This window comes from Burkholderia sp. AU28863 (assembly GCF_002223195.1).
GTDB classification, from domain to species: Bacteria; Pseudomonadota; Gammaproteobacteria; order Burkholderiales; family Burkholderiaceae; genus Burkholderia; species Burkholderia sola.
The window spans coordinates 1,483,992-1,541,662 of sequence record NZ_NKFE01000005.1 but is presented as its reverse complement, the minus strand read 5'-3'; the positions used below and the strand labels follow the sequence as shown (position 1 = coordinate 1,541,662).

The following is a 57,671-nucleotide window of genomic DNA, read 5'->3' as shown; positions in this document are numbered from 1 at the left end:
CGTCGCTCGGCGTGACCGGATTGCTCGGCGATCCGGCGCACGAGGATCTGCTGCAGCAGGCGCAGGTGCGCGCGGCGAAGGCCGTGATCATTTCGGTGACCGACGATCCGACCGCGATTCTGCTCACCCTGTCGGTGCGCAGCATCGCGCCCGATACGAAGATCGTCGTGCGGATCCAGGAGAACCTGTACCAGCGGCAACTGCGGCAGGCCGGCGCGGACGTGATCGTGTCGTCGACGAAGATCGGCGCGCTGCTGCTGGCGGATGCGGTTCACAGCCGCTACATCGTGCCGTTCGTGAACGACATGCTGTCGACGCGCGGGCGCGCGACGCTGGTGGAGCGCGAGGCGTTGCCGCATGAGATCGGCTGCCTGACGAACGTCGTGCCGGGCGCGATCGTGGTCGGGCTCGATCGTTGCGGGAAGATCCATTCGTTTTACGAGGATCCGCCGTGCAGGATCGAGGCGGGCGATACGCTGGTGGTGATTCAGTCGGCGCGGATTCCGGATCCGGATGTTTGAGCGCGTTTGGCTTTGGTTAAATTAAAATTGTTCAATTCAACTTCTGGCCGGCTATCGAAAAGATTATCGAATGAGCACATTCCGCACCGAACAAGATCTTCGGCACGCATTGAGCGAAGCCGGATTGGACTCGTTGGCGGACCGGATCGTGGCGACGATGCGTCCCGCCATTCAGTTCGTTCGCCGACAGCAGCCCGACGACGCACTGCCGCTTGGTACGAGCAAGATCGGCGGCCTTCCCGATCTGCCTCCGGGCTTCGCTTGGCCACACCGGCGATCGCCCGCGGATGCCGATACGCGGATTCGCGCATTGCGCGAACAGCGCATTCGCGACCGGGAGCGCTCGGCCTCGTCCAGATCGCAACGGCCCAGCGACGATATCCTGGCTTTGCTGTCTGAACACGAGCGGGACGCGTGGCTTCGCTCGATAGAAGCCGGCCGCCCCGACCCGGACAAGCTCAGGGCCATCCAGGCTCAAGAGGATCGTTACGACGACCTGATGGCAGTTGCTTTGGGCCGTGAATTTCCGCTGGCTTTTCTTGCACAGATCAACCTCGGCGCTTTGTCGAATGAACCAGGCTTCGACCGTGATTTACCCCGGCGCGGCGTGCTCAGCGTGTTCGAGGATCTGACGGCTCGCAATGGCGACGGCTCGTTCCAGTTGCATTGGTTCGACGTCGCCGCCGAGACACTTGAACGCCAAGCGCCCCCTGCGGCGTTGATCGAATTGTCCGACGCCCGACAACCGGATTTTCCGTGGCACGAACAGACGATGGCGGAAGTATTGCAGCCACATTCCACGTTGGTGGTGCCTTTTCACTGGATCGAGGCCGTCGGCCCTCAGCGAAACGCGGTATTCGATTTCTTGCACAGGCCTGTCGGCGGCTATTTCCCCCAGCCGGATGTCGTCGAAGGCGAGCAGGCCGGCAATTTCGGCGACTTCCTCGGTGGCTGGCCGAAGCCGATCCAGGCAGATCCGGAACGCATGTTCATCGCCGATGCGCGCAGTTTCCTCAACCCCGGGGACGACCGGATTCGTCACCTCTTTTCGTGGGGCGGCGAATACTACGCAGGCACCCGGCGGATGCACGCGCCCTCCGGTGGAGACGGTACGACCTACCTCATGATTCAACGCGACGATCTGCTGAGTTATCGCTTCGACAAGACCCAATCGCTCTATCAGTGCGACTGACCTCCAATCCGCCTGCTCACCCATAGGGAGATCCAATGCGTTGGTGCACTCGACTATCTGTAGCCATGGTGGCCGCAACGACGTTCAACGGATTCGTTCCGCTTACGCAGGCAAGGGCAGCCACGCCATCCGCAGACGTTTATCGTCCGTTAACGGCAGAGGCTCTGCTCTCCGGAATCGACAATGGCACGCTGGCCGGCCTCGAAGAAGGAGAGGTGAGGCAACGAACGATCTCGACGAACCGGGCCACGAGTTTTATCTACGGCGTGGCCGACACGACTGCCGGAAAGGCGTGGTGCCCGCCGCCCAGGATGGCAACAACCGAGTTGGTTGTCGCGACCTATGGGTATCTGACCAAGCTTTCGCCGCACGACCTGGGCGCCCCGGCCGCGACCATGATTACCCGGGCATTGAAGGCTGCTTACCCCTGCACGCGATAAGAAGCGTGGCCGGTACTCGTCCGGTCACGGGGGCGGCCATCACCTGGATGTCGGGGCCACGAATCCTTAGCAAAATGACGCTTGGGGTTGTTTACTTTCGATCGATCCTGTTGACCTTCTCGTGCATCGGCACGAACCAGGCCAGCCCCCTAACGAAACGCCCGCATCTGCCCCGTCATCATCTGCAGCATCTTGTTGGCGGCCACCGACAGCTTGCGGCCCACACGCGTGACCATGTGCGCCTCGGCGTTCTCGAGAATCGGATGCGCGATGTCGATCGCGAACAGCTCCCTGGCCTGTAGTTCGGCCGTTACCGCGAAGGCCGGCATCACCGCGACGCCGAGTCCCGATTTCACGAACTCCTTCAGGATCGCGAACGAATTGGTGGTGACGATCGGCGTGAGCCGTACGCGCTCGGCGTATTCCACGGCCTCCATCATCTGCCGCGTGCCGTAGGACGGATGGGTGGCCGCCAGCGGGTAGGTGGCGAGCTGCTGCACCGTCAGCACCTTGTGGCTGCGGCGCGGGAAGTCGGGGCCGACGATCGCCATCATCGGCTGCCGCTTCGACGCGCGCGACACCAGCTTGGGCTCGGCGGGCGGGTTGTACACCAGGCCAATCTCGCCCTCGTCGTTCGAGATTTTGCGGATCACGTCGTTGGTGCTGCCCACGTCGAGGTTGACATGGATCCCGGGGAACTGCCGGCAGAACTGCTGCATGGGTCCGGCCAGCAGGTCCGACACGAAGCCCTCGCCGAGCACCAGGCTGACCTGGCCGGTCTTGAGCCCGCGCAACTCCTGCAGGCGCGAGATCAGGTCGTCGCGGTGCGCGAGCTGCTCGCGGAAATACTCGATCACGCAGTGTCCGGCCTCGGTGGGCGTCACGCCGCGCGCGTGGCGCTCCACCAGGGTGGCGTCGAGCTCCTTCTCCAGCAGCCCGATCTGGCGGCTCACGGCCGAGGGCGCCACGTCGAGCCAGTCGGCCGCGGCGCGGATCGTGCCGCAGCGCACGGCCTCGTAGAAATAGACGATCCGGCTGTCGGTAAGGGTATCGCTCATGATCCGGGTGTTCTAAAAAAGAGAACAATTTCAATATTGGCGTTGATTGATTATACGGGTCGCCGGACCGAACATCGTTGGCATGCAAGGCGGGCGCAAGCTGGTGCGCCGGCCTCGAACCAACAGCTATCGGGAGTCGTCGGATGAAAACGGTGGGCGTGATCGGTCTGGGCAACATGGGGCGCGGCATGGCGGGTTCGCTGCGGCGTGGCGGCTACACGGTGCTCGGCTACGACGCGGCGCCCGGCGTGGCGCTCGCGCTGGCCGGGCAGGCGGTGCTGTCGGCGCGCGATTCGGTGGCCGAGATCGCGCGCGACGCCGACGTGCTGTTGCTGTCGCTGCCGACCTCGGCGGTAGTCGAAGCGGTGGTGCTGGGCGCGGGCGGCGTGCTCGAGAACGCCAAGCCGGGCAGCATCGTGATCGACACCACCACGGCCGATCCGGACAGCACACGGCGCGTGGCGGCGGCCCTGGCCGAGCGCGGCATCGGCTTCGTCGACGGCCCGGTGAGCGGCGGCCCGAAGGGCGCGGCCACCGCCACCATGACCATGGTGCTGGGCGGCTCGGACAGCGATATCGCGGCCATTGAGCCGATCCTCGCGGTGATCAGCGCCAAGCGCGTGCATGTGGGCCCCGTGGGCGCCGGCCACGTCACCAAGCTGCTCAACAACCTGCTGACCGGCGTGCATCTGCTGGTCGCCAGCGAGGCGGTGCGCACCGCGCGCGCGGCCGGCGTCGACCCGGAAAAGCTGGTCGACGCGCTCAACGGCGGCTCCGGCCGCAACAGCGCGACGCTGACCAACTACCCGACCTGGATCTTCAACGGCAAGTTCGATTCCGGTTTCACCATGAAGCTGATGCGCAAGGACGTGCGGCTCGCGCTGGGCCTGCTCGACCAGTTCGACAGCGTCGCGCCGGTGGCGCGCGAGGCCGCGCGCGTGTGGGCCGCCAGCGAGGGTTCCGTCGCCGACGGCGAGGACTTCAACCGCATCGTCGAGTTCGTCGACCCTGCATGAGGCCGGCAGCCCGCGCCACGATCCCGCTCGACTTACCTATACGGAAACCTGACATGACCCAGCACGCAGACCAGTTGCTCGCCGCCTTCGCGCATTTCTTCCCCGGCGCCGCCACGATCGGTTCGTATATCGACGGCGAGCTCGTCGCCGGCCAGGGCGACACGATCCAGCTTGACGATGCGGCGACGGGCGAGGCCACGCTCGCCTATCGCGACGCCGGCGCGGCCGTTGTCGACCATGCCGCCGAAAGCGCACGCCGCGCGCAGCGCGAATGGTGGGCGCTCACGCATGCCGCGCGCGGCCGCGTGATGCAGGACGTGGCGCGCGCGATCCGCGCCGAGGCCGAGGCGATCGCGCGGCTGGAGGCGCTGGGCTCGGGCAAGCCGATCCGCGACTGCCGGGGCGAGGTGGCGAAGGTCGCCGAGATGTTCGAGTACTACGCGGGCTGGACCGACAAGTTCTACGGCAGCGTGATCCCGGTGCCGACCTCGCACCTCAACTACACGCGCCGCGAGCCGGCCGGCGTGGTGCTGCAGATCACGCCGTGGAACGCGCCGGTGTTCACCTGCGGCTGGCAGGTGGCGCCCGCGGTGGCGATGGGCAACGGCGTGCTGCTCAAGCCTTCGGAGCTGACGCCCTTCACGTCGCTGGCGGTCGCGAGGCTCGGCGAGCGGGCCGGGCTGCCGCGCGGCCTGGTCAACGTGCTGGCCGGCTTCGGTCACACCGCCGGGCAGGCCGCGATCGCGCATCGCGTGGTGAGCAAGGTGGTGTTCGTCGGCTCGCCGGCCACCGGCGCGCGCATCGCCGAGGCCGCCGCGCGCCGCGTGCTGCCCTGTGTGCTGGAGCTGGGCGGCAAGTCGGCCAATATCGTGTTCGCCGATGCCGACCTCAAGCGCGCCGCGCTGACCGCCCAGGCGGCGATCTTCGCCGGCGCGGGCCAGAGCTGCGTGGCCGGCTCGCGTCTGCTGGTGCAGCGCGCCGTCTACGACGAATTCGTCGCGATGGTGGCGGCCGGCGCGAAGAAGATCCGTGTCGGCGCGCCGCTCGACGAGGCGACCGAGGTGGGCCCGATCAACAATCGCAAGCAGTACGACCACGTGATGTCGATGATCGCGCGCGGCGTGGCGGCGGGCGCCACGCTTGCCAGCGGCTCGGCCGAGCGCGTCGGGGAGGGCGGCGGCTACTTCGTGGCGCCCACCGTGCTGGCCGGCGTGTCGAACGCGATGGACGTGGCGCGCACCGAGATCTTCGGGCCGGTGGTGGCGGCCATCCCGTTCGACACCGAGGAGGAGGCGATCGCGATCGCCAACGACACCGACTTCGGCCTGGCCGGCGCGGCCTGGACCACCGACGTGGCGCGCGCGCATCGCGTGGCCGCGCAGGTGAAGGCCGGCACCTTCTGGGTCAACGGCTACAAGACCATCAACGTGGCTTCCCCGTTCGGCGGCTACGGCATGAGCGGCTACGGCCGCTCGAGCGGGGTCGAGGCGCTGTACGAATACACGCAGACCAAGAGTGTGTGGGTCGAGACGGCCGAAGCGCCGCCCACCGCGTTCGGTTATCTGTAATCACCGGCCCGCATTCGTCGGCAGCCGGGCTTCAAGGGGAGACTCGTCATGGAACACGCACTGGGTATCGAGCGCCGCGAGCTGGGCGGCGCGGCCACCGCCAAGGTCCTGCTTTACGCGGCCGGCATCCTGCTGGTGGCGGAATGGATCGGCTCGTTCACGTTCAAGCTCGGACCGGGCAAGGTCGTGCTGCTGCCAATGATCTGGGCGCTGCTGCTCGGCGCCGCGGTGGGGCTGGCCAGCGCGCGCTGGAACAGCAGCGCGCGCCTGAGCGTGCCCGACCAGTTCTTCGCGGCCGCGATCCTGCAGCCGGCGCTGCTGCTGTTCGTCTCCAAGCTCGGGCTGATGGTGGGCAGCGCGCTGCCCAAGCTGGCGTCGGCGGGCTGGGCGCTGGCTTTCCAGGAATTCGGCCACTTCGTCGGCACCATCCTGCTCGGCCTGCCGCTTGCGTTGCTGCTCGGCATCAAGCGCGAGGCGATTGGCGCGACCTTCTCGGTGGGCCGCGAGCCGAGCCTCGCGATCATCGGCGAGAAGTACGGGATGGATTCGGCCGAGGGCCGCGGCGTGCTGGCCGAGTACCTCACGGGCACAGTGTTCGGCGCGGTGTTCATCGCCGTATTCGCGGGTTTCGTGAGCAGCCTCGGCATCTTCGATCCGCTCGCGCTGGCGATGGGCTCGGGCGTCGGCTCGGGCAGCATGATGGCGGCCGCCTCGGGTGCGATCGCCGCGCAGCAGGACCCCGAGACGGCGAAATCGGTGCTCGCGTTCGCCGCGGCCAGCAACCTGATCACCACCACCATCGGCACCTACTTCACGCTGTTCATCTCGCTGCCGCTCGCGGTCTGGGGCTATCGCGTGCTGGAGCCGCTGATCGGCCGCACCACCAAGGCGTCGGCGCAGCCGGAGGCGGCCAGCCCGTCGCTGGGCGACGTGCGGACCGAGGCGCCCGCGCTCGGCTACGGCGGCAAGCTGCTGGCCTGGATCGTGACGGCCGCGATGGCGCTGGTGTGCGACTGGATCGCCCACGGCACCACCCCGCTGGCGGGACTGCCGGGAATCGCGATCATGGTGTGCGCGACGATCGTCGGCGATGCGCTGGCGCGTGTGACGGGGCGGCGGATTCCGGCAGTCTGCTGGGTATCGGTGGTGGCGATGTTCCTGACCTCGCCGTGGTCGCCGTGGGCTTCGCAAATCGCCTTGCTCAGCTCGCACAACGATTTCCTCGGCGTGACCACGCCGATGCTGGTGTTCGCGGGGCTGTCGATCGCCAAGGACATCCCGGCCTTCCGCCGGCTCGGCTGGCGCATCGTGCTGGTGTCGTTCGTGGCCAATGCCGGCACCTTCATCGGCGCGACCCTGGTGGCGCAGCTGTTCCATATCTGATCCGATGCCTCGCGGCGCGGCGGCGGGCGGCATGGCCGGCCCGCCGCCGCGCCGCGACGACCGACAAAAACGCTTCCTTCCGCATGAAACTGATCGACTCCATCGTCGCACACGCCGACGAACTGACGGCGATACGCCGCGACATCCATGCCCATCCCGAGGTGGGCTACGACGTGTTCCGCACCGCCGAACTCGTCGCCGAGCGGCTCGAGCAGTGGGGTTACGCCGTCACGCGCGGCGTCGGCCGTACCGGCGTGGTCGGCACCTTGAAGCGCGGCGGCAGCGCGCGTGCGATCGGCCTGCGCGCCGACATGGATGCGCTGCCCGTGCACGAGGCCAACACGTTCGCGCATCGTTCGACGGTGCCCGGCGCGATGCATGCGTGCGGCCACGACGGGCACACCGCGATGCTGCTGGGGGCCGCGCGCCATCTGGCGCGGCATGGCGAGTTCGACGGCACCGTGCAGTTGTTCTTCCAGCCGGCCGAGGAAGCGGGCGGCGGCGCGCGCGCGATGATCGAGGACGGCCTGTTCGAGCGCTTCCCGGTGGATGCCGTGTTCGGGCTGCACAACTGGCCCGGCATCGCGGCCGGCGATTTCGCGGTGCGGCCGGGGCCGCTGATGGCGTCGACCAGCCTGTTCCGGATCGACTTGCGCGGCGCCGGCTGCCACGCGGCCATGCCGCACCTGGGCCGCGATCCGGTGTTCGCGGCGGGACAGGTGCTGAGCGCGCTGCAGGGCATCGTCACGCGCAACCGCAATCCGATCGACGGCGCGGTGCTATCGGTCACGCAGGTGCATGCGGGCGAGGCGATGAACGTGGTGCCGACCGATGCGTGGCTCGGCGGCACGGTGCGGACCTTTTCCGAGGCGACGCTCGATCTGATCGAGACGCGCATGCGCGCCGTGGCGGCCGCAACGGCCGCGGCCTTCGATTGCGAGAGCGAGGTGGATTTCCAGCGCCAGTATCCGGCCACCGTGAACGACGCCGGGCAGACGGCGGTGGCGGTGGCGGTGATGCGCGAGCTGGTGGGCGACGCGCATGTGAACGCCGCCGTCGATCCGACCATGGCGGCGGAGGATTTCTCGTTCATGCTGCGCGAGAAGCCGGGTTGCTATGCATTCCTCGGGAACGGGGCGGGCGATCATCGCGTGCATGGGCATGGCGGCGGGCCTTGCCTGCTGCATAACGCCAGCTATGACTTCAACGATGCGTTGCTGCCGGTGGGGGCGAGTTATTTCGTGAGGTTGGTGGAGCGGGTTCTGGCGCGCTAAGGAGGCAGTGCCGACTTTTCCGGGCGATCGTGATGAACGAGCGCATTCAGTCATGCGTTCAAGGGCATGCCCGGACATGCGTCGACGACATATCGGCGTGGGTGGCGAGCGCGACGCGAAGGCTGCGACGAAGCGACGATGTAAGTCGAGCATTTGTTGCCAGGCTCGATCGTGAGAGGTAGTTTGCCGTGCCGTATCTTCCCCTCGCACCCGGAAAAGTGGCGGCCCCGCGACAGCCCTGGATGTGTGTTCGGGGCAGGTGTTATATTGCGCGCGCATGCGCCCCGACCGATAAGCCAACACAATCAGTATTCGCGGACCGGCGCGGCATAGAAAGACAACAACGACGGGTCCGTCGCGCCATCGGTACAGCCTCTCCGTGACCAGCGCCAGGCCCATGGGTCTATGCACCGAGGGGATCGACATGAACCGGGTCTATCGGCTGGTCTGGAGCCGTAGCTTGCGTGCTCCGCAAGTGGTATCCGAACGCACGAGGGCGTCACACGGCGGAGTCGACGCCGGCCATGGCGCCACGCCCGCGCGCCGCTGCGCTTCCATCGCTTCCATCGTTTCAATCGGCGTGTCGCTCGGCCTGGCCGGTGCGGCCGTCCCCGGTTGGGCCGTCACGTGCTCTGCCGGCACCATCGCGAATTGCAGCGCCCCCGGCGGCGATGGCATCCCGGACCGAAGCGGCAACGGCGGCAGCGGTAACGGCGGTGGCGGTGGTTCCTCCACGTTGGGCGGAGGCTCCGCCACGGTCCAGGTTCCCGGCGGCGCCACGTCAGGCGGGACAGGCGGCACCGGCGCGACGAACGACAGCGGCCAGGGCGGCCCCGGCGGCGCGCCCGCGGTGGTGCTCGCCGGCGATGTGGTGGTCAACGTGAACGTGCAAGGCGGCGCAGGCCAGGCCTTCGATGGATTCAATTTTGCCGGTGGCGCCGGCGGCGGCGGCGCGGGCGTGTATTCGACCGGCACCAGCGTGACCGTCAACAACGGCGTGACCGTGCAGGGCGGCGCCGGCGGGAACGGCGGGGCCGGCACATCGGGGTTTGCCTCGAACGGCGGCGGTGGCGGAGGCGGTGGCGGTGGGCTGGTCATGGTGATACCGGTGGCCCAGGTGACGAACCAGGGGACGCTCATCGGCGGAAACGGCGGCAACGGGGGCGGCGGCGGAAACCCGGGCGGCGGCGGCGGGGGCGGCGACGGGCTGCTGACCTTGGGGGCCAGTTCGCAGGTGACCAATCTCGGGACCATCGTCGGTGGCGTGGGCGGCGTCAGCGGCGGCGGCGCAAGCACGGCCGGCGCCAGCGGCGCGGGCGTCAACCTGGCTGGCGGCTTCACCGTGCTGAGCAACCTCGGCACGATCACCGGCGGCGCCGGCAACGGCGGGGCCGCCGGAGCCGGCGTCATCGCCAATGGCGGCGATGTCGTCATCAACGGCGGCACGATCGCCGGCGGCTTGTACGCGGACGGCGTGACGCGCGCGGCCGCCATCCGGTTCAACGGCGCGAACAATACGCTGCAGTTGCTCACCGGGTCCGACATCGTCGGTAACCTCGAGGTGACGGCCGGGGCGACGACCACCATCACCGCGGCCTCCGCAGGGCTCTCGCTGTCCAACCAGGTCACGCTCGGCGATGCCGCGTCCCGCGTGACCTTCGATTCCCGCTCGACCGGTCTCGTGGTTTCAGGCGTGGTATCCGGGGCGGGCAACGTGGCCGTGCGCGGCGGCCGAACGGTCACGCTGACGGGAGACAACACCTATACCGGCGACACCACGATCAGCGCCGGCACGCTGCAGATCGGCAGCGGCGGGACCACGGGCTCCGTCGCCGGCAACATCGTCAACAACGGCACGTTGGCGTTCAACCGCAGCGACACGGTGTCGTATGGCGGCACCATCAGCGGGACGGGCAGCCTCGTGCAGGCGGGAAGCGGCACGCTCGCCATATCCGGCGCCGCCGGCTATGCGGGGAGCACCGTCATCAACGCCGGCACGCTCGCGCTGATCGGCGCGGGCAGCATGGCTACTTCCAGCGGCGTCGTTGACAACGGCACGTTCGACATCTCGGGGACGACCGCCGGAGCGACGATCAATGCGCTGACCGGCACGGGCACGGTCGCGCTGGGCGGCCGGACGCTGACGCTGGCCAATGCGGCCGGCACGTTCAGCGGCGCGATTGGCGGCAGCGGCGGGCTTACCGTGGCGGGCGGCACGCAGATCCTTTCGGGCGCCAACGGCTTTACCGGTGCAACGTCGATCAACGCCGGCACGCTGGCATTAAGCGGCTCGGGTAGCGTCGCCGCCTCCAGCGGAATCGCCAACAACGGCACGTTCGACATCTCGGGGACCGCCGCCGGGGCCACGATCAGCTCGCTCACCGGTACGGGCGCCGTTGCGCTCGGTGGCCGCACGCTGACGCTGGCCAATGCGGCCGGTACGTTCGCCGGGACCGTCCATGGCGGCGGCGGGCTGACGGTGGCGGGTGGTACGCAAACGCTGTCGGGGACGAATGCCTACACGGGCACCACCACGGTCAATGCCGGCATGCTTGCGCTGACCGGGGCGGGCAGCATCGCCGCGTCCAGCAGCGTCGTCGACAACGGTACCTTCGACATCTCGGGGACGACCGCCGGGGCGACGATCAATGCGCTCACCGGCACGGGCACGGTCGCGCTGGGCAGCCGCACGCTGACGCTCGCCGATGCGGCCGGCACGTTCGCCGGGACCGTCAATGGCAGTGGCGGGCTGACGGTGGCGGGCGGTACGCAAACGCTGTCGGCGGCGAATGCCTATACGGGCACCACCACGCTCAATGCCGGCACGCTGGCGCTGACCGGCGCCGGCAGCATTTCCGCCTCGAGCGGCGTCGTCAACAACGGCACGCTGGACATCTCGGCAACCCCCTCCGGCGCCACGATCAACGCGCTCACCGGCAGCGGCACGGTCGCGCTGGGCAGCCGCACGCTGACGCTCGCCAATGCGGCCGGCACGTTTGGCGGAACCGTCAGCGGCAGCGGCGGGCTGACGGTTGCGGGCGGTACGCAGACGCTGTCCGGCGTGAACACCTATACAGGAGCGACGACGGTCAACGCGGGCACGCTCGCGTTGTCGGGCGCCGGTCGGCTGGCGTCGTCCACGTCGGTCACGCTCGCCGGCCCCGTGGCCGCGCTCGACCTGTCCGCGGCCGGTAGCCAGACGGTCGCGCATCTGTCCGGCGTGGCAGGCAGCCGCGTGGTGCTGGGCGGCGGCGCGCTCACGCTGTCCGACGACTCGTCGCAAACATTCGGCGGCAGTCTCGTCGGCACCGGCGGCCTGGTCAAACAGGGCACGGGCATGCTGACGCTGAACGGTGTCAGCAACGCGTTCTCCGGAACGACGACGGTGGCGGGCGGTACGTTGGCCGTCGGCGACGCGGCGAATGCCGCTGCGGTGCTGGGTGGCAATGTCGTGGTGAATCCGCTCGGCGCGTTGCGCGGCCATGGCACGATATCGGGCGACGTCAGCAGCAGCGGCGTGGTCGCGCCGGGCGGCTCGATCGGAACGCTGTCGGTGGGCGGCAACTATACGCAGACGGCCGGCGGCACGCTGTCGATCGAGGTCAGCCCGACCGAAGCATCGCAACTGCGCGTAGGCGGCGCCGCGACGCTCGGCGGCGCGTTGGCCGTCCTGTTCGATCCCGGCACCTATACCGCCCGCCGCTACACCGTGCTGAGCGCGTCCAACGGCGTGACCGGCCATTTCGCGAACGTCGGCACCGCCACGGCCGGCGCGAATCTCGGCGCGTTGCAATCGTCGGTGGACTACGGCGCCAACGCGGTCGACCTGCTGCTCGCCGAGCCGACCGGGCCCAGTACGCCGGCCGGCCCGACGATCATCGCGCCGACCCGGACGTCGATCTACACGGCGCTCGGCACGACAGCCTTGCTGCAGGCGCAGAGCGCCAGTTCGACGCTGCTCGGGCGTCTGGCGGGCCCGGACGATAACGCGGCCGGCTCCGGCAACGTGTGGGCCGTTGCCAGCGGTTCCAGCACCAAGGTGGGCGGCACGCGCAGCGTGCCGGGCTTCCTCACGCATGCGTACGGGTTTCTGGCGGGCGGGCAGGGACGGCTCGGCGACGCCACGGTCGGTGTGGCCGGCGGCTACACGCATACCGCGCTGTCCGAAGACACGACAGGCGCATCGGGCGCTATCGACACGCTGCGCGTCGCGCTGTACGGCGCGCAGCCGATCGGCGCGGTCAACCTGTCGGCCGCGCTCGGCTACGGTCTCGATTTCCTGTCGCAGAAGCGGCCATTCGGTAGCGTGGGTACCGCCGAAGGCGACCATCTCGGCCACGAATTCACCGCCGCTACGCAGGCCAGCCTGCCGATGGCGGCCGGCGGCTTCCGGTTCGCGCCGCACGTCGGGCTGCGGTATGCATACGTGCGCGGCAACGGCTTCAGCGAGGACGGCGCCAACGGCCAGAACCTGCACGTCGGCTCCGACAGCGCGAGGAGCCTCCAGCCGTACGTGGGTGTGTCGCTCGACAGGGCGTTCGGCGACGCGGTGCGTCCGGTCGACGTCCAGCTTCGCGTCGGCTATGCGCACGAGGTCCTGCGCGGCAGCCGCGTCGTCCAGGTGCAGAGCCAGGACGGGACCGTGTTCGCGGCGCCGGGTACAGACCTGCCGCGCTCGTTCCTGACCACGGGCGCCAGCGTCACGCTGCAGGCCGCCAAGACGACCACGGTATCGCTCGGGCTGGATGCGACGATCAATACGGGCCATGTGTCGGCGCAGTCGGCATATGTGCGGGTCAATGCCAGGTTCTGAGCGCGGGGGAACCGTGATTGTGGAACCGGTCGTGATCTGAAGCGAAGGAGCGGGCCAGCAAAATGCCGGCGACGCCGTCGGGTTGTCCATCGTTTTCAGTCGATTGATAAAACCATCGTCAATTTCCTATGACAAAGACAGCAATCAGAAATCGCACGATTTCAGGTGCGCGCGCCGGTCGCCAGCTGTCGGCCTATTTCGCCATCCTGACCGTATTGAGTCTATGCCTGCCATTCGGCAGCGTGCATGGGCAGTCCGCGGACGAAGCGGCATCGGGTTCGCGCGTCGAATCCCGATCCCCGGCGAGCCTGACTGCAACGCAGGCGCTACAACGCATGCTCGAGCTGATTCAGGCCAGCAATCGCGTGACCGACATCACGCCCGAAACGGTGCGCCGCATCTTTGGCGTGCAGACCGAAGTGTCGAGTGAAGATGGATTCGGCTACGGCCAACGCCTGCAGGGCAACTGGGCGTTCAGCCTCCAACGGTGGGCGCGCGATGATACAGGTCCGCGAGTGGATCTGATCTTTGACCCGATTCCAGGAACCCAGGCTTCCCCGCTGCCGACGACATGTGAGCCGGATTTCGCGCAGTTCACGCGGGCGCTGGAGTCCATGGGATTCAGCCGTCAACCCCGCTATGGCGAGCACGGTCGCTGGATTTTCGATGCCTTCGAACGGCAGGGCATGTCCGTGGAGGTGTCCCCGCTCAGGACTTCTGCCGGCAACGGCGAACCACTCGGCCCGACCTGCGTAAAAATGGTGCTGGTGCGATAGGGCCGGCGGTTTGCTTCATGCGGGCGCTTCCAGCGATCACGGCTCCGCAGCCGTGGGAGCAGCTCGGCTGAACTTTGCAGGCAAAACCGCACGCCGTGCAGGCGAGCACGGCACGAGCCACACGCGTGCCGTGCCGGTGTTGCACGGCAGAATCATTTTCCGTTGATTCCCCGCGCGCTTGCCGATGCCCGACAAGGCGGGCAGCGATCGGGAGCGCCATCCGACGCAGCACCGAACAGCCTCACATCTATCGCGACGGTTCCCGCCGGCTTCGCTCCATTACCTGCCACGTGTGCCGTATCGGCGCTGTAACGTTTTTGGCCCGGTTTTCCCGTGCCGGATGCTTGACGTCGCCGCGGGCCGTCCCGACAACGCAGTCGCGAGACTGGCACGTTGTTCGCTTCACCCGGGGGCGGTAGGAACGATAGTCGCCATGCACTCCTGATCGTCCGACAAATCGACGCGCATGCGTCGCGGGGCGTCCGAAACACGGCACGCTCGCTCTGCGCCGCCAGCCGATGGCGCGCCCCGATCCGGACGCGGACCGCTCGATCACGATGAGCGCAACGCGCACGCAGTGACGAGTGAAGCATCGGCTGTCATCCCACCTCCTACGGGGAGAGAAAAAATGTCGGCCAAGTCAATCCGGACCCTACGAGCCTTTCTGATCGTCTTCTCCGTTTGCCTGATGACGTTGGCACCCGGGCGGGCGAGCGCGCTGTCGAACCAGTTGCTGTTGCTGCTGCCGGACAACTTCACGCTGCCGGACCCGCGTGTGTCCGCGTGGCTCGATTCCGCGGCGGAGGAGGGGCTGCAGATCTCGCTGATCAGCGACACGCAATTCAAGCAGGGCGGCACGTCGCTGCAGCAGTACCAGGGACTCATCCTGCCGGACCAGGTGCATACGGTCGCCGACGATACGCTCGTGACCGCTATCCAGAGCTACGCGTTGAACGGCGGGCGCGTGATGCTCGTCTATGATTTCGGCATACTGAACGCGACGGGTTTCTATCCGGCCGGGCAGTCGCGCTTCAGCTCGATGGCCGGCGTCAACTACGTGCTCTACGACACGCTCGGTGGAAACATGATCGGCCTCGGCAACGTGACCGGCATGGGCAGCACGTTGCGCGCGCTACAGATTCCGCCGGGGAAGTCGATGCCGTGGCCGGGCTCGACGACGGCCGCGACCGCGCTGACCGCAACCACGTCGACTCCGTCGACCGGCTCGACGACGAACCCGCTGCTCTACCTGCAGCCGAGCACGTCGAACCCCGGCGGGCTTGCCGGCTACAACCATCAGGCGTATTTCACGTACAAGACGGTGAACGGGCGCATGACCGGCGTGCCGCTGAATCTCGGGCGCGTGTCGGCCGGCGCAAAGGTCGGAGCCGGATCGTACTCGCCGACCTCGACGAGGCTGTCGTCGGCATCGACGGCGGTGAATGGCGCGACGTCGCTCGCGAGCGCGTCGCCCGCCGCGGCGACCGACGTGCTCGAAGGCATTTCCGGCTACGTATACGGCTTCCTCACCTATCCGAGCTACGTCACGCAAGGCACGTATACGGGCACGACGCTGCTGACGTCGCCGAACTTCGGGCTCGTGGCCGGCTATCAGGCGTATGGAAACGGCGGCGTGATGTTCGTCAACCTGCCGCTCGCATATCTCGGCGGGCAAACCGACAGCATGCCGATCCACGGCTTCCTGCATTACTTCACGACGAACATCCTGTCGATGCCGCACCTGTCGCTGCAGCCGCGTGCGCAGGCCGGGATGGTCCTGAACTGGCACTTCTGTGCACGAGATCAGATTCAGCCCGCGCAGTACCTGAAGAACTACGGCGTCTGGAACAGCGGCCCGTATTCGATCGTGATGACGGCCGGCCCCGACGACGTGACGATCGGCGACGGTCTCGGCATCAACCTGACGAACAATACGCAGGCGAAGCAACTGGTCGCGTTCCTGCTCAAGCGCGGGCACAAGGTCGGCAGCCACGGCGGCTGGGCGCACGACTACTGGGGGGCGAACGCGAGCGAAGCCAACGCGAGCACGTTCACGCAGTATCTGGTGCTGAACCACAATGCGGTCCAGTCGGTGACGGGCAAGCCGGACGTCGAGTGGGCGGCCCCGGAAGGCAATACGCCGACATGGGCGGTGAACTGGCTCGAATCGAACGGCTACTCCGGCTACTACTTCACCGGCCATACCGGCAATGCGCAAACGCGTGCGTATCGCAACGGTTCGCTGCTGAATCCGGGCATCTGGGCGTTCCCGGTGATGCCGTTCGGCAAGTATGCGACGTTCGAGGAGTTCCAGGAGTTCGCGGTGCCGACAACGGACGTCCTGAACTGGTACACGTCGCTGATGGATTTCGTCGTCGCGAACCGCACGAGCCGGCTGATCTACATGCACCCGCTGGGCGCGTCATGGTATCCGAACGTCGTCACGGCGATTCTCGGCTACGCGTCGTCGCTGGCGACGACCGGCCAGTTCAAGTGGTTCACGATGGATCAGCTCACGCAGTTCGACCGGCGCCGTCTGCTCGTGAACTGGACGGCGACCGATACCGGCGCCAGCTGGACGTTCAGCGCGACGCAGCCGACCAGTCTGCAGGACATGACGTGGCTGTTGCCGAAGAGCACGTACCAGTTGCCGAGCGTGAAAAGCGGCAGCGCGACGGTCGTGATCACCGATCCGGTCAACTGGCTGGTCATCGCGGGCGCGGGCAAGTCGCTGTCGTTCACGAGCGCGAAGGTGCACTGACGCGCGCCGGCTCCTTTGCCAACGGGGAACACCATGAAGCGAGCTTCGTTTGCGCGTGCGCTGTGCATGCTGGCCGTATCGGCGAGCATCGCGCTGATGTCCGGCGTGTCGTTCGCACAGTCTGCGCATCGCGCGCCGAGCGGGTTTGCACGGCCGCCGCTCCATCTGCATGGGGCCGCGAAACGGAATCCGGCGGGCCTGTCGCCGCAGCAGATTCGCCGTTTCTACGGGTTCGACCCGTTGCCGGCGCGCGGCTACGGTGGCGACGATCAGATCATCGCGATCGTCGATGCGTACGACAATCCGAACGTCGAGGCCGATCTGCGATTGTTCAGCCGCACGTTCGGCCTGCCGCCGTGCGCGTCGCCGCACTGCTTCACGAAGGTGTACGCGACGGCCGACAAGCGTCCACCGCCGCCCGATGCCTTGTGGGCACTCGAGAGTTCGCTCGACGTGCAGTGGGCGCACGCGATCGCACCGAATGCGCGGATCGTGCTGGTCGAAGCCGCATCGAGTTCGCTCGATGACCTGATGAGCGCGGTCGCACTCGCGACGCGGCCGGCACCGGGCGGGGTCGGTGCGAAGGTCGTGTCGATCAGCTGGGGGAGCGCCGAGTTCCTGGCCGAAACGCAATTCGACGGGCAGTTCGCCAGCGCGAACGGTGTGTCGTTCGTCGCGGCATCAGGCGACGGCGGCAACGGGATCGACTACCCGGCCGCGTCGCCGTATGTGCTGAGCGTCGGCGGCACGTCGATCGCAACCGATGCGAGCGGCGCATATGCCGACGAAACGGCGTGGGCCGGCAGCGGCGGCGGGCAGAGCGCCGTCGAGACGGTGCCGACGTATCAGTCGAACTTCGGGATGCCGTCGGATAGCCTCGGGCTGCGCGGCCTGCCCGACGTCGCCTATGATGCCGACCCGGCGTCCGGCTTCGCGGTCTACGATTCGTACGGCTATGCGGGGCAGAGCGGGTGGTTCGTCGTCGGCGGCACGAGCGCGGGCGCACCGCAATGGTCCGCGTTGATCGCGATCGCGAACAGCGCGCGCATCGCGCGTGGCAAGACGACGCTGAACGCGGTGAGCGCGATCCAGAGCGTGCTGTACGGGCTCGCGTCGAGCGCCTACGCGACGAACTTCCGCGACATCGTCAGCGGCTCGAACGGCGCATGCGGCACGCTTTGCACGGCGGCAACCGGATACGACTACGTGACCGGCCTCGGGCGCCCGATCGCCGCGAATCTGGTCCAGGCGTTGATCGCCGCGCCGTGACATGGGTAAGGTCGCGGAGGTCGGTGCCCGCACGATCTGCGCGTGCTTCAACTCGCGAGTGCGGAGCAAATCGCAAGTGTTTTCGTTGCCAACCGCCATGCGGATCGACGGCGGGTCGATAGCGCCGTTAGCGCGAATCGACGATCCATCTCGCACCTTGTCATAGCCTTCGATCGACACGGACGGATCCCCGGATCTCCGTTCCGGCCATGCTGCTCCAGTCCGCCGCAGCGTCCCGCTGAAATTCAATGCCAGGCCGCGGCGCCGCGTGACGGAAAAATCCATGCCGTCGTGCGTCCATGCAGCGATCCGGGCCACGCGCCAAACGGCTCGCGACTGTCGATGGAATGCGGGCCGGTGTGCTTTTCAACCGCCCCTTAGCCGTTTTCCGCACTGACAAACATCCCCCATTTTGAAGAGCACCTTCCTGCCGCGAGGGGCTAACAGCAGAAAATCGGCTCATTACACTGCGCCCGTCGCATCGCCGAGCAGCCTCGACGCGGCATATACGCAGCGCGGAAGCGTTACGACCGGCAAACGAAAGACTTGGGGGTAAATCGTCATGAACAAGCGTTGGGGGATCGTCGCGCCCGCCGCGTTGCTTGCTGCGGCCGCACATGCGCAGAGCAGCGTGACGCTGTATGGCAAGATCGAAGACGGTATCAACTACACGAGCAACGCACGCGGGCACGGAACCGTGCAACTGCAAAGCGGCTATGACTACGGCAGCCGCTGGGGCATCAAGGGCACGGAAGATCTTGGCGCGGGCTACCAGGCGATTTTCACGCTCGAAAGCGGTTTCGACGTCAACACCGGCAAAATGAACCAGGGTGGTCGGGAGTTCGGCCGCCAGGCCTTCGTCGGCATCGCGTCGGATCGATACGGCACGCTGACGTTCGGTCGCCAGTACGACCCGAGCGTCGATCTCTTCTCGCCGCTCACCGCGAATGGCAACTGGACCGGCTACCTGTTCTCGCATCCGTACGACAACGACAACACCGACTACTCGTTCCGCGTGAATAACGCGGTCAAGTACGTGTCGCCGGTGTGGCACGGCATGACCGCGGAGGCGATGTACGGGTTCAGCAATCAGGCGGGCGGCTTCGCGAACAACCGCCTGTATGGCGCCGCGCTGCAATACCAGCAGGGCGGGCTGACGGTCGGCGCGTCGTATCTGAAGATCAATCACGCACGCAATGCCGATTCGAGCGGGGCGATCACCGGCGACAACACGTTCGATGCGTCGTCGCAGCAGAACATCGGCATCGGCGTGAACTATGCGTTCTCGAATGCGCTCGTGGGATTCACGTATTCGCACGTCGACGTCTACGACCCGACTTCGAACGCGTATTTCACCGGTACGACGCAGCCGGCGGGCGGTGCGTGGAAATCGTGGAAATTCGACAACTTCGAGGTGAACGGCCTCTATCACTTCACGACTGCGTTTTACGTCGGCGCGGCATACACGTACACGCAGGCCCGCGTCGCATCGACGGTCGGCGCGTTCAATCCGAAGTGGCATCAACTGAGCACGAAGGTGAATTACGACGTGTCGAAACGTACGTCGGTATTCGTCGAGGGCGTCTATCAGCATGCGATGAACGCGCACACGGGAACCGACTTCGACTACGCGTACATTCCGGGCGCCGCCGATATCTCGTCAGGCCCGAATCAATATGTCGCGCGTATCGCGCTGCTGCATCACTTCTGACGCCAATGCCGTTCGCGGAGGCTGCATGGCTCCGCGAACGATACGCGCATTCATCCGGTCGCGCGTGAGGGTTCGATACATGCCCCCGATCGCTGACGCGAGCCCCGGTTCGACACGACGCGCCGACGTTTCCTGACGCCGGGCACGATCAAAGCGGAAGCACGGAAGTCTGCTTGATCTTCTGCATCGGAATCTCGGTCTTCACGCTCTGCACCCCTTCGATCCGGGTCAGGTGGTCGATCTGGAGTTGCCGATAGGCGTCGATATCGGCGGTGACGACACGCAGCAGGCAATCGCAATCGCCCGCCATCAAGTGGCACTCGAGAACCTGTGGAAGACGTTGAACCGCCTCGGTGAAACGGTCGACGGTTTTCGCGTCCTGGCTCGTCAGCCAGATGCGGACGAAGACGGTCAACCCCGCGCCGATCTTCGATGCGTCGAGCAGCGCCGCGTAGCGCTCGATGACGCCCGCCTGTTCCAGCTGCTTGACGCGACGCAGGCACGGTGACGGCGACAGCCCCACCTTCTGCGCCAGTTCCACGTTCTGGATTCGCCCATCTTCCTGAAGCACTTTCAGAATGCGACGGTCGATTTCGTCCAGTTCGATGACGGCCATGGGTCCGACCTATTCGGTTGAGGCACGCGGTGCCCGGGTTTTCGAGTTTTGCAGCATGGAATTGCCAAACCGCGTCCATCTTAAGGCGAACACGCAACCTGAAATTATTTTTTCTACGATAAATTTTTGCCCGTAGCAGCCGGGACGGTCCCGCTGCCGATCAAGGGGCAAACGATGAGCACCGATTCCGTCCAGCACTTCGAATTCGAACCCAATCCTCACCCCGTCGCGGCGGCCGAGCGCGCCGCGCTGCTCGACAATCCCGGTTTCGGCCGTGTGTTCACGGATCACATGGTGACGATCCGGTACTCGGCGGACGAAGGGTGGCATCACGCGAAAATCGGGCCGCGCGAACCGTTCCGGTTCGATCCGGCGACGCTCGTGCTGCACTACGCGCAGGAAATCTTCGAGGGCTTGAAAGCCTTCCGGCTGCCGGACGGCGGCGCGGCGTTGTTCCGTCCCGATGCGAATGCGCGGCGCTTTCGTCATTCAGCCGAGCGGCTCTCGATGGCGCCGTTGCCGGAGGCGATGTTCGTCGAATCGGTACGCGCGCTGGTCCGCGCCGATCGCGACTGGATTCCGGCGTTCGACGGCGCGGCGCTGTATTTGCGGCCGTTCATGATCGCGACGGAGGCGGTGCTCGGCGTGAAGCCGTCGCCGGAGTATCTGTATTGCGTGATCGCGACGCCGGTCGGCGCGTACTTCAAGAGCGGCGCGTCGGGGGTGACGCTGTGGGTGTCGGAGCAGTACACGCGGGCGGCGCCGGGCGGCACGGGCGACGCGAAATGCGGCGGCAACTATGCGGCGAGCCTGGCCGCACAGGCGGAGGCGACTCGCGAAGGCTGCGAGCAGGTCGTGTTCCTCGATGCGGTCGAACGCCGCTGGATCGAGGAACTGGGCGGGATGAACGTGTTCTTCGTGTTCGACGACGGGTCGATCCAGACGCCGCCGCTGAACGGAACGATTCTGCCGGGCATCACGCGCGCGTCGTTGATCACGCTGGCTCGGGAACTGAATTACACGGTGCGGGAGGAGGGCTACACGATCGAGCAGTGGCAGGCGGACGCGCGCAGCGGTCGGCTGGTCGAGGCGTTCGCGTGCGGCACGGCGGCGGTCGTGACGGCGATCGGCCGGGTGAAGGGGCGCGCGTACGACTTCACGATCGGCGAGGGCGGCGCGGGGCCGGTCACGTCGCGGCTGAAGGCGGCGCTGCTCGATATCCAGAACGGGCGCGAAGCCGATCGCCACGGCTGGGTGGACCGCGTGTTTTGAGTTCGGCACGGCGGCCGTCGCGTGTCGTGGCGGTCGTCCTGAAAGCCGCGGCCGGCATGCCGGCCGGAAGCAGTCGTGCCGCCTCCTGGAATGCTTTGATCATGTCAGCTGTTTCGTTGTCACGCGCCATTGACCGCCTGTTCATTGTCGACCCCGGTCTTCATCGGCTGCTGGGCGGTGCGCGCGCCGCACTCGCGAGCGTGCTTGCCGGCGCGCTTAGCATTGCGTCGGCGCTTCATCTCGGTCTCGCGATCACCACCGGCGCCGTGGGCATCCTGTTCGCGATGATCGCGCCACTCTTCCTGCGCGATGCTCGCCGGCTGGACTGGTATGAATCGCTGGCGTGGCAGTACGGCGTCGCATGCGCGAGTTTCGCCGCAGCCGCCGTCGCGAGTGCGTGGCCTGCCGTCGGCAAGGCGGGTTTCGTGATCGTCCTGTTCTGTTCGATGCTGTGCCAGACCCAAGGGCCGCGCACGATCGGATGTGCGTTCCTGGCGATCGCGATGTACTACCTCGGCCTCTATCTGCATCCGGCCGCGCTACAGGTCGGCCACATGCTGGCGATGTCGATCGTGGGCCCGGCGGGCGTCGTGCTCGTCTGCCGGATGCTGTTGCCGACGCATGCGGCGCACACGCCCCGGCTCATCGCGCGCTCGGTGTCGCTGCACGCGGCATGCATCGCGCGAAGCGACGTGTCGGACGCGGACGCACTGGATGCGATGGCGCATTTGCTCGCGTTGAACGAAGCCGCCATCGCACTCGAGCATCACGCGTCGACACTCGATGAACGCGACACGCGTGCCTTGCACGCCGCGCTCGTCGCATTGGAGATCGCGGCGGCCCGGCGCGTGCTGAACCACGACAGCACGGATGCCGCCGCCGCGGCGCTACGCGCGGCGATTGCGCGCTTCGATACCGTCGCCGGCGACGTGGCGACGCGCATGGCAGCCGCACGTCCGCCCGCGACGCCGCGGCACGCACGCGCGGTGCCGTGGACCACCGACTGGCGCACGCTTGCATGGTTGCCGGCGATTCGCGCCGCGGCGGCTGCGTGCGCCGCGATGTTGATCGGTGAGACGCTGTCGTCGGAGCGATGGATGTGGGCGGTGCTCAGCACGTTCGTCGTATTCTTCGGCACGTATTCGTGCGCGGACACGATCTATCGTGGCACGCAACGCGTCGTCGGCACGCTCGCCGGCGCGCTCGCGAGCGTACTCGTCGTCAGCGCCGTTCATCATGCGAATGCAGTCGTGGTCATCGTCATGGGCGGGTGTGTGTTTGCCTGGGCGTACCACATCCTGCATGCCTACGGGCGCGGCGTATTCTTCCTGACGGTGCTGATCGGCGTCGTCTATGCGCAACTGGGGTTCGAGATCGGAACGCTTGCGGAACTGCGTATCGGCGAGGTGTTGATCGGCTGCGCGGTTTCGCTCGCGGCGGCGATGCTGGTGATGCCGCTGGCGGCGTCGCGCCACATCGCGACGCGTGCGCACGGCCTGTTGGCGGCGCTGCGCGAACTCGTGCACGAGCGCGACGACGGCACGCGGTCGCAGGCGGCGCGGATGCGCGCGGCCGATCGCCGTTTTCATGACGTGCGCGTGGCGATCAGGCCGCTGGCTGCGTGGCGCATGTTCCGCGTATCCGGCGATGCGCGACGGTTGTCGGACACGCTGCTGTCTTGCTGGCTGCATGGCCGAATCGTCGCGACGCTCCTGCCTGCAGAAGGCGACGGCCCGGTTGTCGGATTCGAGCGGCATGCGCGCGTAGCCATCGTCACGCGAATCGATGCGTTGATGAGCGATCTGGATCGCAGCCGCGCGATGCCGCTCGATGCGGCTGCGAGCGTCGGGCACGGAACGCTCGCGATAGCCGGTGATCCTCCGTTACCGACGCCTCGTGAACTGGCTCGGCTCGACGCGAAGCTGACCGAACTCAACCGCGCATTCGAGGACGCGCTGTTCGGAAAAACGACGGGCGAGGAACGGTCGCATCGCTCCGACAGCAGCGTTCGCGCCACCGATGTTCGGGAAGCGCTACGTTGTTCAGGCATCTGAAGCATCGAGCGCCAGCCGGATGGCATCGCGCGTCCTGCGTGCCGCCACGGCTGACTGCATTGTGCGGAACAGCGCGACGAATTCCGCGTCGGCATCGAGGCCCAGTGCGGCGAACGGTTTTGAGTCGAGGATCGCGAGCGGATTGCCGCTTCGCACACGATCGAGATCCGCTGCGTCGAACTGTGGTTCACTGACGGCGAAGGGGGCGCCACGATCGTCGACACCCTTCAGGTACTGCTGAAAGCAAGCCAGCAGCAGGGCTTCGCGGCGCAGGTCGCCGTTGCGCGCGACCAGTGCTCCGATGGTCTTTGCATGAAACACCGGGATCTTCGATGCGCCGTCGTGCGCGACGCGCAGCAATTGGTCGCCGAGTGCGGCGTTGCGAAAGCGCGCGAGCGTGCTTTGAGCATAGGCGTGCGCGGACACGCCGTGCGGTAGCGTGAGGATCGGAGCGACGTCCCGGGTCAGGAAGGTGTCGAGCAGCGCGGCGAGATCGCGATCAGCCATTGCGTCATGGACGAAACGATGCCCCAACAGAATCGCCGGGTAAGCGAGCAACATGTGAGAAGCGTTCAGCATGCGCCCCTTCATGGCCTCGTACGTATGGACGTCGTCGCGCAATTCGACGCCCGCGGCGTCGAATGCCGGACGTCCGGCGCTGAAACTGTCCTCGATCACCCATTGCGAGAACGATTCGGCAACGACGGGTGCCGTGTCGTCGATGCCTGACGACCGGTTGGCGCGCACGCGGACCGCGTCCGTCACCTGCGGCGCGATTCGATCGACCATGCTGTTCGGGAACGCCACGTAACGCTCGATCCAGGCAGCGAGATCGACGTCGACCGCACGTGCGAAGTCGAGTACGGCGCGTCGCGCGGTATCGCCGTTACTGCGCAGGTTGTCGCAGGACATCACGGTGAAGGGCAGTACGTTGGCGGCGCGGCGCCGTCTGAGCGCTTCGACGATGAACCCGAACGCGGTACGGGGCGGTCCCCCCAGCAGATCGTGCGCGACGTCGGGCGTGTCGAATCGAAATGCGCCGGTCGTCTCGTCGAGGTTGTAACCGCCTTCCGTGATGGTCAGCGAGACGATCCGGATCGCCGGGTCGGCAAGGCGGGTCAGTACGGCCTCCGGATCGCCCGGTGCGTGCAGATACTCGATCATTGCACCGATGACGCGCACCATCGTCGTGCCGTCGCTCGCGAACTCCGTCAGCGTATAGAGGCAATCCTGTGCGCGGAGCGCGTCGGCCTTTGCGACCGAGGCCGGGCCGTTACCCAGTCCGATTCCGCATATCGCCCATTTTTCGTGACCGGGCAGATGCAGCACGTGATCGATGTAGCGCGCCTGATGAGCGCGATGGAAGTTGCCGACGCCGATATGCGCGATGCCTGCGCTCAGGCGAAGACGGTCGTAGGCGGGAACGGCGACGTGCGGTGCCACGCGTCCGAGCGTCGCATCGGAGAGCGGATGGGACGCGCCGTCTTCGGGCGCCGGAGGGAAGGCGTTGTCGTTCATGATCGCGGGGTATGTCGGGTTCGAGGAAGGTCAGGCGCGCATGCGCAAAGCGGGCGTCGTGCCGTGCAGGTGTTGCAGCCAGCGCTCGACGAGCGACGGCAGCGCGGCCATGTCGTCGAAGACGGCGTACGCACCGGCGGCGCGCAACTTGTCCGCCTGGGTTCGTGCCGCATGCGCGGCGCCCACGAAACCGAGTACGGTCATGCCGGCGGCAATCGCGGCTGCCGTCCCGGTCGCGCTGTCCTCGACGACGATGCACCGTTCGGGCGCGACATGCATGCGACGGGCAGCGGCCAGATAGACATCGGGGGCGGGCTTGGGCGAGGGCACCTGGTCGGCCGTGAACAAGCGTTCGCCGAACATGTCGGCCAGGCCGATCCGGTCGACCACGCTGCGCACGTACGCAAGATCGCTGTTGCTTGCGCACGCCTTGACGAGCGGGATGGCGGCGAACGCGTCGCGCACGCCGTCGATGGCCGGTGCATTGACCGCGTTTGCGTGGACGTCCGCGCGAATCGCCACGAGCGTGTCGTCGGCGAGCGGCCGATCGACGATGGTTGCGACCGTGCGCAGCAGTTGCTCGGCGCGCATGCCGAGCAGGGGGCGCACGACGTCGCGAAGGCCGGCGAGTCCCCAGAGGTGCTCGAGGCGCGTCACGATGATGCGTTCGGCGATGGCCTCGCTGTTGACGAGCACGCCGTCGCAATCGCTGATCAGCGCGAGGTCAGAAAGTCGACGCATGTCGGTGAGTTCGTTCATGTCGGTTTCCGTGACGAGAAGGCGGGATGGACGCAACTGGCTTGACCGGGGGGCGATCATGAATGGCGCGGCCCGAAGGTTCCGCGCTTCAATGCGCGTTCGATGTCCTCGAGACTGCGACCGCGCGTTTCCGGCACCATGAAGAAGATGAACACCCAGGCGAGCGCGTTGAGACACGCGTACGCCCACATCGCCCCGCCGACACCGAGCCATTTGGTCACGGTCAGCGCGGTGCCGGTCAGCAGGAGGTTCGAGCCCCACAGCATCGCCGCGTGCGCGCCGGTGGCCTGGTTGCGAATCGCGACGGGGTAGATTTCGGCGCCCGTCAGCCAGCCGATGACCTGGATACCGCCGGCGTTGAACACCATGAATGCGATCAGGCAGATGACGATCCACAGTTGCTGCATGGGCCAAACGAAGTCGCCGCGCAGCAGGCAGCCAAGCAGCACGAGGCTGGCTGCCGCGACGGGCAGCGTCGCCAGGCTGAGCGCACGGCGGCCGACATGGTCGACGATCAGCTTGCCGATGAAGGTCATCACGAGATACGTGATGGCGACGCCGAGTGCGGCCCACAGCGATGCCGACGCGCCGAATCCCGCGTCGCGAAGGAACGTCGGCGTGTAATAGATCATCATCTCGATGCCGCTCAGCTGGGTGAACGCGGCGACGCCGAGGCCGGCAACGAGCGCGGGGCGTACCCAGCGCTCGCGCATCGTGCGCCAGCCCGATGTCGCGCTGTCCTGCTGCCGCTCGACCACGTCCCGAATATCGGCGATCTCGTGCCGGACGGCCGCCTGGGATGCCCGCACCTTCGACAACTCGCCATGCGCGTCGGCGATGCGATCCTGCTCGACGAGCCAGCGCGGGCTGCGCGGCAGTCGGGTCATGCCGACCATCAGGATCACGGACGGGACGACCGCGATGCCGATCATCGCGCGCCAGGAAAACAGGTCGTTACCCGCGACGCCGATCAATGCCGCGAGCAGGATGCCGATGCCGATCGATACGTTGAAGTAGGTGACCAGGCGGCCACGCTTGTCCGGCTCCGCGAGTTCCGCGATGTAGGTCGGCACGATCTGCGTCGAGCCGCCGACCGCGAATCCGAGCACGAGCCGGGAAGCGGCAAGGGACCAGACGTCGGGCGAGAGGGCGGCAGCCAGCACGCCGGCCGCATAGATCGCCGAGACGATCGTAATGGTCTTGCGGCGTCCCAGCGCAGCCGACATGCGGGTGCCGGCCAGCGCGCCGATCACCGCGCCGAGCAGGATCGCGGCGGCGACGAGCTCCTGCGCGCGGTAGTCGAGCGCGAACTCTCGCGCGATGAGGGGCAGCGCACCCGAAATGATGCCGGTGTCGTATCCGTAGAGCCCGCCGGCGATCGCCGCGATCGATGCGACGGTACGCATGTAGGCGGAGGGGGTGGGCCCGGGGCGGGCCGCGGGTGTGTCGGGAAGGGCGGAGTCAGAAGCCATGACGGTTTTCCTTGTGATGCGGTTCGTCGCACGGGCGAACGAAACGTGGCGGCATGCGTCCGCTCCGGTAAAAGGCGCCGCCGCACGTGCGGTAACGCCTCGATCAAGTCGCGGAGCGGGACGGCGCGGACCGGCGCTCAGGCGAGCGCGGGGACGTGGCCGGGCGGCGTGCCGCCGCGTCGGGCAAATGGAACGCGCCGATAGGAGGGACGTCCGGTTGGTACGCGGGTTGATTGCTTCGTCATGTCGGTCACCGAGTAGGGAACTCGCTCACGGCCCGTCCAAACCGGTTTGGATCGAGGGCGCGACGATTCCTCTGGTTGAGCACGATCTGGAGCCGCACTTTGGAGCAAGGCGCCAGTGTCTCCTCTGGCGCTTCACGGCCTGCGTTGCAGGCGAACGATTCCGCCGTTGCCGGGGGAATCGTGACGGTATTTCGGCGGACCGGTTGGTCAGGCGCCGAAACGGGGGATGCCAGCCAAGAGGGGCTGGCGGGCTACGGCCTCGTGGCGCGAGCGACAGGGCACATGGCGCTCAAGGCATGAACAATTATCCAGAATCGGAGCAAAAGATCAAGTTTACGAAATGATGTCCCGGCGAGCGGCCCGATAAGGGCTGGGAAAACGGACTATTCCGCGGTCCGCGCCTTTCACGTGCGCTCGAGCATCTTGATCGCCGCGGCGGCGGCCCCCGCGCGGGTCTCGACATGCAATTTGCGGAACAGGTGCTCGAGATGCTTGTTCACCGTGCGCGGGGCGATGCCGAGAATGTCGCCGATATCGCGGTTGGTCTTGCCGTGCGACACCCAGAGCAACACTTCGGCCTCCCGCATCGTCAGGCCGAAGCGTTCGGCGAGCGCATTGCAATGCACGGTGTCGTCCCGCTCCTTGAGGATGACGATCCATTCGCCCGGCTCCGGACCGAGTGTCGCACTGGCCGAGCGGCGTATCTGGCCCGAGCCGAATTCGTGCACGGCGTCGCCTGGGGCGCCGCGCGCGAGCCAGTCGATGAACCAGGCGCGCAGCAGCGCAGGCAGCTTCGGCGGCGCATCGGTATCGCGCGCGTTCGCGGTTTGCCGGGCATCGGGGGCGTCATGCGCAGTCGCGTATGCAGCGATGCGATGCGCCGCCTGCGGACTTTGCCACCGAATCGTGCCGTCCGCGCCGACGATCAGCGCCGCGCGCGTGTCGAGCGACAGTGCGGCCTCCGCGTACAACTGCGCGCGTGAACGCCGCACGTGGGCGCCGATGCGCGCGCACAACTCCTCCGGCTGCACCGGCTTGGTCACGTAATCGATGCCGCCCACGCGAAAGCCGCGTACGACGTGCTCGCTCTCCGTCAAGGCAGTCATGAAGATGACGGGCAGATGCTCGTGCCGTCCGTCCTGCTTGATGCGCACACATGTTTCGAAGCCGTCCATGCCGGGCATCATTGCGTCGAGCAACACCACGTCGGGCGTCACGCGCGCGAGGCGTTTGAGCGCGTCCTCGCCGGACAGCGCGACGATCACCGCGTATCCGTTCGCCTGCAGCGTGTCGGACAGAAAGGCGAGGTTCTCCGGCGTGTCGTCGACGATCAGGATCATCGGCCGTTCACGCAGCCACGCGGCCGGGGCGTCGACGATCGGGGAGGCCGCGATCGTGGTGTGCGCGTCACGCGTTTGCGCCGCGCGCGAGTCGGTCAAGCTCATGCTCGAGTTCCCTTAGCTGAAAACGTTCCGCCAACGCGCGCAACGCGTCGATTTGATCCCGCAGCGCGGGCCACGCCTCACGGGCGGCGTCGAGCTGCTCGATCACGCCCTGTACGTAGCCGACTTCGAGATGCGCATGCAGATGCTCGATGAGCCCGCGCGGCCACACGGCGGGGGTGAGCGGCGGCGGCGCGGCCGGCGCGCTCGCGCCTGTATCGGATGCAATCCAGTCGAGTGCAAGCAGTTGGGCAAGCTTGTCGAGCAGCAGATTCACCTGCAGCGGTTTCACCAGATAACTCTTGCATCCGGTCGCGTTCGCGCGATCGCGGTCGTCGGCGAACGCGTTGGCGGAGAGCAGCACGATGGGCGCGCTCGACAACTGATTCTCGGAGATCAGGCGGCTGGTTTCGTAGCCGTCCATCAACGGCATCGAAATGTCCATGATGATCGCGTCCGCCGTGTGCATCGCCAGCCAGCGCAGCGCATCGGTGCCGCTGGCCGCTTCGGCGACGTCGAAGCCGAGCGGCGTGAGCAATTGCACGACGATGTCGCGCTGGTCGTCGAGGTCGTCGACCACGAGAATGGTGCGGCGCGCCCCCGTATAGCCGCGAATCGACGCGAGTTCGGTGGGGGTTTCGGCCGCCGCGTCGACGGCCGGGGCGAACAGGCGCACCACGAAGCGCGTGCCGTGCCCGACTTCGCTGTCCACTTCGAGGCTGCCGCCGAGCGCTTGCGTGAGCAGGCGGCAGATCGTGAGTCCGAGGCCGGCGCCGTGATCGTACGCATGGGCCGCTTCGCCGCGTTCGAACGGCAGGAACAGGCGCTCCATTTCGGCGGGCGGGATGCCGGGGCCGGTATCGATCACCTCGAATTTGAGCGTATCGAGCACGTGACTCACGCACAGCGTGATCGTGCCGCTCAACGTGAAGCGGATCGCATTGCCGATCAGGTTCGTGAGGATCTGACTCATGCACTTCTGGTCGGTGCGCACGGTGGCGGGCAGCCGGCCGACCGTCCGCACGTCGAAGGCGAGCGCCTTTTCGAGCGCCTGCGGACGGAGCATCGACGTCAGATGCGCGACGAAATCGGCGAGGGATACCTTGGCGATGTTCAACTGAAGCTTGCCCGCCTCGATGCGCGCGATGTCGAGCAGACCGTCGACGAGCGCGAGCAAGTGCTCGCCGCTGCGATGGATCGTGCGCACGGCGTTGTAGCGCGTGGGCGAGAGTTCTTCCTTCGCCTGCAGCAGCAATTGCGTGTAGCCGAGAATGCTGTTCAGCGGCGTGCGCAACTCGTGGCTCAAGCCGGACACGTAACGGCTCTTGGCCCGATTGGCCGATTCCGCGGCGGCGGTCGCGCGCTTGAGCGCCGCGTCGGTTTTCTGATGCGCGTCGATTTCGAGCATCAGCAATTCGTTTTGCCGCTGCGATTCTTCCTGCGTGACACGGCGGTTTTCGCGCTCGAGCACGAACCACCAGGCCGCGATGCAGCCCACCAGCGAGAGCGCGAGAAAGATATTCAGGAAACTGCCCGAGAGCGCATGGCCGATCGACGGCCCGGCCGCGCTCATCGACGTCGCGCTCTGCGACCAGATCAGGTAGAGCACGCTGCCCAGCACCGCGAGCATCGCGAACACGAGGCTCGCATAGTGAATCAGGCGTAGCGCGGCGGGACCGAGTCGCGCGCCGGGCAGCACGCGATGCAGCGCGCGGTCGGCCTGCGACGCGAAGCGCGCGTGCGGCTTGCAGCGGTCGTGGCAGCGCGAGTCGAGCGAGCAGCACAGCGAGCAGATCGTGCCGCCATAGGCCGGGCAGTACGCCGTATCGTCGGGTTCGAAGGTGTTTTCGCAGATCGCGCAGCGCAGCGAGGTGGCGTCGCCGGTCGGTTGCGCGGCGCGGGCAATGTAATAGCGACCGCGCGTGAGTACCGCGAGCACCGGCGCGCACGCGAACGCCACGCCGAACGCGATGAACGACGACATCGCCTGGGCGAGCGCGCCGAACAGGCTGCTATGCGCGAGCATCGCGACGGCGGCCGCGATCAGCATCGCGCCGACGCCCACCGGGTTCACATCGTAGAGGTGCGCGCGCTTGAACTCGATATGTCGCGGGCTGTAGCCGAGCGGCTTGTTGATGACGAGATCGGCGAACAGCGCGCCGATCCACGCGATCGCGATGTTCGCGTAGAGCGACAGCACCTTGGCGATCGCATCGAACACGCCCATTTCCACGAGCAGCAACGCGATCATGACGTTGAACACCAGCCATACCACGCGGCCCGGATGGCTGTGCGTGAGCCGGGCGAAAAAATTGGACCACGCGAGCGAGCCCGCATAGGCGTTGGTCACGTTGATCTTCAACTGAGAAACGATCACGAACAGCGTCATCGCGGGCAGCGCCCAACTCGCGAGCCCCAACGGATCGAGCAGCAGATGATAGGCGACGAGGTACATCTGCGTAGGCTGGGTGGCGTGGCCGGCATCGACTTCGTACTGGAGCGCGATGAAGGCGAGCAATGCGCCGCCCAGCATCTTGAGCGCGCCGGGCACGATCCAGCCCGGCCCCGTCGAGAGCAGCGCGAACCACCAGCGCGCGCGGTTCTTCGCTGTGAGCGGCGGCAGGAAACGCAGATAGTCGACCTGTTCACCCACCTGCACGATCAGCGCGAACACGACCGTCGACGCTTGACCGAAGGCGATCAGGCTGAAAGCGCGGCCCTGCGGCGCGAAGCCCGCGAAGGTGGTCCATTGCGCGATCAGGTCGGGATGGCGCCACAGCACGGCGGCGTAGGGCAGTACGAACAAGGCGAGCCACAGCGGCTGCGTCCAGCTTTGCAGGCGGTTGATCAGCGTGATGCCGAACATGACGATCGGGATCACCACGAGCGAACTCACGACGTAGGCGATCGCCAGCGAAATATGGAAATACAGCTGCAGCGCAAGCGACATGATGGCCGCTTCGAGCGCGAAAAAAATGAACGTGAACACCGCGTACAGCAGCGACGTGACCGTCGAGCCGATATAGCCGAAGCCCGCGCCGCGCGTGAGCAGGTCCATGTCGACGCCGTAGCGCGCCGCGTAATAGCTGATGGGCAAACTGGTGAGCCAGATCAGCACGGAGACGGCCGCAATGGCCCAGACCGCGTTCGTGAAGCCGTAGTTGACGACGAGACTGCCGCCGATCGCCTCCAGCACCAGAAACGACACGGCGCCGATCGCCGTATTGGCCACGCGCAGCTCCGACCAGCGCCGGAACGAGCGCGGCGTGAAGCGCAGCGCGTAGTCCTCGAGGGTTTCGTCGCCGACCCAGGCGTTGTAGTCGCGACGCACCTTGACGATGCGTTGCGTACCGGGCGCGCCCACTGACGGGTGACTCTGGGACATGAAGATGATCCGAAATGGTGCGAAAGCGGCACGAGCGGGGCGCGAACGGCGCAACGGCGGACCACACCGCTCAGGATCGCCCTGCAATGCAAATTACATTCCAGTACGCACGCCGGGAATACGTCGATTGACGTATTCCGATCCTCAAATTGGCTTTCTACATTACGTCCAACCCTCGACCCAGCCCGCAGCGACCCGCGCCGGGCGCCCGATAAGGAGAACGTGATGTCCGCAGACGATCGACTCGATGACGAAGCCCGGATGCCTTCGCCGCTGCGCCGGAAAATGCTCGGCGGTCTCGCCGCCGCGCCGCTGATGGCGTTGGGCCTGCCGCGCGGCGCATTTGCTCAAACGCCGCCCACGGCGAAGGTCAACACCACGGGCCTCGCGGTCACGGATACGACGGTGACGGTCGGCCAGCTCCACTCGGCCACGGGCACGATGGCGATTTCCGAAACCGGCTCGATCCAGGCCGAGCGCCTCGCGATCGAGCAGATCAACGCGATGGGCGGCGTGCTCGGCCGCAAGGTGCGGATCATTCAGGAAGACGGCGCGTCCGACTGGCCGACCTTCGCCGAAAAATCGAAGAAGCTGCTGGAGAACGACCACGTCGCGGCCGTGTTCGGCTGCTGGACCTCGGCCTCGCGCAAGGCGGTGCTGCCGGTGTTCGAGAAGGACAACGGCCTGCTGTATTACCCGACCTTCTACGAAGGCCTCGAACAATCGAAGAACGTGTTCTACACGGGTCAGGAAGCGACCCAGCAGATTGTCTGGGCGCTCGACTGGGCGTCGAACACGAAGAAGGCCAAGACTTTCTTCCTCATCGGTTCCGACTACATCTGGCCGCGCACGTCCAACAAGATCGCGCGGCGCCATATCGAACAGCATCTGCACGCGAAAGTGGCGGGCGAGGAGTACTACCCGCTCGGCACGACCGAGTTCGCATCGTTGATGAACAAGATCAAGCTCGCGCGCCCGGACTGCATCTTCGCGACCGTGGTGGGCGGCTCGAACGTGGCGTTCTACAAGCAGCTCAAGGCCGCGGGCATCACGCCGCAGAAGCAGTTCCTGCTGACGCTGTCGGTGACCGAGGACGAAGTGCTCGGCATCGGCGGCGACAACTTCGCGGGCTTCTATTCGTCGATGAAGTACTTCCAGTCGCTCGATAACGACAACAACAAGAAGTTCGTCGCGGCATTCAAGGCGCGCTACGGCCAGAAGTCGGTGATCGGCGACGTGACGCAAGCCGCCTATCTCGGCCCGTGGATCTGGAAGGCCGCGTGCGAGCGCGCCGGCAGCTTCGACGTGGACAAGGTGGTCGCGCATTCGGCCGGTATCGAGGTGGCGAACGCGCCGCAAGGCTACGCGAAGGTCGATGCGAACCATCACCTGTGGAGCCGCTCGCTGATCGGGCAGGGCCAGGCGGACGGCCAGTTCAAGGTCGTCGCGCAGTCGGAGCAGCCGATCCAGCCGAATCCGTTCCCGAAGGGCTACATGTAATCCGTCAACCGCAGCGGCGCGGCGGCCGATGACGCCGCCGCGCGAGGAGCGTTCGATGTCCGCTACCGATATTTTCAACATCACGCTGATGCAGGGCTTCGCCGGTCTGAGCCTCTTCAGCGTCCTGCTCCTGATGGGGCTCGGGCTCGCCGTGATCTTCGGCCAGATGGGCGTGATCAACATGGCGCACGGCGAATTCATGACGATCGGCGCGTATACGGTCTACCTGTTTTCGTGGTTGTCGCAGAACGTCTGGCACGCGCTCACGCCCGTGTATTTCTTCTTCGCGATTCTCGCGGCGTTCGCGCTGGCCTTCGCGGCGGGCTGGCTCGCCGAATGGGCGCTGATCCGCCATCTCTACAAGCGCCCGCTCGACACGCTGCTCGCCACGTGGGGTCTGAGCCTCGGCATGCAGCAGGTGTTCCGCTCGACCTTCGGGCCGAAGGAAGTGAGCCCGGCGCTGCCCGACTGGCTGATGGGTTCGTGGGAGCCCACGCCCGGCCTCGACATTCCGGTAAGCGGCATGTTCGTGATGGGCCTCGCGCTGCTGATGACGGGCGGCCTGCTGCTCGCGCTCTATCGGTCGCGCTGGGGCTTGCGCGTGCGCGCCACGGTCGCGAACCGGCCGATGGCGAACGCGGCGGGCATCAACACGCGGCGCACCGACCGCATGACGTTTGCGATCGGCTGCGGGATCGCGGGCGTCGCGGGCGCGGCCTTCACGGCGATCGGCTCGACGGGACCGACGAGCGGCTCGCTCTATATCGTCGATTCGTTTCTCGTCGTGACGTTTGGCGGCGCGGCGAGCCTGCTCGGTACCGTCGCGTCGGCGTTCGGCATCGCGCAGATGCAGTCGATCAGCGAGTTCTTTCTGTCGGGCTCGATTGCGCGCGTGCTCACGCTACTCACCGTCGTGGTGATTCTGATGCTGCGTCCTCAGGGCCTGTTTGCGTCGAAGGTGCGGCGAGTTTAAGCGCGCGTTCATCCCCACGCCTCATTTACAGCTTCATTCGACTGGAGAGACGGACATGGAACCCATCCAATCCGCGGCGGGCGGCGTATCCCCGCGATCCGGCCCGGGCGCGCCGCCGGCCGGCTGGCGCGTGCGCGCGGCGCGACTCGATGCGTCGGGCTACGCGGGCATCGTGCTGCTCGCGCTGCTGATCGTGGTCGTGTTTCCGCTCGCGCTCGACACGTTCCGCCTGAACCTGATGGGCAAGTACCTGACCTACGCGTTCGTGGCGATCGGCCTCGTGATCGCGTGGGGCTACGGCGGCGTGCTCAGTCTCGGCCAGGGCGTGTTCTTCGGCCTCGGCGGTTACGCGATGGCGATGTTTCTCAAGCTCGAGGCGTCCGATCCGGCCGCCACGCGCACGCAGACCACGCCGGGCATTCCCGATTTCATGGACTGGAACCAGCTCACCGCGCTGCCCGCATGGTGGAAGCCGTTTCACTCGTTGCCGTTCTCGATACTCGCGGTGCTCGTCGTGCCGACCGCGCTCGCCTTCGTGATCGGCTACGCGATGTTCAAGCGGCGCGTGGGCGGCGTGTACTTCGCGATCATCACGCAGGCGGTCGCGCTGATTCTCTCGGTGCTGATCATCGGCCAGCAAGGCTATACGGGCGGCGTGAACGGCATCACCGACCTGCGCACGCTGCTCGGCTGGGACATCCGCACCGATCACGCGAAGCTCGTGCTGTATTTCGTGAACGCCGCGTTGCTGATCGGCGCGCTGCTCGCGTGCCGCTGGGTTCAGCGCAGCAAGCTCGGCACGCTGCTGCTCGCGATGCGCGACAAGGAAGACCGCGTGCGCTTCTCGGGCTACGACGTCGCCATGTTCAAGGTGTTCGCGTTCTGTCTCGCGGCGATGCTCGCGGCCATCGGCGGTGCAATGTTTACGCTGCAGGTGGGCTTCATGTCGCCGTCGTTCGTCGGCATCGTGCCGTCGATCGAGATGGTGATCTATGCGGCCGTCGGCGGGCGCATGTCGCTGGTCGGCGCGGTATACGGCGCGATTCTCGTCAATCTCGGCAAGAGCTGGTTTTCGGAGAGCTTTCCGAACCTCTGGCTCTATCTGATGGCGGCGATGTTCATCGGCGTGGTGATGGTGTTTCCGAACGGGCTGGCCGGTCTCTACGACGAGCATGTGCGCCCGCGCGTGCGGCGGCTGCTCGGCGCGGCGAACGAGGAGGCGTGAAGCATGAGCAATACCGACTTTCTGCTCGCAATCGAAGACCTGACCGTGTCGTTCGACGGCTTCAAGGCGATCGATTCGCTGAATCTCTATCTCGAGCGCGGCGAGCTGCGCGTGGTGATCGGCCCGAACGGCGCGGGCAAGACCACGCTGCTCGATCTCATCTGCGGCAAGACGAAGGAAACGGCGGGCAGCATCAAGTTCCGCAACGAGGAAATCACGAATCTCGCGGAATTCCGCCGCGTGCGTAAAGGGATTGGCCGCAAGTTCCAGACGCCGTCGATTTACGAAAACCTGAGCGTGGCGCAGAACCTTGAAGTGTCGTTTCCGCGCGGACGCAGCGTGTTCGGCGCGCTCGCGTATCGCGAGGATGCCGACGTGGCCGATCGCGTGCGCGACGTGGCCGATGAAATCGGCCTCGCCGGTGCGCTCGACCTGGAAGCGGGGCTGCTTTCGCACGGCCAGAAACAGTGGCTCGAAATCGGGATGCTGCTGATGCAGGACCCCGAACTGCTGATGCTCGACGAACCGATCGCGGGCATGAGCGTGCGCGAGCGCGAGCTGACCGCCGATCTGCTCGACCGCATCTGCCGCAACCGCTCGATGATCGTGATCGAACACGACATGGCTTTCGTGGAGCGCATCGCGCACAAGGTCACGGTCATGCATCAGGGGAAGATTCTCGCGGAAGGACCGATGGCGCAGGTGCAGGCCGATCCGCGCGTGATCGACGTCTACCTGGGCCACTGAGCCGGCAACCGAACGACAACACGGAGAACACATCATGCTGGAAGTCGACGATCTCGTCGTCAGCTACGGCCAGAGCGAGGTGCTGCACGGCATCGGCTTTTCCGTTGCGCAAGGCGAAAGCGTGGCCGTGATGGGCCGCAACGGCATGGGCAAGACCACGCTGTTCAAGGCGCTGATCGGCATGCTGCCCGCCCATCGCGGCACGGTGCGCGTGGCCGGCGCGGACGTCTCGAAGGACGAGAGCTACCGCCGCGTGTCGAAAGGCATCGGCTACGTGCCGCAAGGGCGGCAGATTTTCGCGTCGCTGACCGTCGAGGAAAACATTCGGACGGGCCTCGAAAACGCGCAGAGCCAGCGCGTGCCCGACGAACTTTACGCGTTGTTTCCCGTGCTGTTCGACATGAGAAAGCGCAAGGGCGGCAATCTGTCGGGCGGTCAGCAACAGCAACTCGCGATTGCGCGCGCGCTCGCGACCGACCCGAAAGTGCTGCTGCTCGACGAGCCGACCGAAGGCATCCAGCCGTCCGTCATCAAGGACATCGCCAAGGCGCTCAACCAGATTCGCACGAGCCGCAATATCGCCATCGTCGTGTCGGAGCAGGTGTTGAGCTTCGCGCTCGACGTGGCCGACCGCCTGTTCGTGATCGAGGGCGGGCGCTTCGTGCACCAAAGTACGCGCGATGCGGGCGACACCGACCGCATCCGCGAATATCTGTCCGTCTGAACGCGACGCGGCGTTCGCGCGCCGCGCCGTATGTCAATCCGCGAACCAGGAGTGAACGCCATGCCCGAGACTCTCATCAAGGTCGATCTGAACCAGTCGGCTTACGAAAACGAACAGGTGCACAACCGCTGGCACCCCGACATTCCGATGGCCTGCTGGGTCAAGCCCGGTGACGATTTCATCCTCGAAACCTACGACTGGACCGGCGGCTTCATCAAGAACGACGACAGCGCCGACGACGTGCGCGACATCGACCTGTCGATCGTGCACTTTCTGTCCGGCCCGGTAGGCGTGCACGGCGCGGAGCCCGGCGACCTGCTGGTGGTCGACCTGCTCGACATCGGCGCGAAGGCCGATAGCCAATGGGGCTTCAACGGCTTCTTTTCGAAGACCAACGGCGGCGGGTTTCTCACCGATCATTTCCCCAGCGCGCAAAAGTCGATCTGGGATTTTCACGGTGTCTATACGCGCTCGCGCCATATTCCCGGCGTGAATTTCGCGGGCCTGATTCACCCGGGCCTGATCGGCTGCCTGCCCGACCCGACACTGCTGGAGACCTGGAACGCGCGGGAGACCGGCCTGATCGCCACCGCGCCCGATCGCGTGCCGCCGCTTGCGAATCCGCCGTTCGCGGCCACCGCGCACATGGGCAAGCTCGCGGGCGACGCGCGCGACCAGGCCGCCGCACAGGGCGCACGCACCGTGCCGCCGCGCGAGCATGGCGGCAATTGCGACATCAAGGATCTGTCGCGCGGCTCGAAGGTTTTTTTCCCGGTCTATGTGGATGGCGCAGGCCTGTCGGTCGGCGACCTGCACTTCAGCCAGGGCGACGGCGAGATCACGTTCTGCGGCGCGATCGAAATGGCCGGCTGGGTGCATATGCGCGTGAATCTGATCAAGGGCGGCATGGCGAAATACGGCATTCGCAATCCCGTCTTTCAGCCGAGCCCGATCACGCCGACCTATAACGATTACCTCATTTTCGAGGGCATTTCCGTCGACGAGCAGGGTGGCCAGCATTACCTCGACGTCACCACCGCGTATCGCCAGGCGTGTCTGAACGCCATCGAGTACCTGAAGAAATTCGGCTATTCGGGCGCGCAAGCGTATTCGCTGCTTGGCTGTGCGCCGGTGCAGGGGCATATCAGCGGCGTGGTGGATATTCCGAACGCGTGTGCGACCTTGTGGCTGCCCACGCAGATCTTCGACTTCGACATTCGCCCGAATGCCGACGGCCCGATCCGGCACATCCAGGGCGGCGTGGATCTGCCGTGTTCGCCGGATCTCGCGAACGCGTGACCGACACACTGAAATAACGCAGGAAAAGGAGGCCGTCATGCCAATCTACGACTTCGAATGCGCGAGCTGCGGGCCGTTCTCCGTCATGCGTCGCATCGCGGACCGCGAGAAACCGTGCCGCTGTCCCGACTGCGGCGCCGAAGGCGGGCGCGTCATCAGCGCGCCGTCACTGGCGCTGATGGGGGGCGCGCGCCGCGCCGCACACGCGACCAACGAGCGTGCCGCGCACGCGCCGCGTCAGTCCGGCGACGGGCCGCCGCTGCGCCATCGCGCGGGTTGCAGTTGCTGCTCGGGCGGCGCGGCGACGCGCGCAGGCACGGCGTCGGACGGCCTCAAGCGGCCGGCGGGACGGCCGTGGATGATCAGCCACTAAGGTGTGCCGCGCGCGAGCCGATGAACGGAAGCAGCGGCCGTCGCGCGTGGCGTCAACGCGTTCAAGGAGGATGCGTCATGCGACATGGTGATATTTCGAGTAGCCGCGACTGCGTGGGCGTCGCGGTGGTCAACTACAAGATGCCGCGTCTGCACACGAAGGCGGAGGTGCTCGACAACGCGCGCCGTATCGCCGACATGGTGGTCGGCATGAAGCAGGGTTTGCCGGGCATGGATCTCGTGGTGTTTCCCGAGTATTCCACGCACGGCATCATGTACGACCGCCAGGAGATGTTCGACACGGCGTCCGCGATTCCCGGCGAAGAGACGGACATTTTCGCGGCGGCGTGCCGCAAGGCCAACGTGTGGGGCGTGTTCTCGATCACGGGCGAGCGCCATGAAGCGCATCCGCGCAAGGTGCCGTACAACACGCTCGTGCTGATCGACAATCGCGGCGAGATCGTGCAGAAGTATCGCAAGATCATGCCGTGGACGCCGATCGAAGGCTGGTATCCGGGCGACCGCACCTATGTGACGGACGGGCCGAAGGGCCTCAAGATCAGCCTGATCATCTGCGATGACGGCAATTATCCGGAGATCTGGCGCGACTGCGCGATGAATGGCGCGGAGCTGATCGTGCGCTGCCAGGGCTATATGTATCCGGCGAAAGAGCAGCAGGTGATGGTCGCGAAGGCCATGGCGTGGATGAACAACACCTACGTGGCCGTGGCCAACGCCACGGGCTGGGACGGCGTGTATTCGTACTTCGGCCATTCGGCGATCGTCGGGTTCGACGGGCGTACGCTCGGCGAGTGCGGCGAGGAGGAAATGGGCGTGCAGTATGCGGAGCTGTCGCTCGGCATGATTCGCGATGCGCGGCGTAACATGCAGTCGCAGAACCATCTGTACAAGCTGCTGCATCGCGGTTATACCGGCACGATCAATTCCGGTGACGGCGCGAATGGCGTCGCCGAATGTCCGTTCGGCTTCTATCGCGACTGGATTGCGGATCCCGACGCCACGCGTCGCCGTGTCGAATCGCTCACGCGCGCCACCCCCGGCACGCCGGAGTGTCCGATCGAAGGCATTCCGCACGAAGAGTGAGCATGCGCGCCGTGGGCGTCGGGTGTTCATTGTGCGGCTGGTGCGGCACGCCATTCAGGTTTTGCCGCAGCAATGAAGTCTTCAATGAGTCGCGCAACTTCGGTCGGCGCCTCTAGCGGCGCCAAATGCCCGACACCAGGAAGAATATGCATGGTCGCTTGCGGAATACGCGGCAGCAGTTCCGTCCGCAATGTGACCACGTGATCCACCTGGTCCAGTTCCCCGGAGATGACGATCGTCGGAACGTCGATCGACGTTACCGCCGCACTGATATCTTCGCGCATCGCCACCTCGGGCCAGGCAGCTTTAGCCTGCGGCGCAGCCTTCAGGCTATCCTCGATGACCATTTCGCGGCAGGCGGCGTCGAGCGGTTTGGCGGTAAGTACGTGGTCGATAACGAATTCGACCGACTCGCGCGATTGATAGGCGCCCGTCAGCATCGCACGTTCTTGCGCGGAAAGCAGCATCGGCGATGGTGGCGATGGCGCGACCAGCACGAGGCCTTGAAGCCCGTTCGGTCGTCGCGACGCGATGAACTGCGCGACCTTGCCACCCATCGAATGACCGACGAGTACGTAGCGTTGCAAACCCAATGTCTCGATGACGCCCTCGGCGTCGGCCGCGAGATCGGCAATACCGTAGCCATCCGCCGGCGCATCGGACTTGCCCCAGCCCCGATGGTCAGTGGCGACGGTGCGATATCGGCTCGATAACGCACCCGTCACGCGTTGCCATGTCCGCGACGAGCCACCGTAGTAATGCAGGAACACCAAGGCCGGGTCGCCCTGGCCGGCTTGGGTCACGTGGATTCGCGTGCCATTCGCTTCGATTTCCATTTGCGCTGCCTCTTCTCGGTTGGATGGATGAATCGTAGCGTCGCGCCTGCAATTTGATAATTGCACGCAGGATAGCGGCAGTCGATAATGATGTTATCGAATCAGGCGGGGCCGAACAATGGACCGATTGACCAGCCTTGGCGTGTTCGTCGCTGCTGTCGAAGAGGGCAGTCTGGCCGCGGCCGCGCGGCGCTTCGGGTTGTCGCCGGCGATGGCCGGGAAACACGTGAGCGCGATCGAGGCTCAACTGAATGCGCGACTTCTGCAACGCACGACGCGGCGCTTGAGCCTGACCGATATCGGTCAGACGTACTACGCTCGCAGCAAGCAAATCCTGGAAGCGTTCGAAGACGCCAACCGGGAAGCGCACGATTCGCAACGCACGGCGCGCGGCGTTCTACGCGTTGCGGCGCCTGTCACGTTCGGTGCGATGCACTTGGGCGAGGTCACGGCCCGCTATCTCGAGGATCACCCCCAGGTCAACGCGGAAGTGCTGCTCGGCGACCGCTATGTCGACCTTCTGGAGGACGGCATCGACGTCGCCATCCGAATTGGGAAGCTGCAGGACAGCGCGCTCGTTACAAGTCGCATCGCGCCATGTCGAATGGTCATATGCGCGTCGCCCGCTTACATCGAGCGGCATGGAGTGCCGCGTAGGCCAAGTGATCTGCGTCATGCGCAGCGGCTCGTCTTCAGCGAGGCCGTCTCAGCCGGGGATTGGACGTTATTCGATGCGAAGAACCGCGCGCACGTTATCGAAGGGCCCTGTCGAATCGCTGCCAACAATACCCAGATGCTTCTGTCTGCCGCGTTGGCAGGCGCCGGCGTCGCGTACGGCCCGACTTTCGTCTTCGGGGAACATGTGCGACGTGGCGAGCTCGTCGCGCTACTGCCAAATTACCGAGCAACCGAGTTGACGATACAGGCGGTCTACCCGAGTGCTCGGCGCATCCCGCTCAAGGTTCGACGGTTCGTCGACTACCTGACTGCAGCGTTCGGCAACGAGCCGCCTTGGGATCGAAGTTTGAAGAGGTAGGTAGTGACAAGCCGCTACGCGCGATCGGCTTGCCCGGTTCAAGTAGAAGTGGTTCCGAGTGCCGACATCAAATAATCGATCACCACCCTGACTCGCGTCGGTACGCGTCGACCGGCGGGATAGACGAGGTGGGTCGCCATGCGTTCCGGCTGAAACTCGGGCAGGAGGACTTCGACCTGTTCGGTATCGATTTCCGCTCCGAAAAGCCATCGTGGCGCCTGGGCAATGCCGAGCCCGTGCAGTACCGCGGCGCGCACCTGCTCTGCATCACCCGTAAAGAAAGACCCTTGAGGAACGCGATGAACGGTTTCGCGCCCGACCTTGAAGCGCCAAGGGCGGCGCTCATGGTTTCGAGCGAAGACGACGCCCGTGTGTGCGTCCAGATCGGCCAGCCGGGTAGGCCTGCCTTTGGCAGCGATATAGCCCGGACTGGCCACCAGCAGCGATTCCGTCTCCGATAGTTTTCTCGCTGTCAGCGAGGAATCCACCAATGGCCCATGGCGGATCGCCAGATCCAGTCCTTCCCCGACCAGGTCGACCGGTCGCTCGGATACGGATAATTCGAGCGCAACGCCCGGATATTGTCGAAAGAAGCCGGGAAGTAGTGGCGTCACGCATAGGCGGCCGTAGGCAGGCGCCGTCGTCAATCTGACCAGTCCTTGTGGGGATTGCTGTCGCGTCCCCACCGATGACTCCAGCGAATCGAAGTCGTCCATCCATCGCTTGGCCGACTCATAGAACGCCTGGCCCGCCGCGGTGATCACCACCTGACGCGACGTTCGCAACACCAGCTGAGCGCCGAGATACCGCTCCAGCGCGGCAATCTGCTTGCTTACGGTTGGTTGTCCAATGCCTTCCTCTCGCCCTACGGCGGAAAAACTGCCGCATTCGACGAGTCGAACAAACAGGCGAATTGCATCAAGACGATCCATGAGTATTCGTATCGATCCATTCTGTATTGGAATCGATGGTATGCCGGCAGACTGCGTTTCGGCAACAGGCGGACTTGTTTAAGTTACCGCCTGTGCAATTACCGTCATCGCTGTTTACCGCTGGAGAAACGCGTCATGAAAGCGATTTGTGTTACCGCTGAGCGCTCGTTGGAAGTTCGCGATATCCGGCCGCCGAGCCGGCCGGAATCAGGCCATGTGCTGATCGACATGGAGGCATCTGCAATCAACCATGGCGACAAGATATTTTTGCGTACCCGTGCTGACGATGGCAAAGCGCTGCCGGCGAGCCAGCACGGTGTGTGGGGCGCATCCGGTGCCGGGACGGTAGTGGCGACGGGTGACGGTGTACCAGAGCGTTATATGGGGAGACGTGTCGCTGTCTACCGCTCGCTGAACCGTAGCGCGTACAACATCGGCCTTTGGTGCGAAAAAGCCCAGGTGCCGTATACGAGTTGCCTGATCTTGCCCGAACACGTCAGCGCACGGGACTATTGCGGGTCGCTCGTGAACGTGATCACAGCCTATGCGTTTCTCGAAACGATTAGCGAGGCCGGGCACCACGGCGTGATTGTCACGGCAGGGAACTCGGCAACCGGGCTGGCGCTCGCGGCACTCGCTCGTCGGAGAAATATGCCGGTCATCTCCATGGTGAGGAGCCAGGCTGCGCAGGAGGCTCTGCAACGCGATGGTGTCGAGCATATCGTGCGCGCCGATGAAGACTTTACCGACACACTTGGAAAGCTGTCATTGGAGCTTGGAACGACGGCCGTATTCGATGGGGTGGGCGGTGCACTGACCGGCCAGCTGGCAACCTGTCTGCCGATGCGCTCGTCGGTATATTTTTACGGCACGATGGCCGGATCCGTTCCGTTTCCCGTGTCGGCGCCGCTCTTCATGATGAAAGATCTATCGATGCAGCGTTTCAGCAATTTCGAGAGCCGCACGGTGAGAGAACATGAAAGGCTGGTGGCTGCGCTGAATGCGCTCGAGAGCGTGATCGGCAATCTCGTGTTCAGAACGCGTGTCGGTCAGGAATTCAGCTTCGATCTGATCGAGGACGCCATGGCGTACGAGTCCGTCGACGGACGAAAGGCGATACTGGCGAGCCGGTCGTGAAGCATCAACCCCAAAAACGCGCGCGGCCGCATGGCCCGCGCGCAAACTCGCAGAAGGGTTTCCCCGGGACAATTCAGTTGCCGTTCGACGCGACGGTATTGGCCGCGCCGGCACAATCGTGCCGGTACTTCTGCATCAGGCGCGCCTGTGCCGAATCGATATCGTCGGGATAGCTGCTCTCGTCTCCGGACGACGGGTTGTAGCCGACGGATTCCAGCTCGTTCAGTTCGTTGACGAGCTGTCGATGGGAGACCTGGCCGTTCGTGTGAACGAACGGATAGTCATGGCATTGCGCCGACGTAAGCTTCGTCTCGGCATGCGCGGAGACGCTCAATGCGAGCATGGCGGCGCAGACGAGGTAGCGGGCGGGATGATGCATCTTCGGCTCCTGGATAGCGTTGAATAGGGGCCGCACGGCAGGATACCTGCGTCGGCTGAAAGACGAAGATTAGGGACAGCGGACTATCCAAACAGCAGCGCGAGGATGAAACATGTTTTACGCAAACCCGGATCGGCCCATGCATGGGCTGCCACGTGCATTGAAAGTTAAAGAATCCTTCATGCGCGTGCTCCCGGATGGTTAGGCGCAGCGGCGTATCGTCGAGCGATGGATCATTCGATGCCGCGCACCGCGCGGTGCACTGGAGGGTAATGCAATGAAATCGACCTTCATGACGGCTGGACTGATCGCGCTGGCGTGTTCATCGCTGCCGGCGTTCGCGAAGGTGCAGGGAACCGGACTCGCGATCGCCGATGCGACGCTCGCGCACGGAAAAGCCGAACATCGGGATCGTGCGATCGATACCGCACGGAATCTCGCCTCGCATCGCGCGGACAGATCGAGCACGCAACCGCACCAGGGCTGATCTGCCCGACGTCCGAATCGATACCGCGAGCCGCTACGGCTATCCGCTGACGCTGCCGGGCGCATAAGCGCGCGGTTCAGGCCACACAGCGAACATGACGGGTGCCTTGCCGATGGCAGCGCGCTCGTCATGTTCGTTTACGAGCCGAAGAACGGCACGCAGAAGTCGGGCGGGCCGACACAATCGCCGGGGCCGTCGGGCCGCGCGGAGGCGCACCCGGACAACATGACGCTGACAGCCATCGCGACGAGTGCGATACGGGCGGAACGAGCGAGAAACGGACGAAGCTTCATGGAGGGTGAGCAGTTCGGTGGACGGGCGGCGGCGCTGCCGGCGTGAGCCGGGCACCACGCCCGGCCGCACGGTCGCGCGCATCAATGCGAATAGAGCGTCGAGTTCAGGTACTTGAGCTGCCCGTCCTGTTCGGCGTGCACGAGCTCGGCATGGACCTCGGCGCGGGTCTTTTCGTGGATCGGCTGGCCGTAGGGCGGCACCCACTGGCCGGCAGCCTGAGTGCCTGGCACGCCGTCCTTGGTGGCGGCCGGGGAGATCTGCATCGGCCGGCTGCCGGTCAGTGCAAACGCGGGAACGGACAGCATGCCGATTGCGGCGAGCAACGCGGCGGCGATGACGTTGGCGGTTTTCATTTCTGGAGTCCTCATGATGATTGAACGGGGTCATCCACCGGCGCGGCGCGTCGGTGTCGCGCACGGTTGAGGACAAGCATGGGGCATGGACATTAGCGGATCGGCATACGCAACGTGAAAAGAAATTCATGCATCGGCGCGCGGTGCTCGGCCACGCGGGAATCTTCAACCTGGCCGCATTGGGCAATGATCGTCGGGCCGTGATTGCGGCCGGCATCCGTCACAGGTTCCGAGCGGTCGGGCCGACGCAAAAAAACGGCACCCGTCATCGCGACGGGTGCCTTGAAATACGACACGCCTCGTCCGTGTCGCAAGGGAATCAGTTCGCTGAACGGGGCGTCGTCGCGGCCAGTGCTTGCGTACCGGATGCGGCTTCATCGGTCGACCACCCGCCGCCCAGCGCGGCGATCAATCCCACCGCCGCCAGTTGCCGGCGCGTGTTCAACGCCAGCATTGCGATCTTCGTATCGAGTTCGGTGGCCTGCGCCGTCACGACGTCGAGATAGCTGACGACGCCGTCCCGATAGCGCGACATCGATAGCTGCAACGTGCGTTCGGCCGCGTCGAGTGCTTCCTGCTCGCGATCGGCTTCGTCGCCGAGGTGGTGCGTGAGTGCGAGGTTGTCTTCTACCTGCCGGCATGCATCGAGCACCACCGCGCGGTATTTCGCGCCGTTCTCGGCAAGCTGTGCGCGCGCCTGGTCGGTGAGCGCCTGGCGCCGGCCGCCGTCGAACAGCGTCAGCGCGAGGCTGGGCCCGATCGACCAGATCTCGTTCGGCGCGCGGAGCCAGTGGCCGAGGCCCGAGCTCTGGTACCCGCCGACCAGCCCGAGCGTGACGTCGGGGAAGAACGCCGCGCGCACCACGCCGATCTTCGCGTTGGCGGCGGCCATGCGCCGCTCGGCGGCCGCGACGTCGGGACGCCGCTGCAGCAGCGTCGCGGGAATACCGGTCGGGATCGTCGGCAGATACACGGCGTTGACGTCCGGCGTCATTGAGAACGACGACGCGGGTACACCCGTGAGCGTCGCGATCGCGTGCTCGTCGAGCGCGCGCCGCGCCCGTATGTCCTCGGCCGACGCGCGGGCCGAATCGAGCTGCGTCTGCGCGCGCGACACATCGAGATCGGACGCGATGCCGCCCGCGTGCCGGCTCATCGTCAGGCGCAGCGCGCGCCGGTAGGTATCGATCGTGTCGGCCAGCAGCTGTTGCTGCTGGTCGAGCCCGCGCAGGCTGAAGTACGCGCTGGCGAGACTGGCCTGCAGGCTCAGCCGCACCGACGCGAGATCGTCGGCGCTGGCCTGTGCGTCGGCGCGCCCGGCCGCGACTTCGTTGCGGACTTTCCCCCACAAGTCGAGGTCGTAGTCGAAGCCGGCGTCGAGTGTGTTGTCGCCATAGACGTTCGGCTGATTCGTGCCGCGCAGCGGCCGCGTGGCCGATTGGCGGTTGCTCGAGACCTGCGCGCCGAGGCCGATGGTCGGGAACAGCCCCGAGCGCGCCTGATCGAACAGCGCGGCCGCTTCGTCGTGACGGGCCACGGCCGCGGCCACGTCGGGATTGGCCGCGGCTACCCGTGCTTCGAGCCGGTCGAGCACGGGATCGCGGAACGCCTTCCACCAGCCGTCGCGCGCGATGCGGTCGGCCGGCTTCGCGGCCTGCCAGCCGCCCGCTTCCTTGAAGCTGTCCGGCAGCGCCGTTTGCGGCGCGTGATAGGCGGGCGCGAACGAGCATGCGCAGAGGAACGCGACGCCGGCGAGCATCGCGCAAAGCCGAAGCCGGTTAGCCATGCGCACGCTCCGTATCGCGCGCGGCCGATGCAACGGTGCGGGCCGGCGTCGCGAGCCTGACCGGGTCGCCGTCGGCCAGCGAATCGGGCGGGTTATCGATCACGCGATCGTCCGGCGCGAGGCCGGTCGCGATCTGCACGTGCGTGCCGAGATCGGTCGCGATCGTCACGGGCTTGAATACCGCGCGATCGTCCTTGCCGACCACGGCGACCTGCAGGCCGGCCTGCCGGAAGATCAACGAGCTGGCCGGAATCGTCAGCACGTGGGTGCTGCCGGCCGGCAGCGCGAAATGTACTTCGGTGTATTCGCCGGGGATCAGCTTGCCGTCGCGGTTGTCGACCATCAGCTGGACGAGCAGCGTGCCGGTCGAATCGGCGATCGAATCGTCGGTGTCGGCGAGCGTCGCCCGGAAGGTTTCGCCCGGATGCTCGGGCACGGTCAGCGTGGCCGTCATGCCGGGCCGGATCGCGGCGGCCTCGTTCTGCGGCACGCTCACGTAGACGCGCATCCGGTGGACGTCGGACACCGCAAACAGCTCCGGACCGGCGCCGCCGCCGGCCGAGATCAACTGGCCGATGTCGGTCTTGCGCGCGGTGACGACGCCGTCGAACGGCGCGACGATGCGCTTGAACGCCTCCAGCGCGTCGAGGCGCCGCACGTTGGCCTCGTTGGCCGCGACGATCGCCTGCTTGGCCGCGAGGTCGCTGGTCTTCTCGTCGGTTTCCTGCTGCGATACCGAATCCTGCGCGAGCATCCTGGTCCAGCGCGCGGCCGTGGACGCGGCCAGCTTCTCGTTGGCGAGCGAGCTTTGCAGGTCGGCACGCGCCTGCTGCAGTTGCTGGTCGAGTTCGGGCGTATCGATCAGCGCGAGCAATTGCCCCGACTTCACGTGCGCGCCGATATCGGTGTACCACGCATGCAGGTAGCCCGACACCCGCGCATGGATCGGCGCGCTCTCGAATGCGGACAGATGGCCGGGCAGCACGAGCGTCGCGCCGTCGCCGCCGGCCGACGGCGTATACGCGACCACGGTCGGCACCGCCTGTTCGGCGGACCAGGTCGTCATGTCCTGTTTCGCGTGCGCGCGGCCGACGATGCCGGTCGCCACGACGCCGACCGCGATCAGCGCGGTGAGCGTGGCGACGAGCTTGAGGTTGGGCAGCCGTTTCGGCGACTTGATATCGATCTCAGTGGACATGGGAAGCTCCGGACGCGGAAAGGGAGGAAGCGCGGGAAGCATCGTGCTTCAGCGCGTCGCGCCGATGCACGAGGCTGAACACGACGGGAACGAAGAACAGCGTCGCGATCGTCGCGCACGCGAGGCCGCCGATCACCGCGCGGCCGAGCGGCGCGTTCTGTTCGCCGCCGTCGCCGAGGCCGAGCGCCATCGGCGCCATGCCGATGCTCATCGCGAGCGCGGTCATCAGCACCGGGCGGAAACGCGTGAAACCGGCTTCGAGCGCGGACGCCAGCGCGTTACCGGTGTCGGCCAGCCGTTCGCGCGCGAAACTGACGACGAGAATCGAGTTGGCGGTGGCCACGCCCATGCACAGGATCGCACCGGTCAGCGCCGGCACCGACAGCGGCGTATGCGTGGTGAACAGCATCCAGACGATGCCGGCCAGCGCCGCCGGCAGCGCCGAGACGATCACGAATGCGTCGGCCCACGAATGGAAGTTCACGACGATCAGCAGGTAGATCAGCACGATCGCGCCCACGAGGCCGAGCAGCAGGCCGGCGAACGCGCCGTTCATGGTCTGCACCTGGCCGCGCAGCGTGACGGTCGAGCCCTTGGGCAGATCCTTCGCGGTGGCCTTGACGATGCCGTCGATGTCGGCCGCGACCGCGCCGAGGTCGCGGCCCTGGGTGGTCGCGTAGATGTCGAACAGCGGTTCGATGTTGTAGTGCGACACCACCGCGTTGCCGACGCCACGCGTGATCGTGGCCAGACCGCCCAGCAACTGGGACTGGCCGTTCGCGCCCGTGACCGGCAGGTTCTGCAGCGCCGACAGCGTGGTCATCCTGTACTGCGGCGTTTGCGCGACGATCGGATAGGACACGCCGTTGTGCGGGTTGAGCCAGTAGGTCGGGTCGACCTGGCTGGTGCCGGCCAGCGTCGCGACCACCGAGTTCGTCACGTCCTGCTCGGTGATGCCGAGCTGGTCGGCGCGCGTGCGATCGACCGTCACCGTGAACTGCGGATAGGTGCTGGCCTGCTGGATGCGCGGATCGGCGATGCCGGCGATCAGCCGCAGCTTGCGGTACAGCTCGCGCGCATAAGCGAGATTGGCCTGCTGGTTCGGGCCGGCCACCTGCAGGTCGACCGGCGCCGGTGCGCCGAAGTTGAGGATCTGGCTGACGATGTCGGCGGGCAGGAACGAGAACGTGGTGCCCGGATAGGCACGCGGCAGGCGTTCGCGCAGCGTGTGCACGTAGTCGGCGGTCGGCGCGTGATCGTGCGACAGCGAGATCAGGATGTCGCCATCCTGCGGCCCGAGCGTGCCGCTGTTGTTGTAGGTCAGGTTGATCCCGCTGTTCGGCAAGCCGATGTTGTCGATCACTTCGCGCAACTGCGCGGGCGGGATCGCGCCGCGAATCGTGTTCTCGATGCGGTCGAGCTCGGCGGCGGTTTCCTCGACACGCGTGCCGACCGGCGCACGCACGTGCAGCGCGATCTCGCCGGAATCGATGGTCGGAAAGAAATTGCGGCCGAGCCACGGCGCGAGCAGGAAGGACGCCGCCACGATGCCGAGGAAGGCGACGACGAACGGCTTGCGGCGCGTGAGCGCGAGGCCGAGCAGGATCCGGTACGACGCGCGCACGGATTCGAAGCGGCGCTCGAAGGCGCGCTGGAAGCGCACCAGCGGATTGCGCGACGTCGGGACGTCGTGCGCGCCGGCATGGCCCGCGTGCGGATCCATGATCGCGGCCAGTTCGCCCGACGCGTGACCGGCCGATGCGTGCGGCTTGAGCAGGTATTGCGCGAGCATCGGCACGAAGGTGCGCGACAGCACGAACGACGACGCCATCGAGAAGATCACCGCCTTGGCCATCGGCACGAACAGAAAGCGCGAGATGCCGTCGAGCATCAGCATCGGCACGAACACGATGCAGATGCACAGCAGCGAGACGAGCGCAGGCATCACGATCTGCTTCGCGCCGTCGACGATCGCGGTGCGCGTGTCCTTGCCCTGTTCGAGGTGCCAGTTCACGTTCTCGATCGTCACCGTCGCATCGTCGACCAGGATTCCGACCGCGAGCGCGAGGCCGCCGAGCGTCATCACGTTGAGCGTTTCGCCGGTGGCCGCCAGCAGCGCGATTGCCGAGAGCACGGCCAGCGGGATCGACGCGGCGATGATCAGCGTCGAGCGCCACGAGCCGAGGAACAGCAGGATCATCAGCGAGGTCAGCGCGGCGGCGATGATGCCCTCGCGCGCTACGCCGCTGACGGCGCCGTTCACGAAGGTCGACTGGTCGCCCATCGTGACGAGCTTCAGGCCCGGCGGCAGCGTCTGTTCGACCAGCGGCAGCTTCGCCTTCACGCCGGCGATGATGTCGAGCGTCGATGCCGAGCCGTTCTTCAGGATACTCATCAGCACCGCGCGGTGGCCGTCCACGCGCACGATGTTGCCCTGCGGCGGGTAGCCGTCGCGCACGTGCGCGACGTCGCGGATGTAAATCGTCGTGCCGTCGACCGACTTGATCGGCAGGTCGTTCAACGCGTCGAGCGAGAGCGGGCTGTTGTTGAGCTTGATGTTGTATTCGAAGCGGCCGATCTTCTGCGTGCCGGCCGGGATGATCTGGTTCTGCTGCGCGAGCGCGTGCGCGACGTCCTGCGCGGACAACCCCTTCGATTGCAGCGCCTGCGGGTCGAGGTCGATCTGCACTTCGCGCGCCTTGCCGCCGTACGGCGTCGGAATCGCGACACCCGGCACCGACAGCAGCTGCGGTCGAATGAAGTTGACCGCGTAATCCTCCAGCTTTTGTTCGTCGAGCGTGTTGCTGGTCAGCGCGATCTGCAGCACGGGCACGGTCGACGCGTTGTAGTTGAGGATCTGCGGCGGCGTGGTGCCGGGCGGCATCTGCTTGAGCACGGTCTGCGAGATCGACGTGACCTGCGCGGTCGCCGTGCGGATATCGACGGTCGGCTGGAAGAAGATCTTCACGATGCCGTAGCCGCGGAACGATTGCGACTCGATATGCTGGACATCGTTGACCGTCGTGCCGAGCGTGCGCTCGTAGTACGTGATCACGCGTCCGGACATGTCGTCCGGCTGCAGGCCCGCGTAGTTCCAGACGACGCTGATTACCGGGATGCGGATGTCCGGGAAGATGTCGATCGGCGTTCGAACGGCCGCGAGCGGGCCCGCGATCAGGATCAGCAGCGCCAGTACGACGAACGTATAGGGCCGGGCGAGCGCGAGCCGGACAATTTTCAGCATGAGGTGCTGCTCCGTTCAATATCGTCGTGAAGAAGAGCCGGATGTGCGTGTCGTCGGGAAAAACCCGATGCGCAACCGATGAGCGCATTCTGCGGAGCGGCTACTAACAGCCGGTCGCAAAAAAGATGAAACAAGTTTTAATAGCCGGCCGGACAAGCTGCGTGGCGGCGCGGCCGGGCATGCGACAGAAGCCGACCACGTAATCGATGAAGTAATCGATGAAGCTGCGCGCTCTTCTAGCGTTTTCTAAAAAAAGATTCATGCGCGGATCACGAATCTTCAGCCGGTTCACGTGTACCGAGATCGATAATTGGATCGCGTAATTCCGGCAAGGACGACAAAAATGACACAACCGTTGAGCATCAAGATGATCGAGGAGCGCGGCAAGCTCGTGGTGCTGATGTCGATCGAACGGGGCGCGGCCGTGCTCGATCCGGAAGATGTGGATGCAGTCATCCAGTACTTGAGCTTGCTGCGCGCGTCGATGCAGCCTGCCGTGCCGGAACGTGCGCCGCACACGCAGCAATTCGTGACGGAAATGGACCCTTGCTGGTACGCCGAGCGCCATCCGATGCAGGGCGGCGTGGTGCTGTTACTGCGTCATAGCGGGCTGGGTTGGGCAAGCTTCGCACTACCGCCGCGCAGCCTCGAACGGTTGCACGCTTCGCTGACGCAACTGCTCGAGGACGAGCGGCAGGCGATCAGCCTGCCGCACTGAATCTGCATCGTGAATGGGCTTGCATGCGGCGTCGTTGCGACGGAGTGATCGGGTAGCAGCCAGTGTGTGAACGCCGTCTCCCGGCACTGGCTGCCATGCGCGCTATCCGCGCCCGACGAACGGCATCGCAGTCGCCATGATCGTCATGTTGAGGATGTTGGTATCGAGCGGCAGATTCGCCATCTGGACGACCGCATTCGCGACATGCACGACGTCCATCCGCGCCTCGGGCGCCAGGCTGCCGTCCGCTTGCGGGACGCCTTGCGTCATCCGTTCCGTGAGCGACGTCGCGGCGTTGCCGATGTCGATCTGGCCGCACGCGATGTTGTACCGGCGGCCGTCCAGCGCCAGCGACTTCGTGATCCCGGTCACCGCGTGCTTGGTGGCCGTGTACGCGATCGTGTCGGGGCGCGGCGCGTGCGCCGAGATTGAGCCGTTGTTGATGATTCGGCCGCCCTGCGGCGTTTGCGTTTTCATCAGCCGCCACGCAGCCCGCGCGCACAGGAAGACGCCGGTCAGGTTCGTCGCGACGACACTGTTCCACACGTCGAGTTCGTATTCGTCGAGGGATACGACCGGGGCGTTGCGCCCGGCATTGTTGAACAGCACATCGAGCCGGCCGAACCGTTGCGCGATCCGCGCGAACGCGTGGTCGACCGACGCTTCGTCGGTGACGTCGACGGGAAACACGTCGGCGTCGCTGCCGGCGGCGCGGATCGCGTCCTGCGTGTCGCGCAGCGACGCCTCCGTACGCCCGAGCAGCGCGACGGTGAAGCCTGCCTGGGCGAGTGCGATGGCCGCGGCGCGACCGATGCCGGAGCCGGCACCGGTGACGGCGGCGAATTTCTTCGAGACGGACATGGCGTGATTTCCTGCGGGTTGAATGACGGGGGGAGGTGGCCGATCGTCGATGCCGTCGCCACTCCGGCAATGTAGTCGAAATGCATGATGCCCGGATTTGGGCGGCATCGTGAAACGCGCTCGCCGCGACCGCGACCTCGACTATTTCTTCCGACCAGGCGCGATTTTCCGGCTTCGCGCGCCGGTGTCCGCGAACAGCGCCACCACCACATCCCGCAGCCAGCGGTTCCCTTCGTCCTGATTGACCCGCGTGTGCCACAGCATATGGATCGGCGCGCCGGGCAGCGTGACGGGCAGCGCACGCCAGCCGAGCGAGAACGGCGCGGCGAGTTGCAGCGCGAGATGCTCAGGCACTGTCGCGATCAGGTCGGTGCGCTGCAGGATGTAGCCCACGCTCATGAAATGCGGCACCGTCAGCCGCACCTGGCGTTTCACGCGGCGCCGCGTCAGCCATTCGTCCACCTGCCCGTGCCCGGTGCCGGCCGACACCACGACCAGATGTTCGGCGTCGCGCCACGCGTCGACCGTCAGCGGCGCCCCCTCGAGCGGGTGCCCGCGCCGGAACAGGCATACGTAGCGCTGATCGAACAGCCGGCGCTGATAGAACCCGCCCTTCAGTTGCGGCAACAGGCCGATCGCGAGATCGACGCGGCCGTCGGCCATTTCGTCGCCGAGATTGACGCTCGTGTTGCGCACGGTGTTCAGCGCGATGCCCGGCGCCGCATGCGACAGGTGTTCGAGCAGCGCGGGCAGGAACACGACTTCGCCGATATCGGTCATGCCGATCGTCAGCGTACGCGTGGCGCGCAGCGGATCGAAGGCGGTGTCGGGGTTCAGCGCCGCGTGCAGCGTCGCGAGCGCCTGCGACACCGGTTCCGCGAGACGCAGCGCGAACGGCGTCGGCACGACGCCGCCGGGCCCGCGCACGAACAGCGGATCGCCGAGCCGGCGGCGCAGCTTGGCGAGCGCGTTGCTGACGCCCGGCTGGCTCATGTTCATTTGCTCGGCGACGCTCGATACGCGCCGTTCCTGCATCAGCCGCTGGAAAAGCAGCAGCAGGTTGAGGTCGATCTCGCTCAGTTCCATCGGTTGTGCGTGGCCCGGTTCATTGCATTCAGTGATGAAGCAGATTCATTTCATTTTATTGCCGGATAAAAGTCCACTCCTGAAAATACCGATACGGCGCATGCATTCGACATGACCGCCGCGCCCGTCGCACATCTCATATACGCCTATCGGAGACACCTTCATCATGCAGACGAACCTGAAGATTGCGATCGTCGGCGCCGGCATCGGCGGCCTGACCCTCGCGCTCGCCTTGCGCGAGCATGGCATCGACGCGCAACTCTACGAGCAGACCCCTGAATTGCGCGAAGTCGGCGCGGCGGTCGCGTTGTCGGCCAATGCGACGCGCTTCTACGAACGCATGGGCTTGCGCGCGGCCTTCGATGCGGTATGCGCGGACATCCCGGCGCTCGTCTATCGCGACGGGCGCAGCGGCGCGGTGATCGGCCGTCATCGCGGTGCCCCCGACTACCGCCGGCAATTCGGCGGCGCGTACTGGGGCGTGCATCGCGCGGATCTGCAGGCCGTGCTGTCGACGGCGGTCGGCCCCGAGCGCATCCATCTCGGCCATCGTCTGGTCGACCTCGCGCAACACCCCGATCGCGTGACGCTGTCGTTCGACAACGGCACGCAGGTCGACGCCGATCTCGTGATCGGCGCGGACGGCGCGCGTTCGATCACGCGACGCTGGATGCTCGGCTACGACGATGCGCTGTATTCGGGCTGTTCGGGTTTTCGCGGCGTGGTGCCGGCCGCGCGCATGGACCTGCTGCCCGATCCCGACACGATCCAGTTCTGGATCGGGCCGCACGGGCATCTGCTGCACTATCCGATCGGCGACGACGGCGACCAGAATTTCCTGCTGGTCGAGCGGCATCCGTCACCGTGGCCGTCGCGCGACTGGGTCATGCCGGCCGACGAAGGCGAGCAACTGCGTGCGTTCCGGAATTGGCATCCGGCGGTGGTGCAGATGATCACGGCCGTGCCGATCAGCCAGCGCTGGGGGCTGTTTCACCGTCCGCCGCTCGGCCGATGGAGCCGCGGGCGCGTGACGTTGATCGGTGATGCCGCGCATGCGCTGGTGCCGCATCATGGGCAGGGCGCGAATCAATCGATCGAGGATGCGGTGGTGTTGGCCGCGCAATTGGCGAAGGCCGGCCCGGGCAATTGGCGCGAAGCGCAGGAAGCCTACGAGCGGCTGCGTCGCGGCCGGACGCGCAAGGTGCAATACGCATCGATCTCGGCAGCCGACGTGCTGCATCTTCCCGACGGGCCGGCCGCGCAGGCACGCAACGCGCGTCTGGCCGACCGCGATCGCGTGCTGCATCACCTGGACTGGATCCACGATTTCGATGCGCTCGATACGGAGCCGAGCGAGCGGCAGGGCGGGACGTGGCTTTGAGCGGCGGGCACGGCGGCCCTCGACGGCGGTCGGCCGATTACCGATCCGCCAGCCCGAAACGGTCGGCGCAACGGCCGCCGGCCGTCACTTCACGCACTCCAGCGCATACTTCAACCCCTGCCCGAGCAACCCGCGCCAGACGTCCCACGTATGCCCGCCGTCGACGATGCGCAGCTCGGCCGGATTCTGCGCGCGGCGCAGGTGCGTATACAGCACGCTCGATTCCGCCTGGATCGTCAGGTCGTCGTCGCCGGCCGCGATGAACATCGGCACGCGCCAGTTGCGCGCGAAATAGCCGCGCAGCAGCGCCGGGTAGTTCAGCTCGTGCCACACGCGCGAATCGAACTGCCGGTCGCCGAACACGCCGACGTAGCGCGCGGCGGAATTGAGCGGCGGCTCGTTCGCATAGATCGCGGGGCTCAGCAGCATCGCGCCGCAGAACAGCCCCGGTTCGAGCAGCGAGAAGCGCAACGCGCCGAAGCCGCCCATCGACACGCCGCCGATCGCGCGGCCCGCGCGCTGGTTCGACACCGCGAAGTGCGCCTCGACTTCGGGCAGCAGGTCGTTGAGGAACGCGCTCTGCATCTTCTCCTTGCGGTCGACGTACCAGTCGGTGCCGCCCTGCGGCATCACGATCACGACCGGCGGAATGTCGCGGCGCTCGATCAGCGTGTCGGCGGTGGCCTGCAGCCGGCCCTGCGTGACCCAGTCGTTCGCGTTGCCCGCGTTGCCGTGCAGCAGGTACATCACCGGGTAGCGCGCGCCTTCCGGGTTGTAGCCGGGCGGCAGGTAGACCGTGTACGACCAGTCGCGCTTCAGCGACGCCGACCGGAACGTGCGCAGCACGACGCTGCTGCCCGGATTGACGGGCGGCTCCTGCGCGGTCGACGGCGTCGTCGCGGTCTGGACGGCCGGCGGCGCGGGCGATACCCCCGGCGTGGCGGCCGGCGCCGCCGACGGCGGCGTGGCATGGGCGGTGGCGATCGCGCCGGCGATCAGGGCGAGGGCGAACGGGAGGGCGAGTCGGCGCATGGCGAATCGTTTCAGGAGTGGCGCCGGCTATCGTAGCAGCGGCGCATGACGGCGCGGCGCGTCACGGCCGCGAACGGAACGGCAGCCGCGCGACGAGCGGCCCGTAGAGTTTGGCCACGAGATACAGCAGCCCGATCGCGACGGCGTCGGCGGTGAGGCCGAGCGGCACGTCGAGATAGCCTTCGGTCGCCTGATAGAGCAGCGAATCGACCGCGAGCGAAATACCGGTGCCCGCGACGAAGCACAGCAGCCCCTGCCGGCCGATCGTGCCGATCCATGGCATCGCGTGCGCGACTTTCTTCATCCAGCCGAGGTGCACGAGCTTGGCCGCGAGCCACGCGATCGCGAGGAAGTTCACGAGCCGCAGCGCACCGAGGTTCTGCTTGATCGACGGATCGGTCGGGAACGGCTCGATGCGCAGC

The 57,671-nt window shown here is 66.2% G+C and carries 48 protein-coding genes (2 of these 48 cut by a window edge); 28 read left to right on the top strand and 20 right to left on the bottom strand.

Annotated features, from left to right (window positions below; translation table 11 throughout):
• The 3 genes from CFB81_RS23525 to CFB81_RS23515 all read left to right on the top strand — a co-directional run.
• Nucleotides 1–521, top strand: partial view of a TrkA family potassium uptake protein gene (locus CFB81_RS23525; RefSeq protein WP_069616877.1) — the end only. The gene continues 574 nt to the left of window position 1, outside the view; only the last 521 of its 1,095 coding nucleotides appear in the window; its start codon lies off the left edge, out of view; the stop codon is at nucleotides 519–521.
• Between the two features lie 70 nt (nucleotides 522–591).
• A complete protein-coding gene (locus CFB81_RS23520; protein WP_089436700.1) occupies nucleotides 592–1,713 on the top strand; it encodes a DUF1963 domain-containing protein in 1,122 nt (373 codons plus the stop codon).
• 65 nt (nucleotides 1,714–1,778) lie between these two features.
• Nucleotides 1,779–2,153 (top strand): Rap1a/Tai family immunity protein, encoded by a 375-nt coding sequence (locus CFB81_RS23515; protein ID WP_069616878.1) that lies wholly within the window; start codon nucleotides 1,779–1,781, stop codon nucleotides 2,151–2,153.
• Nucleotides 2,154–2,302: 149 nt separating this feature from the next.
• Here the strand turns inward: CFB81_RS23515 and CFB81_RS23510 are convergent, their stop codons facing one another.
• Nucleotides 2,303–3,211, bottom strand: coding sequence for a LysR family transcriptional regulator (locus CFB81_RS23510; protein ID WP_089436699.1), 909 nt, complete (start codon nucleotides 3,209–3,211; stop codon nucleotides 2,303–2,305).
• Nucleotides 3,212–3,354: 143 nt separating this feature from the next.
• Here CFB81_RS23510 and CFB81_RS23505 point away from each other — a divergent pair, with 143 nt between their 5' ends.
• The 9 genes from CFB81_RS23505 (at nucleotide 3,355) to CFB81_RS23465 (ending at nucleotide 19,782) form a co-directional block, all read left to right on the top strand.
• Nucleotides 3,355–4,227 carry an NAD(P)-dependent oxidoreductase gene (locus tag CFB81_RS23505; RefSeq protein WP_089436698.1) on the top strand — a complete coding sequence of 291 codons (873 nt, stop codon included), beginning with the start codon at nucleotides 3,355–3,357 and terminating at the stop codon, nucleotides 4,225–4,227.
• A 53-nt stretch (nucleotides 4,228–4,280) separates the two neighbouring features.
• Nucleotides 4,281–5,795 (top strand): aldehyde dehydrogenase, encoded by a 1,515-nt coding sequence (locus CFB81_RS23500; RefSeq protein ID WP_089436697.1) that lies wholly within the window; start codon nucleotides 4,281–4,283, stop codon nucleotides 5,793–5,795.
• Nucleotides 5,796–5,843: 48 nt separating this feature from the next.
• A complete protein-coding gene (locus CFB81_RS23495) occupies nucleotides 5,844–7,178 on the top strand; it encodes a DUF3100 domain-containing protein (protein WP_069616882.1) in 1,335 nt (444 codons plus the stop codon).
• Between the two features lie 83 nt (nucleotides 7,179–7,261).
• A complete protein-coding gene (locus CFB81_RS23490) occupies nucleotides 7,262–8,452 on the top strand; it encodes a M20 aminoacylase family protein (RefSeq protein ID WP_089436696.1) in 1,191 nt (396 codons plus the stop codon).
• A gap of 424 nt (nucleotides 8,453–8,876) precedes the next feature.
• Nucleotides 8,877–13,265, top strand: a complete 4,389-nt coding sequence (locus CFB81_RS23485) for an autotransporter domain-containing protein (protein WP_089437116.1) — start codon at nucleotides 8,877–8,879, stop codon at nucleotides 13,263–13,265.
• 128 nt (nucleotides 13,266–13,393) lie between these two features.
• Nucleotides 13,394–14,041: a hypothetical protein gene (locus CFB81_RS23480; protein ID WP_089436695.1), complete on the top strand. Its 648-nt coding sequence runs from the start codon at nucleotides 13,394–13,396 to the stop codon at nucleotides 14,039–14,041.
• A gap of 628 nt (nucleotides 14,042–14,669) precedes the next feature.
• The gene (locus CFB81_RS23475; RefSeq protein ID WP_089436694.1) at nucleotides 14,670–16,802 is read left to right on the top strand and encodes a polysaccharide deacetylase family protein; all 2,133 of its coding nucleotides are present in this window, start codon (nucleotides 14,670–14,672) and stop codon (nucleotides 16,800–16,802) included.
• A 33-nt stretch (nucleotides 16,803–16,835) separates the two neighbouring features.
• Nucleotides 16,836–18,071, top strand: coding sequence for a S53 family peptidase (locus CFB81_RS23470; protein ID WP_069618036.1), 1,236 nt, complete (start codon nucleotides 16,836–16,838; stop codon nucleotides 18,069–18,071).
• A 562-nt stretch (nucleotides 18,072–18,633) separates the two neighbouring features.
• Nucleotides 18,634–19,782, top strand: a complete 1,149-nt coding sequence (locus CFB81_RS23465; protein ID WP_069618035.1) for a porin — start codon at nucleotides 18,634–18,636, stop codon at nucleotides 19,780–19,782.
• 148 nt (nucleotides 19,783–19,930) lie between these two features.
• Here the strand turns inward: CFB81_RS23465 and CFB81_RS23460 are convergent, their stop codons facing one another.
• On the bottom strand, nucleotides 19,931–20,389 hold the full coding sequence (locus tag CFB81_RS23460) for an Lrp/AsnC family transcriptional regulator (protein ID WP_069618052.1): 459 nt from the start codon (nucleotides 20,387–20,389) through the stop codon (nucleotides 19,931–19,933).
• A 183-nt stretch (nucleotides 20,390–20,572) separates the two neighbouring features.
• On the opposite strand from CFB81_RS23460, the gene CFB81_RS23455 reads away from it, so the two are divergent.
• Complete coding sequence (locus tag CFB81_RS23455; protein ID WP_069618034.1) at nucleotides 20,573–21,670, top strand: branched-chain amino acid aminotransferase; 1,098 nt, start codon at nucleotides 20,573–20,575, stop codon at nucleotides 21,668–21,670.
• 101 nt (nucleotides 21,671–21,771) lie between these two features.
• Entirely contained in the window at nucleotides 21,772–23,724 is a 1,953-nt protein-coding gene (locus CFB81_RS23450; protein WP_256976307.1) for an FUSC family protein, read from the top strand.
• On the opposite strand, the gene CFB81_RS23445 is transcribed toward CFB81_RS23450, so the two are convergent.
• From CFB81_RS23445 to CFB81_RS23425, 5 genes are all read right to left on the bottom strand, one after another.
• Nucleotides 23,713–25,242, bottom strand: a complete 1,530-nt coding sequence (locus tag CFB81_RS23445) for a mannitol dehydrogenase family protein (RefSeq protein ID WP_089436693.1) — start codon at nucleotides 25,240–25,242, stop codon at nucleotides 23,713–23,715. The genes CFB81_RS23450 and CFB81_RS23445 overlap by 12 nt on opposite strands.
• A 30-nt stretch (nucleotides 25,243–25,272) precedes the next feature.
• Nucleotides 25,273–26,001 carry an HAD family phosphatase gene (locus CFB81_RS23440; protein WP_089436692.1) on the bottom strand — a complete coding sequence of 243 codons (729 nt, stop codon included), beginning with the start codon at nucleotides 25,999–26,001 and terminating at the stop codon, nucleotides 25,273–25,275.
• A gap of 56 nt (nucleotides 26,002–26,057) precedes the next feature.
• Nucleotides 26,058–27,473, bottom strand: a complete 1,416-nt coding sequence (locus CFB81_RS23435; protein ID WP_069618030.1) for a sugar porter family MFS transporter — start codon at nucleotides 27,471–27,473, stop codon at nucleotides 26,058–26,060.
• 649 nt (nucleotides 27,474–28,122) lie between these two features.
• A complete protein-coding gene (locus CFB81_RS23430) occupies nucleotides 28,123–29,058 on the bottom strand; it encodes a response regulator (RefSeq protein WP_069618051.1) in 936 nt (311 codons plus the stop codon).
• 67 nt (nucleotides 29,059–29,125) lie between these two features.
• A complete protein-coding gene (locus CFB81_RS23425) occupies nucleotides 29,126–32,545 on the bottom strand; it encodes an ATP-binding protein (RefSeq protein ID WP_089436691.1) in 3,420 nt (1,139 codons plus the stop codon).
• 225 nt (nucleotides 32,546–32,770) lie between these two features.
• Between CFB81_RS23425 and urtA the strand changes: the two genes are divergently transcribed.
• The 8 genes from urtA to CFB81_RS23385 all read left to right on the top strand — a co-directional run bounded on the left by urtA (nucleotide 32,771) and on the right by CFB81_RS23385 (nucleotide 40,489).
• Nucleotides 32,771–34,045 carry an urea ABC transporter substrate-binding protein gene (gene urtA / locus CFB81_RS23420; RefSeq protein WP_089436690.1) on the top strand — a complete coding sequence of 425 codons (1,275 nt, stop codon included), beginning with the start codon at nucleotides 32,771–32,773 and terminating at the stop codon, nucleotides 34,043–34,045.
• Nucleotides 34,046–34,100: 55 nt separating this feature from the next.
• The gene (urtB, locus tag CFB81_RS23415) at nucleotides 34,101–35,018 is read left to right on the top strand and encodes an urea ABC transporter permease subunit UrtB (protein ID WP_069618050.1); all 918 of its coding nucleotides are present in this window, start codon (nucleotides 34,101–34,103) and stop codon (nucleotides 35,016–35,018) included.
• 55 nt (nucleotides 35,019–35,073) lie between these two features.
• A complete protein-coding gene (gene urtC / locus CFB81_RS23410) occupies nucleotides 35,074–36,243 on the top strand; it encodes an urea ABC transporter permease subunit UrtC (RefSeq protein ID WP_089436689.1) in 1,170 nt (389 codons plus the stop codon).
• A 3-nt stretch (nucleotides 36,244–36,246) separates the two neighbouring features.
• Nucleotides 36,247–36,990 carry an urea ABC transporter ATP-binding protein UrtD gene (gene urtD / locus CFB81_RS23405; protein WP_089436688.1) on the top strand — a complete coding sequence of 248 codons (744 nt, stop codon included), beginning with the start codon at nucleotides 36,247–36,249 and terminating at the stop codon, nucleotides 36,988–36,990.
• Between the two features lie 34 nt (nucleotides 36,991–37,024).
• Nucleotides 37,025–37,714 (top strand): urea ABC transporter ATP-binding subunit UrtE, encoded by a 690-nt coding sequence (gene urtE / locus CFB81_RS23400; protein WP_069618025.1) that lies wholly within the window; start codon nucleotides 37,025–37,027, stop codon nucleotides 37,712–37,714.
• A 60-nt stretch (nucleotides 37,715–37,774) separates the two neighbouring features.
• Nucleotides 37,775–39,013 carry a formamidase gene (gene fmdA / locus CFB81_RS23395; protein WP_069618024.1) on the top strand — a complete coding sequence of 413 codons (1,239 nt, stop codon included), beginning with the start codon at nucleotides 37,775–37,777 and terminating at the stop codon, nucleotides 39,011–39,013.
• 37 nt (nucleotides 39,014–39,050) lie between these two features.
• Nucleotides 39,051–39,386, top strand: coding sequence for an FmdB family zinc ribbon protein (locus CFB81_RS23390; protein ID WP_069618023.1), 336 nt, complete (start codon nucleotides 39,051–39,053; stop codon nucleotides 39,384–39,386).
• A gap of 77 nt (nucleotides 39,387–39,463) precedes the next feature.
• Nucleotides 39,464–40,489: an aliphatic amidase gene (locus tag CFB81_RS23385; RefSeq protein WP_089436687.1), complete on the top strand. Its 1,026-nt coding sequence runs from the start codon at nucleotides 39,464–39,466 to the stop codon at nucleotides 40,487–40,489.
• A gap of 26 nt (nucleotides 40,490–40,515) precedes the next feature.
• Here the strand turns inward: CFB81_RS23385 and CFB81_RS23380 are convergent, their stop codons facing one another.
• Entirely contained in the window at nucleotides 40,516–41,325 is an 810-nt protein-coding gene (locus tag CFB81_RS23380) for an alpha/beta fold hydrolase (protein WP_089436686.1), read from the bottom strand.
• Nucleotides 41,326–41,443: 118 nt separating this feature from the next.
• Here CFB81_RS23380 and CFB81_RS23375 point away from each other — a divergent pair, with 118 nt between their 5' ends.
• Nucleotides 41,444–42,361: a LysR family transcriptional regulator gene (locus CFB81_RS23375; protein ID WP_089436685.1), complete on the top strand. Its 918-nt coding sequence runs from the start codon at nucleotides 41,444–41,446 to the stop codon at nucleotides 42,359–42,361.
• Nucleotides 42,362–42,399: 38 nt separating this feature from the next.
• On the opposite strand, the gene CFB81_RS23370 is transcribed toward CFB81_RS23375, so the two are convergent.
• Nucleotides 42,400–43,293 carry a LysR family transcriptional regulator gene (locus tag CFB81_RS23370; protein ID WP_089436684.1) on the bottom strand — a complete coding sequence of 298 codons (894 nt, stop codon included), beginning with the start codon at nucleotides 43,291–43,293 and terminating at the stop codon, nucleotides 42,400–42,402.
• 135 nt (nucleotides 43,294–43,428) lie between these two features.
• On the opposite strand from CFB81_RS23370, the gene CFB81_RS23365 reads away from it, so the two are divergent.
• Nucleotides 43,429–44,430, top strand: coding sequence for a zinc-binding dehydrogenase (locus tag CFB81_RS23365; RefSeq protein ID WP_089436683.1), 1,002 nt, complete (start codon nucleotides 43,429–43,431; stop codon nucleotides 44,428–44,430).
• Between the two features lie 73 nt (nucleotides 44,431–44,503).
• Here CFB81_RS23365 and CFB81_RS23360 read toward each other — a convergent pair whose 3' ends face one another.
• On the bottom strand, nucleotides 44,504–44,809 hold the full coding sequence (locus CFB81_RS23360) for a DUF4148 domain-containing protein (RefSeq protein WP_089436682.1): 306 nt from the start codon (nucleotides 44,807–44,809) through the stop codon (nucleotides 44,504–44,506).
• A gap of 277 nt (nucleotides 44,810–45,086) precedes the next feature.
• Between CFB81_RS23360 and CFB81_RS23355 the strand changes: the two genes are divergently transcribed.
• Nucleotides 45,087–45,296 carry a hypothetical protein gene (locus tag CFB81_RS23355; RefSeq protein WP_089436681.1) on the top strand — a complete coding sequence of 70 codons (210 nt, stop codon included), beginning with the start codon at nucleotides 45,087–45,089 and terminating at the stop codon, nucleotides 45,294–45,296.
• Between the two features lie 129 nt (nucleotides 45,297–45,425).
• Entirely contained in the window at nucleotides 45,426–45,635 is a 210-nt protein-coding gene (locus tag CFB81_RS36235; protein ID WP_179236048.1) for a hypothetical protein, read from the top strand.
• A 35-nt stretch (nucleotides 45,636–45,670) separates the two neighbouring features.
• On the opposite strand, the gene CFB81_RS23350 is transcribed toward CFB81_RS36235, so the two are convergent.
• The 6 genes from CFB81_RS23350 to CFB81_RS35720 all read right to left on the bottom strand — a co-directional run bounded on the left by CFB81_RS23350 (nucleotide 45,671) and on the right by CFB81_RS35720 (nucleotide 52,463).
• Nucleotides 45,671–45,943: a DUF4148 domain-containing protein gene (locus tag CFB81_RS23350; RefSeq protein WP_089436680.1), complete on the bottom strand. Its 273-nt coding sequence runs from the start codon at nucleotides 45,941–45,943 to the stop codon at nucleotides 45,671–45,673.
• 92 nt (nucleotides 45,944–46,035) lie between these two features.
• Nucleotides 46,036–46,239 (bottom strand): hypothetical protein, encoded by a 204-nt coding sequence (locus CFB81_RS36230; RefSeq protein ID WP_069618016.1) that lies wholly within the window; start codon nucleotides 46,237–46,239, stop codon nucleotides 46,036–46,038.
• A gap of 23 nt (nucleotides 46,240–46,262) precedes the next feature.
• Nucleotides 46,263–47,729: an efflux transporter outer membrane subunit gene (locus CFB81_RS23340; RefSeq protein WP_089436679.1), complete on the bottom strand. Its 1,467-nt coding sequence runs from the start codon at nucleotides 47,727–47,729 to the stop codon at nucleotides 46,263–46,265.
• A complete protein-coding gene (locus CFB81_RS23335) occupies nucleotides 47,722–48,927 on the bottom strand; it encodes an efflux RND transporter periplasmic adaptor subunit (RefSeq protein ID WP_089436678.1) in 1,206 nt (401 codons plus the stop codon). Before CFB81_RS23335 ends, CFB81_RS23340 begins: the two co-directional genes overlap by 8 nt.
• A complete protein-coding gene (locus CFB81_RS23330; RefSeq protein ID WP_089436677.1) occupies nucleotides 48,917–52,171 on the bottom strand; it encodes an efflux RND transporter permease subunit in 3,255 nt (1,084 codons plus the stop codon). The genes CFB81_RS23335 and CFB81_RS23330 overlap by 11 nt, the downstream gene beginning before the upstream one ends.
• 103 nt (nucleotides 52,172–52,274) lie before the next feature.
• Nucleotides 52,275–52,463 (bottom strand): hypothetical protein, encoded by a 189-nt coding sequence (locus tag CFB81_RS35720; RefSeq protein WP_143328633.1) that lies wholly within the window; start codon nucleotides 52,461–52,463, stop codon nucleotides 52,275–52,277.
• Between the two features lie 51 nt (nucleotides 52,464–52,514).
• Here CFB81_RS35720 and CFB81_RS23325 point away from each other — a divergent pair, with 51 nt between their 5' ends.
• Nucleotides 52,515–52,889: a hypothetical protein gene (locus CFB81_RS23325; protein ID WP_069618012.1), complete on the top strand. Its 375-nt coding sequence runs from the start codon at nucleotides 52,515–52,517 to the stop codon at nucleotides 52,887–52,889.
• A 102-nt stretch (nucleotides 52,890–52,991) separates the two neighbouring features.
• Here the strand turns inward: CFB81_RS23325 and CFB81_RS23320 are convergent, their stop codons facing one another.
• Both CFB81_RS23320 and CFB81_RS23315 read right to left on the bottom strand, forming a co-directional pair.
• Nucleotides 52,992–53,750, bottom strand: coding sequence for an SDR family oxidoreductase (locus CFB81_RS23320; RefSeq protein ID WP_089436676.1), 759 nt, complete (start codon nucleotides 53,748–53,750; stop codon nucleotides 52,992–52,994).
• 141 nt (nucleotides 53,751–53,891) lie between these two features.
• Nucleotides 53,892–54,836, bottom strand: coding sequence for a LysR family transcriptional regulator (locus CFB81_RS23315; protein WP_089436675.1), 945 nt, complete (start codon nucleotides 54,834–54,836; stop codon nucleotides 53,892–53,894).
• 166 nt (nucleotides 54,837–55,002) lie between these two features.
• Between CFB81_RS23315 and CFB81_RS23310 the strand changes: the two genes are divergently transcribed.
• Nucleotides 55,003–56,217: an FAD-dependent monooxygenase gene (locus tag CFB81_RS23310; protein WP_089436674.1), complete on the top strand. Its 1,215-nt coding sequence runs from the start codon at nucleotides 55,003–55,005 to the stop codon at nucleotides 56,215–56,217.
• Between the two features lie 84 nt (nucleotides 56,218–56,301).
• Here the strand turns inward: CFB81_RS23310 and CFB81_RS23305 are convergent, their stop codons facing one another.
• Both CFB81_RS23305 and CFB81_RS23300 read right to left on the bottom strand, forming a co-directional pair.
• A complete protein-coding gene (locus tag CFB81_RS23305; RefSeq protein WP_069618008.1) occupies nucleotides 56,302–57,249 on the bottom strand; it encodes an esterase family protein in 948 nt (315 codons plus the stop codon).
• A 61-nt stretch (nucleotides 57,250–57,310) separates the two neighbouring features.
• A protein-coding gene (locus CFB81_RS23300) for an OpgC domain-containing protein (protein WP_069618007.1) crosses the window boundary here: on the bottom strand, nucleotides 57,311–57,671 show its end. The gene runs 737 nt beyond the window's last position; the window shows 361 of its 1,098 coding nt (coding positions 738–1,098); its start codon lies beyond the right edge, outside the window; the stop codon is at nucleotides 57,311–57,313.

Excerpts from the sequence above, each read along its gene's own strand:
- CFB81_RS23520 (WP_089436700.1), top strand. The coding sequence starts at position 592 with ATGAGCACATTCCGCACCGAACAAGATCTTCGGCACGCATTGAGCGAA.
- CFB81_RS23515 (WP_069616878.1), top strand. The coding sequence starts at position 1,779 with ATGGTGGCCGCAACGACGTTCAACGGATTCGTTCCGCTTACGCAGGCA.
- CFB81_RS23510 (WP_089436699.1), bottom strand. The coding sequence starts at position 3,211 with ATGAGCGATACCCTTACCGACAGCCGGATCGTCTATTTCTACGAGGCC.
- CFB81_RS23505 (WP_089436698.1), top strand. The coding sequence starts at position 3,355 with ATGAAAACGGTGGGCGTGATCGGTCTGGGCAACATGGGGCGCGGCATG.
- CFB81_RS23500 (WP_089436697.1), top strand. The coding sequence starts at position 4,281 with ATGACCCAGCACGCAGACCAGTTGCTCGCCGCCTTCGCGCATTTCTTC.
- CFB81_RS23495 (WP_069616882.1), top strand. The coding sequence starts at position 5,844 with ATGGAACACGCACTGGGTATCGAGCGCCGCGAGCTGGGCGGCGCGGCC.
- CFB81_RS23490 (WP_089436696.1), top strand. The coding sequence starts at position 7,262 with ATGAAACTGATCGACTCCATCGTCGCACACGCCGACGAACTGACGGCG.
- CFB81_RS23485 (WP_089437116.1), top strand. The coding sequence starts at position 8,877 with ATGAACCGGGTCTATCGGCTGGTCTGGAGCCGTAGCTTGCGTGCTCCG.
- CFB81_RS23480 (WP_089436695.1), top strand. The coding sequence starts at position 13,394 with ATGACAAAGACAGCAATCAGAAATCGCACGATTTCAGGTGCGCGCGCC.
- CFB81_RS23475 (WP_089436694.1), top strand. The coding sequence starts at position 14,670 with ATGTCGGCCAAGTCAATCCGGACCCTACGAGCCTTTCTGATCGTCTTC.
- CFB81_RS23470 (WP_069618036.1), top strand. The coding sequence starts at position 16,836 with ATGAAGCGAGCTTCGTTTGCGCGTGCGCTGTGCATGCTGGCCGTATCG.
- CFB81_RS23465 (WP_069618035.1), top strand. The coding sequence starts at position 18,634 with ATGAACAAGCGTTGGGGGATCGTCGCGCCCGCCGCGTTGCTTGCTGCG.
- CFB81_RS23455 (WP_069618034.1), top strand. The coding sequence starts at position 20,573 with ATGAGCACCGATTCCGTCCAGCACTTCGAATTCGAACCCAATCCTCAC.
- CFB81_RS23450 (WP_256976307.1), top strand. The coding sequence starts at position 21,772 with ATGTCAGCTGTTTCGTTGTCACGCGCCATTGACCGCCTGTTCATTGTC.
- CFB81_RS23445 (WP_089436693.1), bottom strand. The coding sequence starts at position 25,242 with ATGAACGACAACGCCTTCCCTCCGGCGCCCGAAGACGGCGCGTCCCAT.
- CFB81_RS23440 (WP_089436692.1), bottom strand. The coding sequence starts at position 26,001 with ATGAACGAACTCACCGACATGCGTCGACTTTCTGACCTCGCGCTGATC.
- CFB81_RS23435 (WP_069618030.1), bottom strand. The coding sequence starts at position 27,473 with ATGGCTTCTGACTCCGCCCTTCCCGACACACCCGCGGCCCGCCCCGGG.
- CFB81_RS23430 (WP_069618051.1), bottom strand. The coding sequence starts at position 29,058 with ATGATCCTGATCGTCGACGACACGCCGGAGAACCTCGCCTTTCTGTCC.
- CFB81_RS23425 (WP_089436691.1), bottom strand. The coding sequence starts at position 32,545 with ATGTCCCAGAGTCACCCGTCAGTGGGCGCGCCCGGTACGCAACGCATC.
- urtA (WP_089436690.1), top strand. The coding sequence starts at position 32,771 with ATGTCCGCAGACGATCGACTCGATGACGAAGCCCGGATGCCTTCGCCG.
- urtB (WP_069618050.1), top strand. The coding sequence starts at position 34,101 with ATGTCCGCTACCGATATTTTCAACATCACGCTGATGCAGGGCTTCGCC.
- urtC (WP_089436689.1), top strand. The coding sequence starts at position 35,074 with ATGGAACCCATCCAATCCGCGGCGGGCGGCGTATCCCCGCGATCCGGC.
- urtD (WP_089436688.1), top strand. The coding sequence starts at position 36,247 with ATGAGCAATACCGACTTTCTGCTCGCAATCGAAGACCTGACCGTGTCG.
- urtE (WP_069618025.1), top strand. The coding sequence starts at position 37,025 with ATGCTGGAAGTCGACGATCTCGTCGTCAGCTACGGCCAGAGCGAGGTG.
- fmdA (WP_069618024.1), top strand. The coding sequence starts at position 37,775 with ATGCCCGAGACTCTCATCAAGGTCGATCTGAACCAGTCGGCTTACGAA.
- CFB81_RS23390 (WP_069618023.1), top strand. The coding sequence starts at position 39,051 with ATGCCAATCTACGACTTCGAATGCGCGAGCTGCGGGCCGTTCTCCGTC.
- CFB81_RS23385 (WP_089436687.1), top strand. The coding sequence starts at position 39,464 with ATGCGACATGGTGATATTTCGAGTAGCCGCGACTGCGTGGGCGTCGCG.
- CFB81_RS23380 (WP_089436686.1), bottom strand. The coding sequence starts at position 41,325 with ATGGAAATCGAAGCGAATGGCACGCGAATCCACGTGACCCAAGCCGGC.
- CFB81_RS23375 (WP_089436685.1), top strand. The coding sequence starts at position 41,444 with ATGGACCGATTGACCAGCCTTGGCGTGTTCGTCGCTGCTGTCGAAGAG.
- CFB81_RS23370 (WP_089436684.1), bottom strand. The coding sequence starts at position 43,293 with ATGGATCGTCTTGATGCAATTCGCCTGTTTGTTCGACTCGTCGAATGC.
- CFB81_RS23365 (WP_089436683.1), top strand. The coding sequence starts at position 43,429 with ATGAAAGCGATTTGTGTTACCGCTGAGCGCTCGTTGGAAGTTCGCGAT.
- CFB81_RS23360 (WP_089436682.1), bottom strand. The coding sequence starts at position 44,809 with ATGCATCATCCCGCCCGCTACCTCGTCTGCGCCGCCATGCTCGCATTG.
- CFB81_RS23355 (WP_089436681.1), top strand. The coding sequence starts at position 45,087 with ATGAAATCGACCTTCATGACGGCTGGACTGATCGCGCTGGCGTGTTCA.
- CFB81_RS36235 (WP_179236048.1), top strand. The coding sequence starts at position 45,426 with ATGTTCGTTTACGAGCCGAAGAACGGCACGCAGAAGTCGGGCGGGCCG.
- CFB81_RS23350 (WP_089436680.1), bottom strand. The coding sequence starts at position 45,943 with ATGAAAACCGCCAACGTCATCGCCGCCGCGTTGCTCGCCGCAATCGGC.
- CFB81_RS23340 (WP_089436679.1), bottom strand. The coding sequence starts at position 47,729 with ATGGCTAACCGGCTTCGGCTTTGCGCGATGCTCGCCGGCGTCGCGTTC.
- CFB81_RS23335 (WP_089436678.1), bottom strand. The coding sequence starts at position 48,927 with ATGTCCACTGAGATCGATATCAAGTCGCCGAAACGGCTGCCCAACCTC.
- CFB81_RS23330 (WP_089436677.1), bottom strand. The coding sequence starts at position 52,171 with ATGCTGAAAATTGTCCGGCTCGCGCTCGCCCGGCCCTATACGTTCGTC.
- CFB81_RS23325 (WP_069618012.1), top strand. The coding sequence starts at position 52,515 with ATGACACAACCGTTGAGCATCAAGATGATCGAGGAGCGCGGCAAGCTC.
- CFB81_RS23320 (WP_089436676.1), bottom strand. The coding sequence starts at position 53,750 with ATGTCCGTCTCGAAGAAATTCGCCGCCGTCACCGGTGCCGGCTCCGGC.
- CFB81_RS23315 (WP_089436675.1), bottom strand. The coding sequence starts at position 54,836 with ATGGAACTGAGCGAGATCGACCTCAACCTGCTGCTGCTTTTCCAGCGG.
- CFB81_RS23310 (WP_089436674.1), top strand. The coding sequence starts at position 55,003 with ATGCAGACGAACCTGAAGATTGCGATCGTCGGCGCCGGCATCGGCGGC.
- CFB81_RS23305 (WP_069618008.1), bottom strand. The coding sequence starts at position 57,249 with ATGCGCCGACTCGCCCTCCCGTTCGCCCTCGCCCTGATCGCCGGCGCG.